The 57,671-nt window shown below is 68.9% G+C and carries 47 protein-coding genes and 1 pseudogene (1 of these 48 running past the window's edge); 22 read left to right on the forward strand and 26 right to left on the reverse strand.

Going from position 1 to position 57,671, the window contains the following annotated elements; translation table 11 throughout:
* Window positions 1-72: 72 nt before the first annotated feature.
* The 3 genes from NF20_RS23835 to NF20_RS23845 all read left to right on the forward strand — a co-directional run bounded on the left by NF20_RS23835 (window position 73) and on the right by NF20_RS23845 (window position 3,634).
* On the forward strand, window positions 73-1,782 hold the full coding sequence (locus tag NF20_RS23835; protein WP_023895718.1) for an acyl-CoA dehydrogenase family protein: 1,710 nt from the start codon (window positions 73-75) through the stop codon (window positions 1,780-1,782).
* A gap of 236 nt (window positions 1,783-2,018) precedes the next feature.
* Window positions 2,019-2,702: a TetR/AcrR family transcriptional regulator gene (locus NF20_RS23840; protein ID WP_009979647.1), complete on the forward strand. Its 684-nt coding sequence runs from the start codon at window positions 2,019-2,021 to the stop codon at window positions 2,700-2,702.
* The gene (locus tag NF20_RS23845) at window positions 2,699-3,634 is read left to right on the forward strand and encodes a R2-like ligand-binding oxidase (RefSeq protein WP_009979645.1); all 936 of its coding nucleotides are present in this window, start codon (window positions 2,699-2,701) and stop codon (window positions 3,632-3,634) included. The genes NF20_RS23840 and NF20_RS23845 overlap by 4 nt, the downstream gene beginning before the upstream one ends.
* A gap of 66 nt (window positions 3,635-3,700) precedes the next feature.
* On the opposite strand, the gene NF20_RS23850 is transcribed toward NF20_RS23845, so the two are convergent.
* Window positions 3,701-5,119 (reverse strand): NADP-dependent succinic semialdehyde dehydrogenase, encoded by a 1,419-nt coding sequence (locus tag NF20_RS23850; protein ID WP_009979644.1) that lies wholly within the window; start codon window positions 5,117-5,119, stop codon window positions 3,701-3,703.
* An 80-nt stretch (window positions 5,120-5,199) separates the two neighbouring features.
* Here NF20_RS23850 and NF20_RS23855 point away from each other — a divergent pair, with 80 nt between their 5' ends.
* From NF20_RS23855 to NF20_RS23875, 5 genes are all read left to right on the forward strand, one after another.
* Window positions 5,200-6,846, forward strand: coding sequence for an acetolactate synthase large subunit (locus tag NF20_RS23855; protein ID WP_023895717.1), 1,647 nt, complete (start codon window positions 5,200-5,202; stop codon window positions 6,844-6,846).
* Between the two features lie 39 nt (window positions 6,847-6,885).
* On the forward strand, window positions 6,886-7,815 hold the full coding sequence (locus NF20_RS23860) for a LysR family transcriptional regulator (RefSeq protein WP_023895716.1): 930 nt from the start codon (window positions 6,886-6,888) through the stop codon (window positions 7,813-7,815).
* 247 nt (window positions 7,816-8,062) lie between these two features.
* Window positions 8,063-9,277: a PucR family transcriptional regulator gene (locus NF20_RS23865; RefSeq protein ID WP_033710775.1), complete on the forward strand. Its 1,215-nt coding sequence runs from the start codon at window positions 8,063-8,065 to the stop codon at window positions 9,275-9,277.
* A gap of 40 nt (window positions 9,278-9,317) precedes the next feature.
* On the forward strand, window positions 9,318-9,686 hold the full coding sequence (locus tag NF20_RS23870) for a VOC family protein (RefSeq protein WP_031353758.1): 369 nt from the start codon (window positions 9,318-9,320) through the stop codon (window positions 9,684-9,686).
* A 175-nt stretch (window positions 9,687-9,861) separates the two neighbouring features.
* Complete coding sequence (locus tag NF20_RS23875; protein ID WP_075362352.1) at window positions 9,862-10,872, forward strand: FUSC family protein; 1,011 nt, start codon at window positions 9,862-9,864, stop codon at window positions 10,870-10,872.
* Between the two features lie 15 nt (window positions 10,873-10,887).
* On the opposite strand, the gene NF20_RS23880 is transcribed toward NF20_RS23875, so the two are convergent.
* Window positions 10,888-12,042, reverse strand: coding sequence for an NAD-dependent formate dehydrogenase (locus NF20_RS23880; RefSeq protein WP_033710780.1), 1,155 nt, complete (start codon window positions 12,040-12,042; stop codon window positions 10,888-10,890).
* 551 nt (window positions 12,043-12,593) lie between these two features.
* Here NF20_RS23880 and NF20_RS23885 point away from each other — a divergent pair.
* From NF20_RS23885 to NF20_RS23900, 4 genes are all read left to right on the forward strand, one after another.
* Window positions 12,594-12,893: a hypothetical protein gene (locus NF20_RS23885; RefSeq protein ID WP_033710773.1), complete on the forward strand. Its 300-nt coding sequence runs from the start codon at window positions 12,594-12,596 to the stop codon at window positions 12,891-12,893.
* Window positions 12,894-12,972: 79 nt separating this feature from the next.
* Window positions 12,973-14,430 (forward strand): catalase, encoded by a 1,458-nt coding sequence (locus NF20_RS23890; protein WP_023895711.1) that lies wholly within the window; start codon window positions 12,973-12,975, stop codon window positions 14,428-14,430.
* Window positions 14,431-14,455: 25 nt separating this feature from the next.
* The gene (locus tag NF20_RS23895; RefSeq protein WP_023895710.1) at window positions 14,456-15,910 is read left to right on the forward strand and encodes a catalase; all 1,455 of its coding nucleotides are present in this window, start codon (window positions 14,456-14,458) and stop codon (window positions 15,908-15,910) included.
* A 220-nt stretch (window positions 15,911-16,130) separates the two neighbouring features.
* On the forward strand, window positions 16,131-17,927 hold the full coding sequence (locus NF20_RS23900; protein ID WP_033710772.1) for a GMC family oxidoreductase: 1,797 nt from the start codon (window positions 16,131-16,133) through the stop codon (window positions 17,925-17,927).
* 183 nt (window positions 17,928-18,110) lie between these two features.
* Here NF20_RS23900 and NF20_RS23905 read toward each other — a convergent pair whose 3' ends face one another.
* The 4 genes from NF20_RS23905 to NF20_RS23915 form a co-directional block, all read right to left on the reverse strand.
* Complete coding sequence (locus NF20_RS23905; protein WP_023895708.1) at window positions 18,111-19,568, reverse strand: lipase maturation factor family protein; 1,458 nt, start codon at window positions 19,566-19,568, stop codon at window positions 18,111-18,113.
* Window positions 19,569-19,655: 87 nt separating this feature from the next.
* Entirely contained in the window at window positions 19,656-23,852 is a 4,197-nt protein-coding gene (locus NF20_RS23910; protein WP_033710771.1) for an alpha-(1->3)-arabinofuranosyltransferase, read from the reverse strand.
* A 58-nt stretch (window positions 23,853-23,910) separates the two neighbouring features.
* A complete protein-coding gene (locus NF20_RS26940; protein ID WP_003874046.1) occupies window positions 23,911-24,084 on the reverse strand; it encodes a DUF2613 domain-containing protein in 174 nt (57 codons plus the stop codon).
* A gap of 92 nt (window positions 24,085-24,176) precedes the next feature.
* Entirely contained in the window at window positions 24,177-24,377 is a 201-nt protein-coding gene (locus tag NF20_RS23915; RefSeq protein WP_023895706.1) for a DUF2613 family protein, read from the reverse strand.
* Between the two features lie 178 nt (window positions 24,378-24,555).
* Here NF20_RS23915 and NF20_RS23920 point away from each other — a divergent pair.
* From NF20_RS23920 to NF20_RS23930, 3 genes and pseudogenes are all read left to right on the forward strand, one after another.
* A pseudogene (locus tag NF20_RS23920) lies at window positions 24,556-25,661 on the forward strand (glycoside hydrolase family 3 N-terminal domain-containing protein).
* Between the two features lie 65 nt (window positions 25,662-25,726).
* Window positions 25,727-26,374 (forward strand): TetR/AcrR family transcriptional regulator, encoded by a 648-nt coding sequence (locus NF20_RS23925; protein ID WP_003874043.1) that lies wholly within the window; start codon window positions 25,727-25,729, stop codon window positions 26,372-26,374.
* Window positions 26,375-26,399: 25 nt separating this feature from the next.
* Window positions 26,400-27,653 carry a chloride channel protein gene (locus tag NF20_RS23930; protein WP_031353754.1) on the forward strand — a complete coding sequence of 418 codons (1,254 nt, stop codon included), beginning with the start codon at window positions 26,400-26,402 and terminating at the stop codon, window positions 27,651-27,653.
* A gap of 1 nt (window position 27,654) precedes the next feature.
* Here NF20_RS23930 and NF20_RS23935 read toward each other — a convergent pair whose 3' ends face one another.
* Both NF20_RS23935 and NF20_RS23940 read right to left on the reverse strand, forming a co-directional pair.
* Window positions 27,655-28,497 carry a MaoC/PaaZ C-terminal domain-containing protein gene (locus NF20_RS23935; RefSeq protein WP_003879142.1) on the reverse strand — a complete coding sequence of 281 codons (843 nt, stop codon included), beginning with the start codon at window positions 28,495-28,497 and terminating at the stop codon, window positions 27,655-27,657.
* Complete coding sequence (locus NF20_RS23940; RefSeq protein WP_023895704.1) at window positions 28,497-29,861, reverse strand: 3-oxoacyl-ACP reductase; 1,365 nt, start codon at window positions 29,859-29,861, stop codon at window positions 28,497-28,499. The genes NF20_RS23935 and NF20_RS23940 overlap by 1 nt, the downstream gene beginning before the upstream one ends.
* Before the next feature lie 152 nt (window positions 29,862-30,013).
* Between NF20_RS23940 and NF20_RS23945 the strand changes: the two genes are divergently transcribed.
* A complete protein-coding gene (locus tag NF20_RS23945) occupies window positions 30,014-31,360 on the forward strand; it encodes an acetyl-CoA C-acetyltransferase (RefSeq protein WP_023860761.1) in 1,347 nt (448 codons plus the stop codon).
* A gap of 319 nt (window positions 31,361-31,679) precedes the next feature.
* On the opposite strand, the gene NF20_RS23955 is transcribed toward NF20_RS23945, so the two are convergent.
* Window positions 31,680-33,515, reverse strand: coding sequence for an acyl-CoA dehydrogenase (locus NF20_RS23955; RefSeq protein WP_033710769.1), 1,836 nt, complete (start codon window positions 33,513-33,515; stop codon window positions 31,680-31,682).
* A gap of 201 nt (window positions 33,516-33,716) precedes the next feature.
* Here NF20_RS23955 and NF20_RS23960 point away from each other — a divergent pair, with 201 nt between their 5' ends.
* Both NF20_RS23960 and NF20_RS23965 read left to right on the forward strand, forming a co-directional pair.
* Window positions 33,717-34,754, forward strand: coding sequence for an isopenicillin N synthase family dioxygenase (locus NF20_RS23960; protein WP_175417488.1), 1,038 nt, complete (start codon window positions 33,717-33,719; stop codon window positions 34,752-34,754).
* Between the two features lie 97 nt (window positions 34,755-34,851).
* Window positions 34,852-35,340, forward strand: coding sequence for a flavin reductase family protein (locus NF20_RS23965; protein WP_003874036.1), 489 nt, complete (start codon window positions 34,852-34,854; stop codon window positions 35,338-35,340).
* 39 nt (window positions 35,341-35,379) lie between these two features.
* Here NF20_RS23965 and NF20_RS27815 read toward each other — a convergent pair whose 3' ends face one another.
* The 6 genes from NF20_RS27815 to NF20_RS23990 form a co-directional block, all read right to left on the reverse strand.
* Window positions 35,380-35,535 carry a hypothetical protein gene (locus tag NF20_RS27815; protein WP_162291283.1) on the reverse strand — a complete coding sequence of 52 codons (156 nt, stop codon included), beginning with the start codon at window positions 35,533-35,535 and terminating at the stop codon, window positions 35,380-35,382.
* A gap of 119 nt (window positions 35,536-35,654) precedes the next feature.
* Window positions 35,655-36,401 (reverse strand): succinate dehydrogenase/fumarate reductase iron-sulfur subunit, encoded by a 747-nt coding sequence (locus NF20_RS23970; RefSeq protein WP_009979616.1) that lies wholly within the window; start codon window positions 36,399-36,401, stop codon window positions 35,655-35,657.
* Entirely contained in the window at window positions 36,398-38,338 is a 1,941-nt protein-coding gene (locus NF20_RS23975; RefSeq protein WP_033710768.1) for a fumarate reductase/succinate dehydrogenase flavoprotein subunit, read from the reverse strand. The genes NF20_RS23970 and NF20_RS23975 overlap by 4 nt, the downstream gene beginning before the upstream one ends.
* A gap of 42 nt (window positions 38,339-38,380) precedes the next feature.
* Window positions 38,381-39,208: a hypothetical protein gene (locus NF20_RS23980; RefSeq protein ID WP_033710767.1), complete on the reverse strand. Its 828-nt coding sequence runs from the start codon at window positions 39,206-39,208 to the stop codon at window positions 38,381-38,383.
* A 93-nt stretch (window positions 39,209-39,301) separates the two neighbouring features.
* Complete coding sequence (locus NF20_RS23985; RefSeq protein WP_003874031.1) at window positions 39,302-39,616, reverse strand: hypothetical protein; 315 nt, start codon at window positions 39,614-39,616, stop codon at window positions 39,302-39,304.
* A gap of 226 nt (window positions 39,617-39,842) precedes the next feature.
* The gene (locus NF20_RS23990) at window positions 39,843-40,283 is read right to left on the reverse strand and encodes an Hsp20/alpha crystallin family protein (protein ID WP_003874030.1); all 441 of its coding nucleotides are present in this window, start codon (window positions 40,281-40,283) and stop codon (window positions 39,843-39,845) included.
* A 227-nt stretch (window positions 40,284-40,510) separates the two neighbouring features.
* Here NF20_RS23990 and nirB point away from each other — a divergent pair, with 227 nt between their 5' ends.
* Together nirB and nirD are read left to right on the forward strand one after the other, a co-directional pair.
* Window positions 40,511-43,078: a nitrite reductase large subunit NirB gene (gene nirB, locus NF20_RS23995; RefSeq protein ID WP_015632557.1), complete on the forward strand. Its 2,568-nt coding sequence runs from the start codon at window positions 40,511-40,513 to the stop codon at window positions 43,076-43,078.
* 23 nt (window positions 43,079-43,101) lie between these two features.
* Entirely contained in the window at window positions 43,102-43,470 is a 369-nt protein-coding gene (gene nirD, locus NF20_RS24000) for a nitrite reductase small subunit NirD (protein ID WP_009979610.1), read from the forward strand.
* A gap of 4 nt (window positions 43,471-43,474) precedes the next feature.
* Here nirD and NF20_RS24005 read toward each other — a convergent pair whose 3' ends face one another.
* The 8 genes from NF20_RS24005 to NF20_RS24040 form a co-directional block, all read right to left on the reverse strand.
* Entirely contained in the window at window positions 43,475-43,927 is a 453-nt protein-coding gene (locus tag NF20_RS24005; RefSeq protein WP_003874027.1) for a hypothetical protein, read from the reverse strand.
* A 31-nt stretch (window positions 43,928-43,958) separates the two neighbouring features.
* Window positions 43,959-44,726: a sirohydrochlorin chelatase gene (locus NF20_RS24010; RefSeq protein WP_033717538.1), complete on the reverse strand. Its 768-nt coding sequence runs from the start codon at window positions 44,724-44,726 to the stop codon at window positions 43,959-43,961.
* On the reverse strand, window positions 44,717-45,868 hold the full coding sequence (locus NF20_RS24015; RefSeq protein WP_010950070.1) for a uroporphyrinogen-III synthase: 1,152 nt from the start codon (window positions 45,866-45,868) through the stop codon (window positions 44,717-44,719). Before NF20_RS24015 ends, NF20_RS24010 begins: the two co-directional genes overlap by 10 nt.
* 89 nt (window positions 45,869-45,957) lie before the next feature.
* Window positions 45,958-47,349, reverse strand: a complete 1,392-nt coding sequence (locus NF20_RS24020; RefSeq protein ID WP_033710765.1) for an MFS transporter — start codon at window positions 47,347-47,349, stop codon at window positions 45,958-45,960.
* Between the two features lie 408 nt (window positions 47,350-47,757).
* On the reverse strand, window positions 47,758-48,669 hold the full coding sequence (locus tag NF20_RS24025) for a 5-oxoprolinase/urea amidolyase family protein (RefSeq protein ID WP_003874022.1): 912 nt from the start codon (window positions 48,667-48,669) through the stop codon (window positions 47,758-47,760).
* A 19-nt stretch (window positions 48,670-48,688) separates the two neighbouring features.
* Entirely contained in the window at window positions 48,689-49,363 is a 675-nt protein-coding gene (locus NF20_RS24030; RefSeq protein WP_003874021.1) for a 5-oxoprolinase subunit B family protein, read from the reverse strand.
* Between the two features lie 100 nt (window positions 49,364-49,463).
* Window positions 49,464-50,471 carry an ABC transporter substrate-binding protein gene (locus NF20_RS24035; RefSeq protein WP_010950072.1) on the reverse strand — a complete coding sequence of 336 codons (1,008 nt, stop codon included), beginning with the start codon at window positions 50,469-50,471 and terminating at the stop codon, window positions 49,464-49,466.
* Window positions 50,472-50,528: 57 nt separating this feature from the next.
* Window positions 50,529-51,113, reverse strand: coding sequence for a TetR family transcriptional regulator (locus NF20_RS24040; protein ID WP_003874019.1), 585 nt, complete (start codon window positions 51,111-51,113; stop codon window positions 50,529-50,531).
* A 278-nt stretch (window positions 51,114-51,391) separates the two neighbouring features.
* Between NF20_RS24040 and NF20_RS24045 the strand changes: the two genes are divergently transcribed.
* Entirely contained in the window at window positions 51,392-52,783 is a 1,392-nt protein-coding gene (locus tag NF20_RS24045; RefSeq protein WP_033710764.1) for an MFS transporter, read from the forward strand.
* Here NF20_RS24045 and NF20_RS24050 read toward each other — a convergent pair.
* Window positions 52,780-54,060, reverse strand: a complete 1,281-nt coding sequence (locus NF20_RS24050) for a DNA polymerase domain-containing protein (RefSeq protein WP_033710763.1) — start codon at window positions 54,058-54,060, stop codon at window positions 52,780-52,782. The two genes, NF20_RS24045 and NF20_RS24050, sit on opposite strands and share 4 nt — an antisense overlap.
* A 57-nt stretch (window positions 54,061-54,117) precedes the next feature.
* Between NF20_RS24050 and fadD2 the strand changes: the two genes are divergently transcribed.
* Window positions 54,118-55,803 carry a long-chain-fatty-acid--CoA ligase FadD2 gene (gene fadD2, locus NF20_RS24055; protein WP_009979599.1) on the forward strand — a complete coding sequence of 562 codons (1,686 nt, stop codon included), beginning with the start codon at window positions 54,118-54,120 and terminating at the stop codon, window positions 55,801-55,803.
* Here the strand turns inward: fadD2 and NF20_RS24060 are convergent.
* Both NF20_RS24060 and NF20_RS24065 read right to left on the reverse strand, forming a co-directional pair.
* Window positions 55,800-56,165, reverse strand: coding sequence for a hypothetical protein (locus tag NF20_RS24060; RefSeq protein WP_033710762.1), 366 nt, complete (start codon window positions 56,163-56,165; stop codon window positions 55,800-55,802). The genes fadD2 and NF20_RS24060 overlap by 4 nt on opposite strands.
* A gap of 1,030 nt (window positions 56,166-57,195) precedes the next feature.
* Window positions 57,196-57,671, reverse strand: partial view of an acyl-CoA dehydrogenase gene (locus tag NF20_RS24065; RefSeq protein WP_033710761.1) — the final stretch only. 1,726 nt of this gene lie beyond the right edge of the window; 476 of the gene's 2,202 nt are visible here — the last part of the coding sequence; the start codon falls outside the window, past its right edge; the stop codon is at window positions 57,196-57,198.

Raw genomic sequence — 57,671 nt, forward strand, 5'->3', positions numbered from 1 at the left:
CGCAAACATCCACAGCCTACGTGCGCACTAGCCTGATAAAAGTCGGGTCCAGTACCCGCCGGGAGCCCGCCCATGTTGCTCAATCCCAACCATCTGCAACGCCGCTACCCGGATCGCCGCTCGGCGGAGATCATGGCCGCGACGGTCGACTTCTTCGAGTCCCGGGGCAAGGCCCGGTTGAAGTCCGACGACCACGAAAGAGTCTGGTACTCCGACTTTTTGGAGCACATCGGCCGCGAGCGCATCTTCGCCTCGCTGCTGACGCCGACGCGCTACGGGGCGCCCGATTGCCGCTGGGACACCTACCGGATCAGCGGGTTCGCCGAGATCCTCGGCTTCTACGGGCTGAACTACTGGTACCCGTTCCAGGTCACCGCCCTGGGGCTGGGGCCGATCTGGATGAGCGACAACGACCAGGCCAAGCGCAAGGCGGCCGGGTTGCTCGAGGCCGGCGAGGTGTTCGCGTTCGGGTTGTCCGAGCAGACGCACGGCGCGGACGTCTACCAGACCGACATGAACCTCACCCCGGCACCGGGCGGGGGCTGGACCGCCGCCGGTCAGAAGTACTACATCGGCAACGCCAACGTGGCCCGGATGGTGTCCACCTTCGGCAAATTCGCCGGCGGCACAACGGATTCCGAGTACGTGTTCTTCGCCGCCGACTCCCGCCACGAGCGGTACCGGCTGATCAAGAACGTGGTGAATTCGCAGAACTACGTCGGCAACTTCGCGCTGAGCGACTACCCGGTGACCGAGGCCGACATCCTGCACCGCGGCCCCGAGGCCTTCCACGCCGCGCTGAACACCGTCAACGTCTGCAAATACAACCTGGGCTGGGGCGCGGTCGGGATGTGCACGCACGCCATGTACGAGGCCGTCACGCACGCGTCCAACCGCATCCTCTACGGCACCGTCGTCACCGACTTCAGCCATGTGCGCCGCCTGCTCATCGACGCCTACGCCCGGCTGGTGGCGATGCGGCTGGTCGCCACCCGGGCCTGCGACTACATGCGCAGCGCCTCGGCCACCGACCGCCGCTACCTGCTGTACAGCCCGCTCACCAAGGCGAAGATCACCGGCGAGGGCGAGCGGGTCATCACCGCGCTGTGGGACGTCATCGCCGCCAAGGGCGTGGAGAAGGACACCATCTTCGAGGCGATGACCCGCGAGATCGGCCTGCTGCCCCGGCTGGAGGGCACCGTCCACATCAACATCGGGCTGCTGGGCAAGTTCATGCCCAACTACCTGTTCGCCCCCAGTGGCGAGCTGCCGGTGATCGGCCGCCGCGACGACGCGGCCGACGACGAGTTCCTGTTCGCGCAGGGGCCGACGGGTGGGCTGGGCAAGGTGCGGTTCGGCGATTGGCGGGCACCGTTCAACGGCTTCGCGCACCTGCCCAACGTCGCACTGCTGCGCGCCCAGATCGACGTGCTGGCCGAGATGCTGGCCAGCGCCACCCCGGATGCGTTGCAGCAGAAGGACATCGACTTCGCCTTCGCCGTCGGGCAGTTGTTCGCCACCGTGCCCTACGCCCAGCTGATTCTGGAGGAGGCGACGCTGTCCGGCGTCGACGACGCGCTGATCGACGAGATCTTCGGCGTGCTGGTCCGCGACTTCAACACCTACGCCGTCGAGTTGAGCGACAAGCCCGCGACGACGGAGCAGCAGGCCCGTTTCGCGATGCGGATGATCCGCCGCCCCGTGCACGACCCGGCGCGCTACGACCAGATCTGGAAGGAGCAGGTGCTGCCGCTCAGCGGGGCCTACCAGATGCGGCCCTAGCCTGTTGGCGAGCGCCTACCCCTCGGCGAGCGCCTCTCTCGGCGAGCGCCTCTCTCAGCGAGCGCCTGCCCCTCGGCGAGCGTCACGCCAGCGTGACCGTCGGGCTCTGGCGTCACGCCAGCGTGACGCTCGGCGCGCGCAGGGCCGGGCGGCAAGACGCTCGGCGCCACACCCCCCCTTGACTGTGAGCTTGCTCACAGTAGGATGACCAGTGGTCATTCGGATAGGAGGCGGCATTGCCCACGGTCACTTGGGCGCGCGTCGACCCGGCTCGACGCGCGGCGATCATCGAGGCCGCGGAGTCGGAATTCGGCGCGCACGGATTCTCCCGCGGCAGCCTGAACGTCATCGCCCGCAAGGCCGGCGTGGCCAAGGGCAGCCTGTTCCAGTACTTCGCCGACAAGCGCGACCTGTATGCGTTCATCGCCGACATCGGCAGCCAGCGGGTCCGCGGCTACATCGAGCAGCTGATCCGCGAGCTCGACCCGACCCGGCCGTTCTTCGAATTCCTCACCGACCTGCTCGACGGGTGGGTGGCCTACTTCGCCGACCACCCGCACGAGCGGGCGCTGCACGCCGCGGCCACGCTGGAAGTCGACACCGAGGCCCGGATCAGCGTGCAGAACGTCATCCACCGCCACTACCTGGAGGTGCTGCGGCCGCTGGTGCGCGACGCCCGGCTGCGCGGCGACCTGCGCGCCGACTCGGACACCGACGCGCTGTTGTCGTTGCTGTTGCTGATCTTCCCGCACCTGGCGCTGGCCCCCTACATGCGCGGACTGGATCCGGTGCTCGGGCTCGACGAGCCCACCCCCGAGCAGCCCGCGCTCGCGGTGCGCCGGCTGGTCGCGGTGCTGGCCGCCGCGTTCTCGCCCGCGCCGGCCCACTTTGCCACCCCACGATCCGAGGAGGTCACATGAACCGAACCCGAAGCGCCTCGATGGTGCAGGGCGGTCTCAACTGGGACAGCTTGCCGCTCAAGCTTTTTGCGGGCGGCAACGCGAAATTCTGGAATCCTGCCGACATCGACTTCTCCCGCGACCGGGCCGACTGGGAACGGCTCACCGACGACGAACGCAGCTACGCCACCCGGCTGTGCGCCGAGTTCATCGCCGGTGAGGAATCGGTGACCCAGGACATCCAGCCGTTCATGGCCGCGATGCGGGCCGAAGGCCGGCTCGGCGACGAGATGTATTTGACCCAGTTCGCCTTCGAGGAGGCCAAGCACGTCCAGGTGTTCCGGATGTGGCTGGACGCCGTCGGTGTCACCGACGATCTGCACCACTTCCTCGACGACGTCCCCAGCTACCGGACGATCTTCTACGAGGAGCTGCCGGACTGCCTGAACGCGCTGACGATCGATCCGTCGCCGGCCGCCCAGGTCCGGGCGTCGGTGACCTACAACCACATGGTCGAAGGCATGCTGGCGCTGACCGGATACTTCGGCTGGCACAAGATCTGCGTGGAACGCGGCATCCTGCCCGGCATGCAGGAACTGGTGCGGCGCATCGGCGACGACGAGCGCCGGCACATGGCGTGGGGCACCTTCACCTGCCGCCGGCACGTCGCCGCCGACGACGCCAACTGGGGTGTCTTCGAAACCCGGATGAACGAACTGATGCCGCTCGGGCTGCGCCTGATCGAAGAGGGCTTCGCGCTCTACGACCCGATGCCCTTCGACCTGTCGGTGGACGAGTTCATGGCGTACGCCAGCGACAAGGGCATGCGGCGCTTCGGCACCATCGCCAGCGCCCGGGGCCGCCCGCTGGCCGAGATCGACCTGGACTACACGCCCGTGCAGCTCGAGGACACCTTCGCCGACGAGGACGCCCGAGCGCTGGCCGCGGTGTGACGGCGAGCAGACGCAAAAGCCCCCAATGTCACGGCGTGTCGGGGGATTTCACGTCTGCTCGGCGGGTCACTCGACCTTCGAGCCGCCGCCGGCGTCGCCGCTCTTCGACGACCCGATCCAGACGGTCTTGGCGTTGCAGAACGCGCGGATGCCCAGGCCGGCGAGCTCGCGGCCGTAGCCGGACCGCTTGACGCCGCCGAACCCCAGCTCGGGGTAGGACACCGTCATGCCGTTGATGAAGACCTGGCCGGCCTCGATGTCGTCGATGAAGCGCTGCTGCTCGGCCGCATCGTTGGTCCAGGCGTTGGACCCCAATCCGAAGGTGGTGGCGTTGGCGATCTCGATGGCCTCGTCGATGTCGGCGGCCCGGTACATCGACGCGACGGGCCCGAACACCTCCTCGGTGTACAGCGCCATGTCCTTGGTGATGTCGGTGACCACGGTCGGCGGGTAGAACCAGCCCGGCCCGTCGAGCGGCTTGCCGCCGCAGCGCAGCGTGGCGCCCGCGGCCACGGCGTCGTCGACCTGCTTGGCGATCTCGTCGCGGCCCGACTCGGTGGCCAGCGGGCCCACGTCGGTGGCCGGGTCGGTGGGGTCGCCGACCTTCAGCGCTTTCATCTGTTCGACGAACTTGTCGACGAACGTGTCGTAGATGTCGGTGTGCACGATGAACCGCTTGGCCGCGATGCAGGATTGGCCGTTGTTCTGCACCCGGGCGGTGACCGCGGTCTTGACGGCCTCATCCAGATCGGCCGAGGGCATCACGATGAACGGGTCGCTGCCGCCGAGCTCGAGCACGGTGGGCTTGATCTCGTCGCCGGCGATGGCCGCCACCGACTGGCCGGCCGGTTCGCTGCCGGTCAGGGTGGCCGCGGCCACCCGCGGGTCACGCAGGATGCGCTCGACCGCGCTGGACGGCACCAGCAGGGTCTGGAAGCAGCCCTCGGGGAAGCCGCCGCGGGTGATGACGTCGGCCAGATACAGCGCGCTCTGCGGCACGTTCGACGCGTGCTTGAGGATGCCGACGTTGCCGGCCATCAGCGCCGGCGCGGCGAACCGCACCGCCTGCCACAGCGGAAAGTTCCACGGCATCACGGCCAGTACCACACCGAGCGGCTGGTAGCGGATGTACGCCCGGGCCGCGCCGACCTTGCCGGCGTCGGCCGGCTCGTCGGCCAGCAGCTGCTCGGCGTTCTGCGCGTAGTAGCGAAAACCCTTGGCGCACTTGAGCGCTTCCGCCTTGGCCGACTTGAGGGTCTTGCCCATTTCCAGCGTCATCATGGCGGCCACCTCGTCGGCCTCGGCCTCGAGCAGGTCGGCGGTGGCGTTGGCCCACTGGGCGCGCTGGGCGAACGTGGTGGAGTGGCGGTAGTCGAGGAAGCGTTCGTAAGCGCGGGCGATGGCGGCATCGACTTCCGCATCGCTGGCCGGGGTGAAGGTTTTGACCGTCTCGCCGGTTGCGGGGTTGATGGTGGCGATGGGCACGCTGGCCCTCCTTCGTCTGCGTGCTTGGTGAAACGTCCGACTTCCAGCCTGCCACTATCGTGGCCAACGGGAGGTGTCGGATGAGCAAAGCCGCTGAGCTGATCGTCAAGTGCCTGGAAAACGAGGGGGTTTCCGTCGTGTTCGGGCTGCCCGGCGAGGAGAACATCCGCTTCGTGCAGGCGCTGGCCGCCTCACCGATCCGCTACGTGCTGACCCGGCACGAGCAGGCCGCCTCCTTCATGGCCGAGATGTACGGACGGGTCACCGGCCGGGCGGCGGTGGTGTCGGCCACGCTGGGGCCCGGCGCGATCAACATGCAACTCGGGGTCGCCGACGCCACCACCAACAGCACCCCGCTGGTCGCCATCTCCGCGCAGGTGGGTCACGACCGGGAGTTCAAGGAGTCGCATCAATACGTCGACCTGGTGTCGATGTTCGCCCCGATCACCCGGTGGGCGGCCGGCATCCCGACCGCGCGCGCCATCCCCGAGATGGTGCGCAAGGCCTTCAAACTCGCCGAATCCGAGCGTCCGGCCGCGGTGTATCTGGCGGTGCCCGAACACATCGATGCCGACGAAACCGACTACGAGCTGGGGCCGTTGCCGCGCAACGTGGTCAGGCCCGACGCCCCGTCGCCGCGCCAGGTGGAACGCGCCGCGCAGATCCTGCGCAACGCCAAGCGCCCGGTGGTGCTGGCCGGGCACGGCGCGGCGCGCGCCGATGCCACCAAGGCGCTGGTGCGCTTCTCCGAGGAGTTCGGCATCCAGGTGGCCAACACCTTCCACGGCAAGGGCGTCATGCCCGACGACCACCCCAACAGCATCGGCACGCTGGGCTTCATGCGGCACGACTACGTCAACTTCGGGTTCGACCACGCCGACGCCGTCATCGCCGTCGGCTACGAATTGCAGGAGTTCGACCCGGTCCGGATCAACCCGCAGGCCGACAAGAAGATCATCCACATGCACCGGTTCCCGGCCGAGGTGGACGCGCACTACTCGGTCGACGTGGGCATCATCGGCGACATCAGCGATTCGCTGAACGCGCTGACCGACGCGCTGTCCGGTCACCGTTTCGAGCACGCCGCCGACGTGCCCGGCTCCGGGCTGCTGACCGACGAATTCGCGCGCGGGCAACAGGATTCGCGTTATCCGCTGGCGCCGGCGCGGGTGGTCGCCGACACCCGGGCGGCGCTGGGCCGCAGCGACGTGGTGCTGGTCGACACCGGCGCCACCAAGATGTGGATGGCCCGGCTGTACCCGACCTACGAGCGCAACACCTGCCTGATCTCAAATGGCTTGTCCACCATGAGCTTTGCCCTGCCCGGGGCGCTCGGGGTGAAGCTTGCCCAGCCGGAGTCCAAGGTGCTGGCCGTGGTCGGCGACGGCGCGTTCCTGATGAACTCCCAGGAGATCGAGACCGCCGTGCGCGAACGCATCCCGCTGGTGGTGCTGATCTGGGAGGACGGCGGCTACGGCCTGATCGAATGGAAGATGGACCTCGAACTCGGCGCACACTACTACGTCAAGTTCGCCAACCCCGACGTGGTCACCTACGCAGAAAGCTTCGGCGCCAAGGGATATCGCATCTCTCATGCCGACGAACTGTTGCCGACGCTGCGGGCCGCGCTCGACGACGACGGCGTCTCGCTGATCAGCTGCCCGGTCGACTACTCAGAGAACCTGCGGCTGACCAACCGTCTTGGTGAGCTCGACGAAACGCTGTGAAAAGCCGCCGCGGCAGCGACGGTCATTGACAATGGGCTGATGCTGTTTCGTCAGCTGGAGTACTTCGTCGCGCTCGCCTCCGAGCGTCACTTCGCGCGGGCCGCCCGCGCCTGCTACGTGTCCCAGCCCGCGCTCTCGGAGGCCATCCGCAAGCTCGAGCAGGAACTCAACGTGCCCCTGGTGCGTCGCGGGCAGAAGTTCGAAGGGTTGACGCCCGAGGGCGAGCGGCTGGTGCTGTGGGCGCGGCGCATCCTGGCCGACCACGACGCCCTCAAGCAGGAGGTCGCCGCGCTGCAGACCGGCCTCACCGGCGAGCTGCGCCTCGGCGTCATCCCGGCGGCCTCGAGCATCGTCGCCCTGCTCACCGATCCCTTCTGCGCCGCCCATCCGCTGGTGCGGGTGCAGCTCGAGACCAGCCTGCGGTCGGCCGAGATCGTGCAGCGACTGCGCCGGTTCGAGCTGGACGCCGGGGTCCTCTACCCCGACCGGCAGGATGTCGCCGACCTGCTGGTCACCCCGCTCTACACCGAGCAGCAGGTGCTCATCGCCGGCGCCGAGTTGCTCCTCGACCCGTCGGAGACCATCAGCTGGTCCGACGCGCTGACGCTGCCGATGTGCCTGCTGAACCAGGGCATGCGCGGCCGCCGGCTCATCGACGACGCCCTGGCCACGCTGGAGCTCACGGTCACGCCGCAGCTCGAGACCGACTCCGTCGCCACGCTGCTGGCGCACGTCGGCACCGGCCGGTGGGCAAGCATCATCCCGCAGACCTGGATCCACTCGCTGCGCCCGCCCGCCGGCGCGCGCATCCTGCGGCTGGAGAACCCGACCGTCACCGCCACGGTCGCGCTGGTCACCAGCGCCACCGAGCCGGGCTCGGTGCTGACCCGCGCGTTGGTGCAGACCGCGCGGGGCGCCGGCATCAATGACGTGTTGCGCAAGGCCGCGCCCGGATACTCCGCGGGCTAGCCGCCACCGGCCGTGATCGGCCGGGCCTATCACCCGGTCGGAACTACGTCTTGGACACCCCCGGCGACCGCGCGCGAGACTGAAAGTGCTTCGGAAGCGACGAATCCACCGGCCGCAGGGCCGATTTCACCTCAGGAGAGACCATGAACCACTGCCGGCGCGTGCCGTGCCGCGATTCGGTGGTCGCCGCGAACACCGAAGACGGCACCACCTCGCCCCACCGCTCGACCCATCGCGGGGCCGCGCGATGAAAGACTTGCGGGCGCCGGTCAACGGCGTCGACGGCGATTCCGCTTCCGCGCTGGTTGCGGTTCCCAAATCCCAAGGCGCCCAAACGATCCGGCCGGACTCCGTTTCCCGACTCGTCGGCGCGTTGCTCGACGACCACGCCGCGGTGGTCGGTCGCGTCCGCAGCGTCATTCGGTCCCGGCTTCCGGTCTACCGTTCGGTTGCCGACGAGGCACTCGAGGCCGAGCTCGAGTGGGTCTTGCGGTCCGCCGTCGGCGGGCGCGAGGCGTTGCACGAACCGCAGATCGCGGGCCTCGCCGCGATCGGCGAGGCGCGGGCGCGCGACGGCGTCCCCGTCGACGACATGCTGCGCGCCTGGCGGATCGGCGTCGAGGTGGTGGTGGAGTGCGCGCGTGAGGCGGCGCGACGGTTGGGCGTCGACGATGCGCGGGTGCTGGAACTCGTTCAGTCGGCACTGGCATGGTCCGACATCGCCATGGCGACCTCGGCCAAGGCGCACCGGCGCACCGAACGCGCGCTGGCCCTCGAGGCCGAGGAGAGTGACGCGGAGTTCGTTCGGGGTGCGCTGATGGGTTCGCTCCCGGCCGCCGAGCTGCGCATGCACGCCGAGCTGCGTGGGCTGGACCCCGGCGCCGAGTATGTGGCCGTCCGCGCCCGCCTGGGCGGCGACGGCCCCCATCTCCGGCTGGAGCAGTCGCTGGGTTTTCAGGACCCGGCGCACAGTCGACGCGGTCTGTGCGCCCTGCTGGACGGCGACCTCGCCGGCTTCCTGATCGAGCCGCCCCGCGACGTCGAGGGTGTCGTGGGTTTCGGCCCCCCGAGGCCGCTGACGCGGTTGAGCGAGTCCTACCGGATGGCGGCGCGCGCGCTGGTAACCGCGGAGGCCTGCGGGTTGCGCGGCGCCTACGACATCGCCGCGCTGGGTCTGCGCACGGCCGTCGCGATCGATGCCGACGTCGGCGAGCTGTTGCGGAAGCGCTACCTGGAGCCGCTGTCCGTCGGCGGTTCGAGCCGTGAACTGATTGCTACGGTCCGGACGTACCTGGCGTGCGGGATGCACGTGGAGCGCACGGCGACAAGGTTATTCGTCCATCAGAACACCGTGCGGTATCGGCTGGCGCGGTTCGAGGAGCTGACCGGCGCCAGCCTGCGCGACACCGAGGTGGTCACCGAAGTGTGGTGGGTTCTCGAGCTGGCGGCGATGCGCCTGTAGCGGTCCCGAGGACGGGCCGCGAGCCGATACGGTGGATGCCATGCGCCGCGTGGACTACGTCATCCAATATGTCGAGTCACTGGAGCGGTCGGTGACGTTCTACCGGGACGTGATCGGGCTCGAGGTGCGCATCGAGGGCGACGGCTATGTCGAGTTCGAGATGCCCAACACCAAGTTCTCGCTTTTCGAACGCTCCAAGCTTTTCGAGCTGATCGGTCGCGAGGGCGGCACCGCGCCGTGCGGCGAGATCGGTTTTCTGGTCGATGACGTGGACGAGGAAGCGACGCGGTTGCGGGGGCTCGGCGTCGAGATCCTCAGCGGACCGGTGGACCGGCCCTGGCGGGAAAGGACGCTGCACATCGCCGATCCGGACGGCAACGTCATCGAATTCGCACAGAAGCTTCGATGACGTACCGGCCCGGGAACCGACGCGGCGGCGCTGTTGCCGAGTTTGCGGCGGCGTGTCCCTGGCGGTTGTAGCGGTTCCCAAACGGGTGCCCCGATGTCCGTGACAATCCCGGCGGCCGCTCCGTAGCCGGCGCCCTCGCTTCGAGGGGACACTGTCGTGACGGGAGGAGCCGACGATGCCGGACCTTGCGCGGCGCCTGCGACGGACTTTGTGGCCGATCGCGCAGACCACGGTCGCCGCCGGCCTCGCCTGGTACCTCGCCCACGACGTGCTCGACCACCGGGAGCCCTTCTTCGCGCCGATCGCCGCCGCGGTGTGTTTGTGGATGACCAATCGGGTGCGCGCCGAACTGGCCGTCGAAATGATCATCGGCGTGGCGTTGGGGATCGGGGCGGGCACCGTCGTGCTGGCCGTGTTCGGCGCGGGACCCATCGGCATGGGTGCGGCCGTGATGCTTTCGCTGACCCTGGCGGTGCTGATTGCGCGCAGCTTCAGCACCCAGCGATCGATGTTCGTCAACCAGAGCGTGATCTCGGCCATCCTGATCATGGCGTTCCCGCACACCGGGCTCGGGGTGGAGCGGCTGTACGACGCGCTGATCGGCGGCGGACTGGCGGTGGTGTTCAGCATCCTGCTATTTCCCAAGAATCCGCTCGCGGTCCTGCACGACGCATCCGGCGAACTATTGACCGCGCTGCACGACATTCTGGCCCAGATCTGTTGTCGCAGCACCGATTCGGCGTCACCGGATCAGGGTTGGGCGCTGTCCGCCGCCGACCGGCTGCAGCGGTGCTCGGCGAGTCTCATCGAAGCCCGCGGCACCGCAGGGCAATTGGCGCGCGTCTGCCCGCGCCGGTGGCCGTTGCGCGGCGCGGTCGGGGCCGCCGACCGCCAGGCGGTGCACGTCGCGCTGTTCGGCAGCTCGGTGTTGCAGCTGGCGCGGACCCTGACGTCGGTGCGCATCCCCGGCGGCCCGCACGCCGAAGCGTTCCGCGCCGCGGTCGACGACCTGCGCGACGCCGTCTCCGCGCTGGCCGCCGGCCACCCGGAAACCGCTGCTGCACATGCCGAGTCCGCGCGCCGTCACAGCGCGGCGCTACCCGCGGGCAGCCCGGCCAGCGTGGCCGTCGTCATCGATGCGTGCATCGACGAACTGCAACAGGCCATCGGCCCACGTCGTTCTTGACTTCGCTCGTGATGCCTACTGCGCGTAGGACTTGGCCCCGGTCCCGGCGAACTTGCCGCCCTCGACGATCAGGTATTCCGAGCGGATGGGGCGGCCGGCGAACCAGTCCTCGAGGATCTCGCGGGTCCCGGCGCAGTAGCGGGCCTGCGCCGACAGGCTGGAGCCCGAGATATGCGGCGTCATCGCGTGATTGGGCATGGTGCGCCACGGGTGATCCGGTGGCGGCGGCTGCGGGAACCACACGTCGCCGGCGTAGCCGGCGAGCTGGCCGCTCTCCAGCGCGGCCACGATCGCCTTGTGGTCGGTCTCCTCGGCGCGGGCGGTGTTGACGATGTAGGAGCCGCGCCGCATCGACTTCAGCAGCTTCTCGTTGAACATGTGATGGGTCTGGGCGATCAGCGGCGAGTGGATCGACACCACGTCCACCGAGCGGGCCAGCGACTCGACGTCGGGGTGATACGTCACGCCGAGTTGCTTCTCGTACTCTGGCGAGAGCCGGTGCACATCGAAGTAGTGCAGGTTCACCCCAAAGGGTTTCATCCGCTCGAGCACCGCGCGCCCGATCCGGCCGGCGGCGATCACCCCGACGTCCATGCCCTCCACGTCGTAGGACCGCTGCACACAGTCGGCGATATTCCAGCCGCCGTCGCGGATCCACTGGTGCGACGGGACGAAGTTGCGCACCAACGCCAGGATCTGCATCACCGTGTGCTCGGCGACGCTGATGCTGTTGCTCCAGGTTTCTTCGGCGACGGTGACCCCGCGCGCCTGCGCCTCGGCGAGATCCACGTGGTCCGACCCGATGCCGGCGGTCAGCGCCAGCTTGAGGTTGCGCGCCTTGGCGAACCGCTCCTTGGTGATGTAGGCGGGCCAAAAAGGTTGGGAGATCACGATATCGGCGTCGGGCAGTTCCCGCTCGAACTCCGAGTCCGGGCCGTCCTTGTCCGACGTCACGACCAGCTCGTGCCCGCCGTCTTCGAAGAACTTGCGCAACCCCAGGGCACCGGAGACGCAGCCGAGCAGCTCACCGGGCGTGAAGTCGATCTTCGACGGCGTCGGCAGCGACGAGCCGTCGGGGTAGCTGTGGATCACCGGGATGCTGTCGCGGGCGTACTTCGGCGGATACCCGTCAACGGGATCGGGGTACAGCACCATCACACACTTAGCCACTGGCTCCTCCTCCATGGGTTGCGTCTGGCAGGGACCGGACGACTCAACGGCCGGCAGCCACGCGCGGCGCCGTACCGCATATCAGCGTTCGCGCGATGCGGCCGGGTGGCAACGGAGTCGGTTCCAAAGTTTCCCGCCGATTTCCCACACCGCTTTAGCAGACACCACAAGCGTTCCGATCCGTATTTATGGGCGCTTGCCAACCTATCGTGCCGCAGCTGCGGGGTTGCGCTGCGGGTCTCGGCGGCGAGCATCAACCGTTGCGGCGCCGCCCCGGGGTCCGCTTGTAGCGGCCACCAAAGCCGGACGAGAAATCGACGCGACGGCTTGGAATCGCCTCCGATGACATCCGAGCGTGCCGAGCGCAGAGTCGACTACAGCACGCCGGGCCACGGCAAGGAGCTGATGCGCAGATGCAAGCTGAGGATCAAGTCTCGCCGCGCGAGATGGTGCGCCGTGGGCTGCTGCTCGACGGCCTGGGTCAGCCCGTGGATCTCAATGCCGTGGATTGGCATGTCCGGCAACGCCATCCGGGCGCGGCGCCGTCGGAAGTGCAAGACGAAACCCTGGCGGTCATCCGCTCGCTGGTCAGCGATGGGCTGGTCCGGCTGGGTGCCCAGGTGATGGTGGGCGAACATCTGGGCGGCGTGGCCACCGAGGGTGAACGATTCGTCGCCTGGGACCAGCCGCTGGAGCGATCGATGCACAAGATCTCCCACGTCTACCTCAAGCACTACGACGATCCCGAGCAATGGATGTATGCCGCGTGGATGCAACTCACCGACAAGGGGGAGCAGCTCGCGCGGTCATTCGAACAGGCAGACCTCGATTCGTATCGAAAGTTCCAGTAGCGGACCGCTCGTCGACGACGGCGGCGGGGCCGCCGAATTTCTTCGATTGCCAGCAGATTTCGAGCTAGGGAGGACACTGATGACGGAGAATTTCACGACGACGAATGCGGGCGCCCCGGCGCCCAGCGACGAACTGTCGTTGACGCTGGGCCCCGATGGCCCGGTACTGCTGCAGGATTTCTATCTCATCGAGCAGTTGGCCGCGTTCAACCGCGAGCGGGTCCCCGAGCGCCAGCCGCACGCCAAGGGGACCGGCGCGTTCGGCCGGTTCGAGGTCACCAATGACCTGAGCGCCTACACCAAAGCCGCGGTGTTTCAGCCGGGCACCAAGACCGACGTGTTCGTGCGGCTGTCGGGGAACGCCGGCGAGCGCGGCAGCGCCGACACCGTGCGGGACACGCGCGGGTTTTCGGTGAAGTTCTACACCACCGAGGGCAACTTCGACCTCGTCGGCCTCGACTTCCCGGTCTTCGTCATCCGGGACCCGATCAAGTTCCCGCAGATGGTCCGCTCGGCCAAACGCCGCGCGAACAACGACTGCCGTGACCACAACATGCAGTGGGATTTTTGGACGCTCTCCCCGGAGTCGGCGCACCAGGTGACCATGATCATGAGCGATCGCGGTATTCCCAAGACGTTTCGCCACATGCACGGCTTCGGCCTGCACACCTTCAGCTTCCTCAACGCCGCCGGCGAGATCTCGTGGGTGAAGTTTCATTTCAAGTCCAATCAGGGCATCGAATGGTTGACCCAGGAAGAGGGCGATCGGCTGGCCGGCACCGACCCGGACGACTGCATCCGGGATCTGTACGAGGCGATCGAGCGCGGGGACCATCCGAGCTGGTCGGTGAAGGTGCAGATCATGCCGTTCGAGGAGGCCAAGACGTATCGGTTCAACCCGTTCGATGTGACCAAGGTGTGGCCGCATGCCGACTATCCGCTCATCGATCTGGGCACCATGACGCTGGACCGCAACGTCACCGACCACCACACCGAGGTCGAGCAGGTGACCTTCGCGCCGCATGCGCTGGTGCCCGGGATCGGGCTGAGCCCGGACAAGCTTTTGCTGGGGCGCAGTTTCGCCTACGCCGACGCGCACCGCTACCGGGTCGGGGCCAACCACAACCAAATCCCGGTCAACGCCCCGCGGTGTCCGGTGCGCAGCTATTCCAAGGACGGACAGATGCGCTTCGTCAACTCCACCGACCCGGTGTATGCGCCCAACTCCTACGGCGGCCCGAAGGCCGATCCCGACCGGGCGTCCGTGGTGAAATGGGCCGTCGACGGCGGAATGATGGTGCGCGCGCCCTACACGCTGCGACCAGACGACGACGACTGGGGCCAGGCCGGCGCCCTGGTGCGCGACGTGATGGACGACGCCGAGCGGGAACGACTGGTGCACAACATCGTTCACCATGTCACCGACGGCGTGAAAGAACCCGTGCTGTCACGCGTCGTCGAATACTGGTACAACATCGACGCCGACATCGGCAAGAGGGTGGAAGACGGCATCCGCGCCGCCAACCTCGGCCGGTGAGCCGGAAGCCGCCGGACCGCACGATATGGCGGAGAACCATACGACCACGAATGCGGGTGCGCCGGCGCCCAGTGACGAACTGTCCTTGACGGTGGGCCCCGACGGGCCGCTCCTGCTGCAGGATTCCTACCTCGTCGAGCAGATGGCGGCGTTCAATCGGGAACGGGTGCCCGAGCGTCAGCCGCACGCCAAGGGCGCCGGGGCGTACGGGCGCTTCGAGGTGACGGCCGATGTGAGTGAGTACACCAAGGCGGCCTTCCTGCAGCCGGGTGCGGTCACCGAGGTGTTCGCCCGGTTCTCGTCGGGCAACAGCGGCGAGCGTGGCAGTGCCGACACGGCCCGCGATAACCGCGGGTTTTCGGTGAAGTTTTACACCACCGAAGGCAATTTCGACCTCGTCGGCAGCGACGTTCCGGTCTTCGCGATCCGGGATCCGATGAAGTTTCCCAACCTGATTCGCGCCGGGGGCCGCCGCGCGGACAACGACCTGCACGACCACAACATGGTGTGGGATTTCTGGACGAGCTGTCCCGAGACAGCGCATCTGGTGACGCTGGTGATGGGGGACCGGGGCATACCCAGGACGTTTCGGCACATGAACGGCTTCGGCCTGCACGCGTTCAGTTGGGTCAATTCGGCCGGCGAGATCCATTGGGTGAAGTACCATTTCAAGACCGACCAGGGCATCCAATGGTTGCCCCAGGAAGAGGGTCGGCGGCTGGCCGGCACCCATCCCGACTGCTGCGTGCGCGACCTGTACGAGGCCATCGCGTGCGGGGAGTATCCGAGCTGGTCGCTGCAGGTGCAGTTGATGCCGTTCGGCGACGCGAAAACCTACCGCTTCAACCCCTTTGACGTGACGAAGGTGTGGCCGCACGCCGACTACCCACCCATCGAGGTCGGCACGATGACGTTGGACCGCAACGTCACCGATCACCACGCCGAGGTCGAGCAGGCCGCCTTCGCGCCGAGCAACCTGGTGCCCGGCACCGGGCTGAGCCCCGACAGGCTCTTGTTGGGCCGCAGTTTCGCCTACCCCGATGCGCACCGCGCCCGCATCGGGGTCAACCACGACCAGCTCCCGGTCAACGCCGCCCGGTGTGCGGTGCGCTCGTACGCCAAGGACGGCCGGATGCGGATTGTCAACACCGCCGACCCGGTGTATGCGCCCAACTCCGCGGGCGGGCCGCACGCCGATCCCGCACGGGCCGGCGAGGTGCACTGGGCCGCCGACGGGCAGATGCTGCGCGCGGCGTACATGCTGCGTCGCGACGATGACGACTGGGGCCAGGCCGGCACCCTGGTGCGCCGGGTGATGGACGGTGCGCAACGGGAACGCCTGGTAGACAACATCGTTGGTCACGTCTCGGCGGGGGTGAATGAACCCGTACTGTCGCGTGTCTTCGCGTACTGGCGCCACGTCGACCCCGACATCGGCAGGAAGGTCGAAGAAGGCGTTCGCGCCTATCTCAACAGCTGACAACATCGCGAGGCCCTGATTCGTTTGCAGCGCAACGAATCACGTGCCGGCGCGCCCGGGGGAGCCGCGTCGGCGGCACGCTTGTAGCGACCACCAAAGCGCGGCGGGAATTTCGGCCGAATTACGGAGTGAACTACATGGAGTTCAACGCGGCGCCCGAACATGCTGCTAACTGCGGGTCCGGAATCCGTATTCCGGTAGGCAACGAGGTTTTCCACGTGTGCGGTGCGGCCCGCTGAACACCCGAGTTTTCGAGGAGGAAATCATGTCACACGCGCAACCAAATGTGGCCGACGGGGCTCACTTTGACTTCGTCGTCGTCGGGGGCGGCACCGCGGGTAACGTCGTCGCCGGACGCCTCGCCGAGAACCCGAACGTCAGCGTCCTGGTCGTCGAGGCCGGTGTCGGCAACCCCTGGGAGCTTGACGGGGTGAACACCCCGGGAACGGCCATGGAGCTGCGCCACAGCCCGTACGACTGGGATTACCTGGCCAAGTTCGTCGACCGTGGCGTCTGGCAGCGCATCGACAAGCAGGAGACCCGGGGCAAGATCCTCGGCGGCAGCTCCGCGGCCAACTACTTCAGCTGGATTCCCGGCTGCAAGCCGACCTACGACCGGTGGGCGGAATACGGTGGCCCGGAATGGACCTGGCAGCCGCTGCTTCCCTACCTGCGCAAGAGCGCCACCTATCACGACGACCACGGGACGTTCTCGCCCGACATGAAGCGGATCGGCGCCGGCGGTCCGCTGCCAATCTCGCACAACAACATCCCCGAGTTGCAGCCCTTCCGCGACGTCGTCGCGCAGGCGTGGAAGTCGCGGGGCCTGCCGGTGACGGAGAACATCTACGACGGTGAGATGAATGGCCTCACCCACGCGGTCAGCACCATCTATCGGGGTGTGCGTTCCGGCAGCTACCTGTTCGTGAAGGACCGGCCCAACATCACGATCCTGCCCGAGGTTCGGTCCAAGCGGCTGATCATCGACTATGCCGACCGCACCTGCAAGGGTGTGACCGTCATCGACGCCTCCGGCACCGAGCGCAGCTTCTACGCCAACCGGGAGGTCATCCTCTCCCAGGGTGTTTTCGAGAGCCCGAAGCTGTTGATGCTCAGCGGTATCGGCCCCGGACGCGAGCTGGCCAAGCACGGCATCCCCGTGGTCGTCGATTCTCGCCATGTCGGCCAGCACCTGTTCGATCACCCGGGCGTCCCGTTCGTGCTGCGGATCAAGGAGGGCTACGCCATCGACGACTACCTGCGCCCCGGTGCGAAGCACGACTCCGCCGTTGCCGATTACCAGAAGGACCACCAGGGTCCGCTGGGCTCCGGTCTGCTGGAGATGATCGGCTTTCCCCGCGTGGACGAATACCTGGATCGGGATCCGATTTACCGTGAGGCCAAGGCCGCCAACGGCGGGCTCGATCCCTTCTCGCCGGAGGGACAGCCGCACTTCGAGCTCGACTTCGTTCCCGCGTTCGGCAGTGCGTTCCAGTGGCAGTACCCCACCCCGCCGGAGGGCGACCACATCACCGTGATGGTCGACCTGGTCCGCCCGGCCTACGAGGGCGGCGAGGTGACACTCAACAGCACCGACCCGTTCATGCAGCCCAACATCAACCTGAATTACCTGTCCAACGAGCTCGACATCATCGCCCTGCGCGAGGGCATCAGGCTGGCCTACGACATTCTCACCAAGGGCGACGGCTTCAAGGACCTCGTCATCAGCCAGTACCCGTGGGATATGCCGCTGCACTCCGACGAGCTGATGAGGACGTCCATCCAGGACCGGGTGCAGACGTCCTACCACCCGTGCGGCACCAACCGGCTGTCGAAGAACATCGACCAAGGCGTGGTGGATCCCAAGCTGAAGGTCCACGGCGTGAACAAACTCCGCGTTGTCGACGCCTCCGTCTTCCCGATCATCCCGGACTGCCGCATCCAGAACACCGTCTACATGGTCGGCGAGAAGGGCGCGGACGCGATCAAGGCCGACCACACGGACCTGTACAAGTAGGGGCCGGGAGCTTCGGCCTCGAGTGTGTACTCATGGCGAGATTCCGGCCGAAATCCCGCCGTGAGTACACACTGAAATCCCTAGCTACACACTCGAATTCCTGGACGCATTGGTGGTGACGCCGCGGCTGTATCACGGCAAGCGCGCCGCCACGGGTCGGCCTGTTGGATGCTCATGCCTGCCCTAGCCGTGGTCCTGCGGTGTCAGTTTCGACAGCGTCAGCGGCGGCACGTAGCCGCCGATCAGCGTGCGATGCCACCAGGCCCGGTCGCGGCGCAGCTCGGCCGGCGTGGTGAAGCGATACTCGTAGAGCCGTGCCCGCACGTACCGGGGCGGCGCATCGGGGAAGGGGTTGTGCCGCAACAACCGTAGCGTCGGGCGATCGTTCTCCAGCAGCCGCTGCAGGAACGGCGTCAGCCACGGCTGGGCGTAGCCGGGCGAGATCGCGGCGAACCACATCAGCCAGTCCAGCCGCAGATGGTAGGGCGCCCACTGGCGCGGCAGCCGGCGCACGCCACCCGGCTTGCCCTTGAATTCGTATTCCCGCCATACGGTCTGGTCGGTGATGTCGTCGTCGGCGGTGCCTTCAATCACCACCTCGCGGCGGACCCGGCCGATGCTGCCGAACGCGCCGTAGGTGTTCACCAGGTGAAAAGAGTTGAACGACATGTTCATTCGCTGGCGCGACGACAGCATGTTGCGTATCGGCCAGTAGCTCATCACCAGCACGGCGGCGGTGACCGCGACCACCACAACGACGAACCACAGCGGCGACGCCGACGGTTCACCGTGCCCCGGCAGCACACTCTTGGGCAGCAGCAGCGCGACCGACGAATCGTCGATGGCGCTGCACGCCAACAGGATCGTCACCCAATTCAGCCAGGCGAAGTTGCCCGAGGCGACCAGCCACAGCTGGGTGACCACGATGATGGCCGCGGCCACGCCGGCCACCGGCTGCGGCGCGAACAGCCCGAACGGCACGATCAGCTGCGCGAAGTGGTTGCCCGCCACCTCGATCCGGTGCAGGGGCTTGGGCAGGTGGTGGAAGAACCAGCTCAACGGGCCCGGCATCGGCTGGGTCTCGTGGTGGTAGTACAGACAGGTCAGATCGCGCCAGCACGGATCGCCGCGCATCTTGATCAGCCCGGCGCCGAACTCCACCCGGAACAGCAGCAACCGCGCCATCCACAAGGTGAGCAGCGGCGGGGCCACCTCGGCATTGCCCAGGAAGATCATCAGGAAGCCGGTCTCGAGCAGCAGCGACTCCCAGCCGAACGAATACCAGGTCTGCCCGACGTTGACGATCGAGAGGTAGAGCACCCACAGCGTCAGCCACATCAGCATGGCCGCCCACAGCGGCACCGCGTCGGCCGCTCCGGCCACGATGGCCGCCGACAGCGCCGCGCCGAACCAGGAGAGCGCCGCGAACAGTCGATCCGAATAGTGCAGGTGAAAGATGCTCGGCGTGCGCCGCCACGACTGCCCGGCCAAAAACCGCGGGATCGGCAGCATCCCGTGTTCGCCGATGAGCGCGCGGAACTGCGCGGCGGCCGCGACGAACGCCAGCAGGTAAATCACCGCGACGCCGCGCTCGAGCACCAGCCTGCCCACCCAGTAATCGGGTGCGGAAAACCAGCTCATCTCGCTAACTCCTCGGTCGGTGGCGGCTACACCAACCCGCGTATCCAGTCAATCAGCCGATAAACGGGTAGCCAATACTCCGGCCGACTATTCGTGACGGGCTCCGCCGCGCCGGCGGGGCACCGCGACGACCGAGGCGGTAAGCGCCGCAAGCGAAATCAACGCCAGCAGTTGGACATACCCCGCGTGGCCGGCGTACCCGTCGACCGAGCGCCAGGGCTGGCGCGACAACGCCGCCCCGGCCAGGATCAGCCCGCCGGCGCTGCCCGCCATCCCGAGCCGCGCCCAGCGCAGGCCGCCCAGCGCATACCGCAGACCCAGCGCGGCGCCCAGCACCGCCACCCCGGCCGCGCCGGCGATCACCGCCCCGGCGGCCAGCGCCGGGACCGCCGCCCACACCCCGGGCCGCCACGGCCGCGCGGGCGGGTCCTGGGTCCCCCGTTTCCGGGTGCGCCAGCACGCCAGCAGCGCCAGCACCGGCAGCAGCGCCAGCCCGACGGCCAGTCCCGCGCGATACAGCGAATTGGAGGCGAAGCTCAGCGTGATGACGCCGGGATCGCCCGCGGGCACCAGCCAGCCCTGCTGCCAGCCGTTGACCGCGATCGGCGTCAGCCGGGCCCCGGTGCCGGTGCGCGCCACCCACCCGGGATTGATGCTCTCCGGGATGACCAGGATCCGGGAGGTGTTCGACGGGCCGGCCGCCACCTCGCGGTGGTCCGGGCCCCAGCCGCGCCACGACGCAACCCGGACCGGCTGGGCGGCCTCGGCGGCGGCCGGGGTGGACAGCTCGGCGCCGTCGACGACGAACTGGGCGCCCGGGCTGATCAACAGCTCCTGCTGGCCCGCGGGCAGCGCGATCGGGTCGCGCTCGCAGGGCACCGCGGCGACCGGCTGGTCATCGAGCAGGGCGCCGACGGTGGTGTGGATCGCGGTGTGCACGAACCGGCCCGCGACGGCGATGACCGGCCCGCGTTCACAGCCGACGCTGACCTCGCGGGCGCGGTTGCGGCCGGCGTCGGCGGGGGCGATCGGGTTGCCGTCGGCGCCCAGCGCCGCGACCTCGGCCAGCCCGGGCGGCTTGAGCTGGTCGAAGCCCAACGCGTTGCGGTCGATGACGTCTTCCCAATCCAGCAGGCTGATGGTCACCGTGTCGGTCACCCGGGGTTTGAGCGGAATCGTCTGCGCCTGACCGGGTTTCACCGCGGTCACCTGCGGGCCGTCGCCCAGGTTGACGGCCACCATGGTGGGGTGGGCGGGCAGCGCCGCCCGACTGGGAACCAGGCGCACCCCGGCGACCTGAGTGGGCCGGGGCAGGGTGAGCGTCAGGGTGGGCGGCGTCTTGTGCTGCACCACTCGTTGCGGCGCGGTCCAGGCGGTGGCCGGGTCGTCGTCGGTGGCCGCATACGCCGAGCCGAGAACGTCGACGGTATCCGAATCGCCTTGAGCCACAGTCGTATTCGGTTCGGTGATCAGGTCGGCCAGCTTGGGTCCCTGGCGGGGGCGCACCCACACCGTCGGGGTGACCGACGTCGGCGCCGGCACCGTCAGCGTCCGGCTGAAGGTGACCGGCTCTTCCGGGGCCAGCTCCATCGACGGCGCGCAGCGCACACTGTCGGGCGCCCGGGCGCAGCCGGGCCGGCCGGGCAGCTCGGGTCCCAACTCCCACCGCGTGATCGGCGACCCCGGCGGCGGCCCGGGCACCCGCACGGTATGCCGCAGGTCGACCGGGTGCGCGAAGCCGGACGCGTCGTACTGGGTGACGGTCAAGTCGGTGATGCCGAACTGCACCCCGGGCGATCCGTCGTCGGTGCCGGCGGCGGTGATCCGCAGCCACGGGGTCTCGCCGTAGGGCAGCGCCGCGGCGAGCGGCTTGCCCGGCTGGTCAAACCGCAAAGTGGTGCTGCCCGTTGCGGTTTCGATGAGAATGCGGCGGACCTGGGCGCCGACGGCGGTGGCGCTGGGGGTCAAGGTGAGCGCCGCATTGGTCACCGGGTGGTCGAAATCGATCTGCATCCATTGCCCGACGGCCGATTGCAGCGAGTTGGACACCCACGCCGTCGCCGGGTCCCCGTCGATCGCGGCGGCCGGGGAGGTGGCCGGCGCGACGTCGGGCATCGCGGTGGAATCCGAGGCCGAGCTCGACACCGTGATCCGCCCTCCCGTCCACGCGCCGAGCACCGGATCGGCGCCGGGGACCGGGTAGTCGGGCACCCGGTTGTAGGTGTGCCGCGCGTCGCCGGGGGCCCGGATCGCCGACGAATGTTGGTCCACCCGGCCGTAATCCGTCTCGCGGGCCACCGGGGTGTCGGTGACGGTGACGCCGGCCCCGGCGGGCAGCGGCAGCCCGGCGGCTCGCGCGTCGGCGGTCAGCAGCGCCGGGCCCAGCGGCGGCTGGCCCAGCAGCCGCCGCCTTTCGTCAAGGCGCAGCAGCACTTCCGGCCCGCCGTCGATGCGGGCCATCCGGTCGGTGTCGACGAAGTAGGGGGTGCCCGCGTCGCCGCCGGCGTCGACCCGGTAGACCTCGACGGCCGGATATCGAGGCCGCAATCCGCTGTCGGCGACGAAACCGGCCACGGTGCCCGGCCCCACCGGCGCGCCGAACTGCGCCACCTTGTGCAGGCCCGGCGACCCGTCGACGGCTCGGTGCACCAGGATGGGGCGCGCCGAGCGCGACGTGTCGGGGTCCAGGTCGTTGCGCACCACGACATACGAAATGCCTTGGCGGGCAAGCGTATCGGCCAGGCCCAGCGAGGGGCGGCCGGCGGCGAACAAACGCTGCACCGAATCCAGCGCCCGGATGGTCTGCGGCGGGGTCAACGGGATCGAGTCGCGCACCCCCCACGGGCTGGCTCCCAGCACCTGCAGCGGCTCGTCGTGGCTGGTGCCCCACACCTGGGTGGCGAACGGGGCTCCCGGGGCGACGAGCACCCGCCCGGGGGTGGGGGAGCCGGTGTTGTGCTGGGTCAGCCAGTCGGCCGTCTGCTGCCAATACGGCGGGATCGCGGTGAACGTCCCCGGCGGGGTCAGCCGGCCCGTCCAGGCGAGCGACGTGCTGACCATCAGCGCGGTCAGCACCACCACCGCGGTCGCGACCCGCTTATCGCGCTCCGGGTGCGCAAAGGCGCTGAGCCACAACGACTTCGGCGCGCTGCCCGGCAGCGGTATCCGGCCCAGCAGCTGCGCGACGCCCAGCACGATCGGGATCCTGATCACCGAGCCCAGCTTGTGCACGTTGCGCAGCGGCGCCCCGCCGGCGTCCAGGAACGCCTGCACCGCGTGCGCCGCCGGCGAGCCCAGCCCGCCGCTGTAACCGGCGGCCATCAACACCACCCCGACGAGCAGCATGGTGACCAGCCGCCCGCGCGCCGGCATGGTGGGGCCGGCCAGGCCGGCCAGCCCCGCCGCCGCGACCAGGCAGGTGCCCAGCACCGCCGCCGACCCGGTCACCAGCGGAGCCCCCGCGGTGGCGGTCGGCGCCACGTACGGGGTCCAGCTGTCGGTGCCGCGCAACATCTCCACCAGCGACGACCATTGCGTCGTCACACCCGAGGATTCGATGAAGTCCAGGAACGGCGGGCTGATGGCGCGCAGCATCACCAGGCCCACCACCCACCACAGCGTGGCCAGCACCAGCGCCACCAGCCACCACCCGGTGTAGCGCCACCACAACCGATTCGGGCGGTGGCACGCCCACCAGATCACCGCGGGCAGGCAGCCGGCCACGGTGGCGATCGCGTTGACCGCACCCATGAGGGCGACGGCCACCCCCGCCTGCGCGGCCAGCGCGCGCACCGACCTCGGGCCGGTGGCCCGCAGCGCCAGGATGGTGGGCAGCAGCACCCACGGCGCCAGCATCATCGGCAGGGTTTCCGACGAGATCGACCCCAGCGTGGTCAGCACCCGTGGCGACAACGCGAACGCGGCGGCGGCGATCACGCGGGAGCCCGGGCTGCCGATCCCCAGCGCCTCGGCGACCCGCAACAGGCCCCAGAAGCCGACCGTCAACAGCAGCGCCCACCACAGCCGCTGGGTGATCCAGCCGGGCACGCCGAGCGCATGGCCGATCAGGAAGAAGGTGCCGTGCGGAAACAGGTATCCGTAAGCCTGGTTCTGCGCCTGCCCGAACGGCAGCTCGCTGTTCCACAGGTTGGTCGCGCGGGCCAGGAAGCGCAGCGGGTTCGCGGTCAGGTCGAGCTTGGTGTCCGGGGAGATCCGCCCGGGCGACTGGGCGAACGTCAACGCCAGCGCGATCGCGCCGACCAGCCACAACCACCGGCGCGACACCGTCGACGAGGTGGGGTTCGTTTCCGTGGGCGCCGCCCGCGCCGCCCCGACCTCGCCGCTAGCTACGGTTTCCGTACTCCACCCGGTTGAGCACTGATGACTGCGGATCGCCCCCGGGAAGTGGCGGCTTCGTGTCTTGCTGGACCATCAACGTGACGCCGAAGATCGCGGCCGCGCCGAGCAAGAGGCCAACCACAACGCTCGCTGCGGCAGGCGCAACGATCCGGTTCATCGAGGACTCCTGAGGTTTTGCGGGAGGGCGGTCGTGACTTCAACCTAGCGCCAACCTAGCAGAACGGCGGTCGGCCGAATCGCCGGCGCCGGTCACAAGTGCAGGCAGTGCCCGTGGAAGCAGCGGTCGCCGTATTCCACCTGATAGGGCCCGAGCGGGTGCACCGGGGCGTTGGCCGGCGGCGCGGGGTGGCCGGCGTGGCTGGTGGCGGCCAAGGTGATGCCGACGGTGCTCGCCACCCCGATGGACAGCCCCACCGCGGCGCTGGCCACGGCCAACGTGAAACCGGTCATCGCTGGCTCCTCCCCGCACCCGCGTGCTGACCAGGCGCTGGTCAGCCCCCGCTCAGCAACCTACCGCCGATGCCCCCTGCGGACGGATGCGAAACGCCCGTCGTGAAAGCATGGCCCGATGGCATTGTCGCGCCCCCTCGCCGCGCACGCGGCCGTGCTGGCCGCCGTGTCGGCGCTGATGATCGGCTGCGCCCACCGCGCCGCACCCCCGCCCGCGCACTCGTCGACGGCGAACACGCCGGCCGCTGCCCGGCGCCGCGGGTGTGCGTCGACCCGCCGGCAGCGCCGGCCACCCTGAACCTTCGCGACAAGCTGGCCCAACTGCTGATGGTGGGTGTCAAGAACGCCGACGACGCGCGCAACGTCGTCAACGGCTATCACGTCGGCGGCATCTTCATCGGCAGCTGGACGGACCTGACGATCTTCCGGGGCCCGCTGGCCGACATCGCGGCCAAGGCGGGGCCGTTGCCGCTGGCGGTCAGCGTCGACGAGGAGGGCGGCCGGGTCTCGCGGCTGAAATCCCTGATCGGGACGTCGCCGTCGCCGCGTGAGCTGGCGCAGACGCAGACCGTGCAGCAGGTGCACGACCTGGCCGCCGACCGCGGCAAGAAGATGCGCGACCTGGGCATCACCGTCGATTTCGCGCCCGTCGTCGACGTCAGCGACGAGCCCGACGACGCCGTGATCGGCAACCGTTCGTTCGGCGCGGACCCGGCCAAGGTCACCGAGTACGCCGGTGCGTATGCGCAGGGGCTGCGGGACGCCGGGCTGCTGCCGGTGCTCAAGCACTTCCCCGGCCACGGGCACGGCTCGGGCGACTCCCACACCGGTGGCGTGGTCACGCCGCCGCTGGACGACCTGCAGAACGACGACCTGGTGCCCTACCGGACCCTGGTGACCACGCCGCCGGTCGGGGTGATGGTGGGCCACCTGCAGGTTCCCGGGCTCACCGGCGACGTGCCGGCCAGCCTGAGCCCCGAGGCGGTGCAGTTGCTGCGCAACGGCGTCGGCTACAAGGGGCCGCCGTTCACCGGCCCGGTCTTCAGCGACGATCTGTCCAGCATGGCGGCCATCTCCGACCGGTACGGGGTCTCCGAGGCGGTGCTGCGCAGCCTGCTGGCCGGCGTCGACGTCGCCTTGTGGGTCACCACCGACGAGGTGCCGGCGGTGCTGGACCGGCTGCAGAAGGCGGTTGCCTCGGGCGAATTGCCGGCACAGCGGGTGGACGAGTCGCTGGTGCGGGTGGCGACCATGAAGGGCCGCGGCCCGGCCTGCGGGCACTAGCGGCTGTGCGGCCGAACCACATTGCCTACCCTTGACTCAGAACGGACCGGCTGGAGAGGTAAGCGATGGCGGGTGGCACCAAGCGGTTACCGCGTGCCGTCCGCGAGCAGCAGATGCTCGACGCCGCGGTCCAGATGTTCTCGGTCAACGGCTATCACGAGACCTCGATGGACGCCATCGCCGCCCAGGCGCAGATCTCCAAACCGATGCTGTACCTGTACTACGGCTCCAAGGAGGACCTGTTCGGCGCCTGCCTGAACCGGGAGCTGGGCCGGTTCATCGACGCGGTGCGCGCCGACATCGATTTCCAGCAGAGCCCCAACGACATGCTGCGCAACACCATCGCGTCGTTCATGCGCTACATCGACGCCAACCGGGCGTCCTGGATCGTGATGTACACCCAGGCCACCAGCTCGCAGGCGTTCGCCCACATGGTCCGGGAGGGTCGCGAGCAGATCATCGAACTGGTCGCCGGGCTGATGCGGGCGGGCAGCCGCACCCCGCGGACCGACCGCGAGCACGAGATGATGGCGGTGGCCCTGGTGGGCGCCGGTGAGGCGGTGGCCAATCGGTTGTCCACCGGCGACATCGACGTCGACGAGGCGGCCGCGCTGATGATCGACCTGTTCTGGTACGGGCTCAAGGGTTCACCCGAGGAGCGGGAAGCCGCCGCGGCCCAGCCCGAGGCGGACCGCTCCGGCGCCGGCGGCTAGGGCTACCGTCGTCGAGGTGGCCCGAATGCCCGCACCCCGCTCGGACCGCAACGCCCTCGACTTCTTCTGCGCGGTCATCATCGTCGGTGTGCTCGCCGGAATCGCCGGCGTGGCAACCACATTGGTGCTGCGCGTGGTCCAGCACGCCACCTACCACTACAGTTTCGGCGCGCTGCTGGCCGGGGTGGCCGCCAGCAGCCCGATCCGGCGCGTGCTGGGCCCGATGGTCGGCGCGGCGCTGGCCGGGCTGGGGTGGTGGCTGCTGCGGCGGCGCACCGACGTGCCGCCGCTGGCCGAAACGATCGCGCGCTCCGAGCGCGTCCCGCGGCTCGCCTGGAGCATCGACGCCGTGCTGCAGGTGCTGCTGGTCGGATCCGGGGCATCGCTGGGGCGGGAGGGCGCTCCGCGCCAATTCGCTTCAGCGCTCGGCGATTTCGGTATCGGATGGCTCAGACGCCTGTCGTCGCGCGACCGGGAGATCCTGCTGGCCTGCGCGGCGGGGGCCGGTCTGGGCGCGGTGTATGCGGTGCCGCTGGCCGGTGCGCTGTTCGCGGTCCGGATCCTGCTGCGCACCTGGCGGCTGCGGGCGGTGGGCGCGGCGTTCCTGTCCTCCGGGGTGGCGGTGGCCGTCGGCTCGGCCGTCACCGGCGACCAGCCCAACCTGCGATGGCCGGTCGAAGAGTCCACCTACCTGTTGACCGCGCACGGGCTGTTGCTGGCGCCGGTGGCGCTCGCGGTGGGATTGGCCTTCAACCGGTTGATGGCCGTCGCCCGGCCGGCCCGCCCGATGCGGACCTGGACGCTGATCCCGGCGCTGGCCGGCGCCGGCCTGGTGACGGGCGTCTGCTCGCATTGGTGGCCCGAATTGCCCGGCAACGGCCGCAGCATCCTGACGGTCAGTCTGGCCAGCGGCATGACCTTGGCGTCGGCCCTGGCGATCCTGCTGCTCAAACCCGTTCTGACGGCGTTGTTTTTGCGTGCCGGCGGGGCCGGTGGCCTGTTGACGCCGTCGCTGGCCACCGGGGCGGCCGCCGGGGCGGCGCTGGTGCTGACGATCAATTGGGCGACCGGCAGCCAGCTGCACGTGCCCGCGGTGTCGCTGGCCGGCGCCGCCGGGGTGCTGGCCGTCACCCAGGGCTCACCGATCTGGGCGGCGATCTTCGTCTGGGAGCTGGCCCGGCCACCGCTGTGGCTGTTCCTGCTTTTCCTGCTGACCGCGACCGCCGCGCACGGGCTGAAAGTGCTTGCCCAGGGCCGTACTACGACGCACGCCGGCTGACCTACAGCGCCCGGACGGTTCCGGTCAGGTGCGGGTAGCCCTTGGCGATGTTGCGTAGCGCGATGTCCCAGCCGCCGTCGTGTTCGTCGATGTAGAGACCGGTGGTCGCGGGCAGCACCACCGGCTTGCCGAACCGCACCGAGTAGCGCACCGCATCGGGAATCGCGGCTTCGATGTTGGCCAATACCGCTGCGGCGCTGAACATTCCATGCGCGATCACGGTGGGGAAGCCGAATAGCTTGGCCGCGATCGGGTTGGTGTGGATGGGATTGTGGTCACCCCCGACGACGGCGTAGCGGCGGATCAGCCCCGGGGTGATGCGCAGCACGGTCGGCGGCGGCGGCAGCTTGGGCTGCTTCTGCGGCGGCGGTTTGGGTTGGTCGGACAGGCTGGTGCGCTGCTGGTGCAGGAAGGTGGTCACCTGATGCCACGCGGTGTCGTTCCCCACGCTGACGTCGGTCACCAGATCGACCAGCAGACCCTTGCGGTGCTCGCGCAGGTTCTCCGCGTGCACCCGCACCCCGACGGTGTCGGTGACCGCGATCGGACGGTACTGCGTGATGTGGTTCTCGGTGTGCACCGAACCCATTGCCGCGAAAGGGAAGTCGAACCCGGTCACCAGCGACATCAGCGCCGGAAAGGTCAGCGCGAACGGGTAGGTCAACGGCACGTGGTTGCGGTAGCGCAGCCCGGTGACCGCCGCGTACTCGGCCACGTTGGTGCGGTCGATGGGAAGGTCCTCGACGGTGACCGTGCGGGTGGGCAGCGCGCTGCCGCGGGACACCACCGGCAGCGCCCCGGCGGCCGCGCGCAGCATGTTCTTCAAGCCGCTCGGCTGGTTCATCATGCCCCCAGCATCGCCTGGCCGCAGACCCGAATGACGTTGCCGGTCACCGCGTTCGACGCCGGGCTGGCGAAGTAGGCGATGGTTTCGGCGACGTCCACCGGCTGCCCGCCCTGCAGCAGCGAGTTCATCCGGCGCCCCACCTCGCGGGTGGCCAGCGGGATGGCGGCCGTCATCTGGGTCTCGATGAATCCCGGCGCGACGGCGTTGATGGTGATGCCCTTGTCGTAGAGCTCCGGCGCCAGCGCCTGGGTGAGGCCGATCATGCCGGCCTTGGTGGTGGCGTAGTTGGTCTGGCCGCGGTTGCCCGCGATGCCGGCCATCGACGACAGGCCGACGATGCGGCCGCCTTCGCCGATGCTGCCGTTGCCCACCAGCCCTTCGGTAAGGCGAAGTGGGGCAAGCAGATTCACGGCCAACACGGCGTCCCAGCGCGCGTCGTCCATGTTGGCCAGCAGCTTGTCGCGGGTGATCCCGGCGTTGTTGACCAGGATGTCGGCGTGACCGCCGTGGTGCTCGCGCAGGTGCTCGGTGATCTTGTCGACGGCGTCGGGGGCGGTGACGTCGAGCCACAGCGCGGTGCCCCCGACCCGGCTGGCTGTCTCGGCCAGCGTCTCGGCGGCCGATTCCACGTCGATCGCGACCACGCGGGCGCCGTCGCGGGCGAACACCTCGGCGATCGTGGCGCCGATTCCGCGGGCCGCACCGGTCACGATGGCGACCTTGCCGTCCAGCGGCCGTTCCCAGTCCGCCGGGGGCGTGGAGTCGGCCTCGCCGACGTAGAAGACCTGGCCGTCGACGTAGGCGGACTTGGCCGACAGGATGAACCGCATGGTCGACTCCAGGCCCGTCGCGGCGGGTTTGGCGGCCGGCGACAGGTACACCAGCGCCACCGTCGAGCCGTTGCGCAGCTCCTTGCCCAACGACCGGGTGAAGCCCTCCAGGGCGCGCTGGGCGATCCGCTCGTGCGTGCCGGCGGCGGCGTCGGGCGTGGTGCCGACCACCACCACGCGGGCGCAGTGATCCAGGTTGCGCAGCAGTGGGGTGAAGAACTCGTACAGCCCCTTCAGGCCCTCCGGGGTGGTGATCCCGGTGGCGTCGAAGACCAGCCCGCCGAACCGGTCGGCCCAGCGCCCGCCCAGGTTGTTGCCGACCAGGTCGTAGTCCTTGGCCAGCGCCGCCCGCAACGGCTCGACCACGCGGCCCTCGCCGCCGATCAGCAGCGACCCGGCCAGCGGCGGGTCACCGGGCCGGTAGCGGCGCAGCGTCTCGGGTTGCGGGACGCCGAGCTGCTTGGCGAGAAACGATCCAGGACCGGAATTGACAATCTGCGAGAACAGATCGGACGAGACCTTCGGAGCCACCGGAGCTACCTTCCGTGTTGTTTCTGCGTCGGGGTATGCCTATAGGACAACCGTATCGAGGACGAACTTACTTCAGAGTAAGAACAGTGGGTAGTATGGCCCGAGACGGGCGACCCGCAAACCGACCAACCGCAGACACACGGAGAACACAAGTGGCCCCTGCAAGTTCCGAGGCAAGCAAACCGGCTGCTCAGCGCAGTGCGCAGCGGCGGCCAGTGGCCGTCCTGGGTGGCAACCGGATTCCGTTCGCCCGCTCCGACGGCGCCTATGCCGAGGCGTCCAACCAGGACATGCTCACCGCCGCGCTGGAGGGGTTGGTGGACCGCTTCGGGCTGGCCGGTGAGCGGCTGGGCGTGGTGGTCGGCGGCGCGGTGCTCAAGCACAGCCGGGACTTCAATCTGACCCGCGAATGCGTGCTGGGTTCACAGCTGTCGTCCTACACGCCGGCGTTCGACCTGCAGCAGGCCTGCGGCACCGGGTTGCAGGCCGCGATCGCGGCCGCCGAGGGCATCGCCGCCGGCCGCTACGACGTGGCCGCCGCCGGCGGGGTGGACACCACCTCGGACGCGCCGATCGGCCTGGGCGACAACCTGCGCCGCACGCTGCTGAAGTTGCGCCGGGCCAAGTCGAACGTGCAGCGACTCAAGCTGGTGGGCACGTTGCCGGCGACCCTGGGCGTCGAGATCCCGGTCAACAGCGAGCCGCGCACCGGCCTGTCCATGGGCGAGCACCAGGCGATCACCGCCAAGCAGATGGGCATCACCCGGGTCGCCCAGGACGAGCTGGCCGCCGCCAGCCACCGCAACATGGCCGCCGCCTACGACCGCGGCTTCTTCGACGACCTGGTCACCCCGTTCCTGGGCCTGTACCGCGACGACAACCTGCGGCCCGACTCGTCGCCGGAGAAGCTGGCCAAGCTGCGGCCGGTGTTCGGGGTGAAGGCCGGCGACGCGACGATGACGGCGGGTAATTCGACCCCGCTGACCGACGGCGCCTCGGTGGCGCTGCTGGGCACCGAGGAGTGGGCGGCCGCGCACTCGCTGACCCCGCTGGCCTACCTGGTGGATGCCGAGACGGCCGCGGTCGACTACGTCAACGGGCGCGACGGCCTGCTGATGGCCCCCACCTACGCGGTGCCGCGGCTGCTCGCCCGCAACGGCCTGAGCCTGCAGGACTTCGACTTCTACGAGATCCACGAGGCGTTCGCCTCGGTGGTGCTGGCCCATCTGCAGGCCTGGGAATCCGAGGACTACTGCAAGGAACGGCTGGGCCTGGACGCCGCGCTGGGCTCCATCGACCGCTCCAAGCTCAACGTCAACGGGTCCTCGCTGGCCGCCGGTCACCCGTTCGCTGCCACCGGCGGGCGGATCCTGGCGCAGGCCGCCAAGCAGGTCGCGCAGCGTAAGGCCGAGCTCAAGGGCGCCGACAAACCGGTGCGCGCCCTGATCTCGATCTGCGCGGCCGGCGGCCAGGGCGTGGCCGCGATCCTCGAGGCCTGACGGGCCGGGCCCATGAGTTGGGTCACATCGCGTTAGCAAGGGTTAGTAACCGGAGGCCGCGGGTATCCGTGACCCCGGATAGCCCCGTGTTGTGGTCTGACCCCCCGACCCCGACGGCAATACGGGGCATCCCTGACACGACCGCCTGTCAGTTTGCGCGACGGGCGTCCGAGAAGGGCCGCCGCTGGAGTGAGGGGATCCAGCGGCGGCCTTTTTCTGCGCCCGATCGTGCGCCCATCCGGCGCCGCGCAATCAAAAACCCCGCTCCCATCCGGAAGCGGGGTTTTTGATTGCGCTTGTCAGCGGCCTCGGAAGGGCTTTAGAAGGCCGCCTCGTCGAGCTCCATGATGTCGTTGTCCAGCGTCTCGATGACCTCGCGGGTGCTGGTCAGCATCGGCAGGAAGTTCTTCGCGAAGAACGACGCCACCGCGATCTTGCCCTCGTAGAAGGACCGCTCCTCACCGCTGGCACCGGCGTCCAGCGCCGCCACGGCCACCGCCGCCTGACGCTGCAACAACCAGCCGATGATCAGGTCGCCCACGCTCATCAGGAAGCGCACCGAACCCAGGCCCACCTTGTACAGGCTGGTCACGTCCTCCTGGGCGGCCATCAGGTAGCCGGTCAGCGCGGTCGCCATGCCCTGCACGTCGGCCAGCGCCTTGGCCAGCAGTTCGCGCTCGGACTTGAGCCGGCCGTTGCCGGACTCGCTGTCGACGAACTTCTGGATCTGCTCGGACACGTGGGCCAGCGCCACACCCTTGTCGCGGACGATCTTGCGGAAGAAGAAGTCCTGCGCCTGGATGGCCGTGGTGCCCTCGTAGAGCGAGTCGATCTTGGAGTCGCGGATGTACTGCTCGATCGGGTAGTCCTGCAGGAAGCCGGAGCCACCGAAGGTCTGCAGGCTCTCGGTGAGCTTGGCGTAGGCCTGCTCGGAGCCGACGCCCTTGACCACCGGCAGCATCAGGTCGTTGACCTTGACCGCCAGTTCGGCGTCTACCCCGTAGAGCGCCTCGGCGACCGCCGCGTCCTGGTAGGTCGAGGTGAACAGGTACAGCGCGCGCAGACCCTCGGCGTAGGCCTTCTGGGTCATCAGCGACCGCCGCACGTCCGGGTGGTGCGTGATGGTCACCCGCGGTGCGGTCTTGTCGGTCATCTGGGTCATGTCGGCGCCCTGGACGCGAGACTTGGCGTACTCCAACGCGTTCAGGTAACCGGTCGACAGGGTCGCGATGGCCTTGGTGCCCACCATCATGCGGGCCTGCTCGATGACCTCGAACATCTGCGCGATACCGTTGTGCACCTCGCCGACCAGCCAGCCCTTGGCCGGGACGTCGTGCTGGCCGAAGCTCAGCTCGCAGGTCGCCGACACCTTCAGGCCCATCTTGTGCTCGACATTGGTGACGAAGACGCCGTTGCGCTCGCCGAGCTCACCGGTCTCGAAGTCGAACAGGAACTTCGGCACGAAGAACAGCGACAGGCCCTTGGTGCCGGGGCCGGCGCCCTCGGGGCGGGCCAGCACCAGGTGGAAGATGTTCTCGAACAGGTCGTCGGAGTCGGCCGAGGTGATGAATCGCTTCACACCGTCGATGTGCCAGGAGCCGTCGTCCTGCTTGACCGCCTTGGTGCGCCCGGCGCCGACATCGGAACCCGCGTCCGGCTCGGTGAGCACCATGGTCGAACCCCAGCCGCGCTCGGCGGCCATCACGGCCCACTTCTTCTGCTCGTCGGTGCCCAGGTGGTAGAGGATGTTGGCGAAGCCCGCGCCGCCGGCGTACATCCAGACCGCCGGGTTGGCGCCCAGGATGTGCTCGTGCAGCGCCCACAGCAGCGCCTTGGGCATGGCGACGCCGCCGAGGGCCTCGTCGATGCCTACCTTGTCCCACCCGGCCTCGATGACGGCGTGGACGGACTTCTTGAACGATTCCGGCAGCGTCACCGAGTGCGTCTTCGGGTCGAACACCGGCGGGTTGCGGTCGCCCTCGACGAAGGAGTCGGCGATGGGCCCCTCGGCCAGCCGGCTGATTTCGTTCAACATCTCGCGGGCCGTGTCGGCGTCCAGATCGCTGAACTCGCCTTGCCCTAAAGCCTTGTCAACGCCCAGCACTTCGAACAGGTTGAATTCCTGGTCGCGGACGTTGCTCTTGTAGTGGCTCACTACGGTCCTCCTCGTTGAGAATGCCACTTGTGGTTGGGTACTAGGTCTAAGTTACCCACCAGTAACAACTTCAAAATATCGTTCGCGTCAGCGGGATGCAAGCCAATGTGAGCTAGATTTCATTGCCTAATTAACCAACCGGTTGGGCAGACGGGTGCCCACGCCGCGTGCAACCCATCTACCTGCGGTGACGGTGGGGAGGTGAGCAACGAGATGTGCCCTTTGCCGGGCGTCACCGCGGTGCCCGAGGTGGACCTGCGGGCCGATCCCGATGTGTTGCGGGACGGCCTGCGCGAGGCCGCGCACCGGGTCGGCTTCTTCTATCTGACCGGCCACGGGGTACCGGCGGACCTGGTGGACCGGGTGCTCGACGCCGCGCGCCGGTTCTTCCGGCTGCCCCAGGCAGACAAGGACGCCGTCGCGATGGTGCGCAGCCCCCATTTCCGCGGCTACACCCGGCTAGGCGGGGAGCGGACCCGCGGTGCGGTCGACTGGCGCGAACAGATCGACATCGGCCCGGAACGCCCGCCGATCGGCGGGCTGGACAAGTCGGACTACCGGTGGCTGCAGGGCCCCAACCAGTGGCCCGCGGCGCTGCCGGAGCTGCCCGGGCTCATCGAGGAGTGGGACGCCGCGCTGTCCGGGGTGGCCCGCACCCTGCTGCGGCATTGGGCGGCCGCGCTGGGCAGCCCGGACGATGTGTTCGACGCGGCGTTCGCCGATGCGCCGGCCACCCTGATCAAGATCATCCGCTACCCGGGACGCGCGGCCGGCCCGCAGGGAGTGGGCGCGCATCGCGACGCCGGTGTGCTCACCCTGCTGCTGGCCGAGCCGGGCAGCCGGGGCCTGCAGGTGCGCCGCGGCGGGCCGGGCGGCGACGGCTGGATCGACGTGCCGCCGCGGCAGGGTGCGTTCATCGTCAACATCGGCGAGCTGCTGGAGGCGGCGACGCGGGGCTACCTGCGCGCCACCGAGCACCGGGTGAATCTGGCGGGGTCGACGGCAGAGCGGATCTCGGTGCCCTACTTCTTCAATCCGCGCCTCGACGCCCGGATACCCGTGCTGCCGCTGCCGCCTGAACTCCGGGCGCACGCCGGCGAGCGCTGGACTCCGTCGGAGGATCCGGCCGACCCCATCTTCTCCGTCTACGGCCGCAACGCCTGGAAGAGCCGGCTGCGCTCGCACCCCGATGTCGCCTCGGCGCACGGCTTTTCGGCGCACCACGGCGCAGCGGACTGATCCCGCGTAGCGCCAGGGTGGCCGCGACGGCGCCATCCGCGCCGGGTAGGGTCACATCCGAAAATCCCGTGTCCGGCCTAGGGGCGAATGAAGTCCGGTGAATTCGAACAACAAGCTGACAGCGTCGTCACTTCGTGAGGCCTTCGGTCATTTCCCGTCCGGTGTGGTGGCGATCGCCGCCGAGGTGAACGGAACCCTGGAGGGCCTGGCGGCCAGCACCTTCGTCCCGGTCTCGCTGGACCCGCCGCTGGTGTCATTCTGCGTGCAGAACACCTCGACCACCTGGCCCAAGCTCAAGGACCGGCCCATGCTGGGGATCAGCGTGCTCGGCGAGGAGCACGACGAGGCCGCCCGCACGCTGGCCGCCAAGACCGGCGACCGGTTCGCCGGGCTGGAGACCGTCTCGCGGCCCACCGGCGCGGTGTTCATCAAGGGCACCGCCCTGTGGCTGGAAAGCGCGGTTGAACAGCTGATCCCGGCCGGGGATCACACCATCGTGGTGTTGCGGGTCAACGAGGTGACCGTGGACGCCAACGTGGCGCCCATCGTGTTTCATCGCAGCGGGTTCCGCCGCCTCGGCGCCTGATCTTTTCTGATTTTCCGGCCCGCCCCTTGGTCAGGTTGGTCAGGGGCGGTGGCTGAGTTCTTCGCGAAAACCCTGGATGCGGTTCTCGAGTTCGGCGGCGTCGCCGTGCCGCCCCTCCTTGCGCGCCAGCTGGGCGCGCACCGACAACTGCCGAATCGCGGTGCGAATGTTGTTGATGCTGGCGGTCTGTCGCATCGGCTCCATGAGATGCCTTTCCGGTCGTGGGTACACGGCCGCGCGCGGGCGGCCCGACAGGATGCCAGGGGGTTACCCGGGGACCGCGACGGCCTAACCCGGCCGCGGGGCCGGCACGCTCAGCGACGGAACAGCTTGTTACCGAGCCACACCACCGGGTCGTATTTGCGGTCGGCGACCCGCTCTTTCATCGGGATCAGCGCGTTGTCGGTGATCTTGATGTTCTCCGGGCAGACCTCGGTGCAGCACTTGGTGATGTTGCAGTAGCCCAGGCCGTGCTCGTCCTGGGCGTCGTTGCGCCGGTCTCGGGTGTCCAGCGGGTGCATCTCCAGCTCGGCGATGCGCATCAGGAAGCGCGGGCCGGCGAACGCCTTCTTGTTCTCGTCGTGGTCGCGAATCACGTGGCAGACGTTCTGACACAGGAAGCACTCGATGCACTTGCGGAACTCCTGCGAGCGCTGCACGTCCTCCTGGGCCATCCGGTACTCGCCGGGCTGCAGGTCCTTGGGCGGCGCGAAAGACGGGATCTCGCGGGCCTTTTCGTAGTTGAACGAGACGTCGGTGACCAGGTCGCGGATCACCGGGAAGGTGCGCAGCGGCGTGACGGTGACCACCTCGTCCTCGGCGAAGGTGGACATCCGGGTCATGCACAGCAACCGCGGATAGCCGTTGATCTCCGCCGAGCAGGAGCCGCACTTGCCGGCCTTGCAGTTCCACCGGACCGCCAGGTCGGGCGTCTGGGTCTGCTGCAGGCGATGGATGATGTCGAGGACGACCTCGCCCTCGTTGACCTCGACCGTGAAGTCCTGCAACGCACCGTTGGCGTCGTCACCGCGCCACACCCGCATCTTCGCGTTGTAGGTCATTTGCTCTCCGTCCCGGGGTCCGTCCTGGGGCCCCGTCCTGGGTGCCCGGCGAGTTCCTCGTCGGTGTAGTACTTCTCCAGCTCGGCGATGTCGAACAGTTCCAGCAAGTCGGGCCGCATCGGCGTCTGGTCTTTCTTGCGGATGCTGATGTCGGGAATCACCTCGTCGCCCCCGGCCGCCTCGCACACCAGCAGCACCTTGCGCCAGGCCGAGTCCATCGACGGGTGGTCGTCGCGGGTGTGCCCGCCGCGGCTCTCGGTGCGCTCCAGCGCGGCCTTGGCGACACATTCGCTGACCAGCAGCATGTTGCGCAGGTCGAGGGCCAGGTTCCAGCCCGGGTTGTACCGGCGTTGCCCGTCCACGTGCAGGTTCTTGAACCGCTCCCGCAGTTTGCCCAGCCGCGCCAGGGCCTCGGAGATCTCGTCGGCGTTGCGGATGATGCCGACCAGGTCGTTCATCGACTGCTGCAGTTCCAGCTGCAGGGTGTAGGGGTTCTCGGCGGTGCCGCCGGCCGGCGCCTCGAACGGGGCCAGCGCCCGCTTGGCGGCCGCCTCGACGGCGTCGGGGCTGATGGCCGGGCGGCTGCTCAGCGCGCGCACATAGTCGGCGGCGCCCAGCCCGGCCCGGCGGCCGAACACCAGCAGGTCCGACAGCGAGTTGCCGCCCAGCCGGTTGGAGCCGTGCATGCCGCCGGAGCACTCACCGGCCGCGAACAGGCCGGGGACGGTGGCCGCCCCGGTGTCGGCGTCCACCTCGACGCCGCCCATCACGTAGTGGCAGGTCGGTCCGACCTCCATCGGCTCCTTGGTGATGTCGACCCCGGCCAGCTCCTTGAACTGGTGGTACATCGACGGCAGCCGGCGGTTGATCTCCGCCGGTGTCAGCCGCGACGCGATGTCGAGGAAGACGCCGCCGTGCGGGCTGCCGCGGCCGGCCTTGACCTCGGAGTTGATGGCGCGCGCGACCTCGTCGCGGGGCAGCAGGTCGGGAGTGCGGCGGGCCGAGTCGTTGTCCTTGAGCCACTGGTCGGCTTCTTGCTCGGTCTCGGCGTACTGGCCCTTGAACACCGGGGGGATGTAGTCGAACATGAACCGCTTGCCCTCGGAGTTCTTCAGCACCCCGCCGTCACCGCGGACACCCTCGGTGACCAGGATCCCTTTCACACTCGGCGGCCACACCATGCCCGTCGGATGGAACTGGACGAACTCCATGTTGATCAGCGAGGCGCCCGCCCGCAGCGCCAGGGCGTGCCCGTCGCCGGTGTACTCCCAGGAGTTCGAGGTGACCTTGAACGACTTGCCGATGCCGCCGGTGGCCAGCACCACCGCGGGCGCCTCGAACAGCACGAACTGGCCGCTCTCGCGCCAATAGCCGAACGCGCCGGCGATCGCGTCGCCGTCCTTGAGCAGCTCGGTGATCGTGCACTCGGCGAACACCTTGATGCGCGCCTCGTAGTCGCCGAGTTCGGCGTAATCCTCCTGCTGCAGCGAGACGATCTTCTGCTGCATGGTGCGGATCAGCTCCAGGCCGGTGCGGTCACCGACGTGCGCCAGCCGCGGGTAGGTGTGCCCACCGAAGTTGCGCTGGCTGATCTTGCCGTCCTTGAGCCGATCGAACAGCGCGCCATAGGTTTCCAGCTCCCAGACGCGGTCCGGGGCCTCCTTGGCGTGCAGCTCGGCCATGCGCCAGTTGTTGAGGAACTTGCCCCCGCGCATGGTGTCGCCGAAGTGGGTCTTCCAGTTGTCCTTCGGGTTGGTGTTGCCCATCGAGGCCGCGCAGCCGCCCTCGGCCATCACGGTGTGCGCCTTGCCGAACAACGACTTGCACACCACCGCGACCCGCAGGCCGCGTTCCCGCGCCTCGATGACCGCGCGCAATCCCGCGCCGCCGGCGCCGATGACGACTACGTCGTAGGCATGCCGTTCGACCTCAACCATGAAACCTCGCTAGCTAATTCTGATTCTTCGTCAAATGGCTTGTCAGCCAACAAATCTCAGGTCGGGGATGGTGCCGCTGGCCACCAGGGCGATGTAGAAATCGGTGAGCATCAGGGTGCCCAGCGTGATCCAGGCGTACAGCTTGTGCCGGGTGTTGATGTGGCTGACCTGGGTCCAGATCCAGTACCGCACAGGGTGCTTGGAGAAATGCTTGAGCCGGCCACCGGTCACGTGCCGGCAGGAGTGGCAGGACAGCGTGTAGGCCCACAGCATGATGACGTTGCCGAGCAGGATCAGATTGCCCAGCCCGAAGCCGAATCCGCCCGGACCGGTGTCGGAGTGGAACGCCACGATCGCGTCGTAGCTGTTGATCACCGAGATGAGGAAGGCGATGTAGAAGAAGTACCGGTGAGTGTTCTGGATGATCAGCGGGAACCTGGTCTCGCCGGTGTAGTGGACGCGGGGCTCGGCCACCGCGCAGGCCGTCGGCGACTGCCACACCGTGCGGTAGTAGGCGCCGCGGTAGTAGTAACAGGTCAGCCGGAACAGCAGCAGGAACGGCAGCGACACCGCCGCGTACGGCAACCACCACACGTCCGGCAGGAACTGCGGCCAGATGTCGCCGGCCTCACCGCAGCCCTTGCTGACGCACGGCGAGTAGAACGGCGTCAGGTAGTGGTACTTGCCGACGAAGAAGTAGTTCTGCTGGAAGGCCCGCGCGGTCGCATAGATGAGGAACGCGGCGAAGCCCAGGTCGATCCGCAGCGGCGACATCCACCACCGGTCGGTGCGCAGGGTGCGTTGCTCGATGCGGGCGCGTGTGGGTGAAAAGACACCGGACGCAGGACGGTTCGCCGTGGGTGCGCTCATCTGGTTGTTCCTCTTCGAACGGGCTGTCTGTCGAAGGGTACACAGATGCGAGCCCCCCTTCTGCGGGGGGCTGGCTGGGGGCGCTCGGGTTGTTCAGGACCTGTGGTGGCCGCCGACGCCCTCGTCGTCGACGTCGCGCCAGAATTCGCTGTCGTACTGGGTGTCGGGGATGACGACCTTCTCCCCGGACTGCTGCACGGTGGCGCGGGCCAGGTCCAATTCGGATACGTCGGTGTCGAGCAGGTCGACGTCGGACAGGATGCGGTCGGCGTCGATGACGATGCGGCGCATCGCCGGGCTGTCGCCGTAGCGCGCCCGCAGGGAGCTCACACACCGCCGCAGGCCGCCGATGAGGTCGTGCAGCTCGGCGAATTCGGTCGTGCCCGTGGTGCCCGGCGTGCTAGTCAACGGATCTCCTCGAGGAGTGTTTCGGATCACAGTACGTCCCCGATAGTAGCCACGACACGCGCCAGACGTCAGGCGTTCATCGGCCCCGCGACCGGCACGCCGCGTCGGCGGGCCGCGGGATGCTGCCTGCCGGGGGCACCAACAGACGCGCGAGCAGACGCAAAAGCCCCCGAAAGGCCTTGCTTTCGGGGGCTTTTGCGTCTGCTCGCGCGGAGTACGGCGCGGATTACTTGGTGATCGCGATGCGCTTGGCCTGGTTTCCGGCGTACGCACCGGTGACCCGGACCGTCAGCACCCCGGCGTCGTAGGACGCCGTGATGTCGTCGTCGGTGACGTGGCCGGGCAGCTGGAACGACCGGTGGAACGAGCCGTAGCGGATCTCCCGCAGCGTGCGGCCGTCCTTCTCCTCCGCGTGCTCGTCGCGGTGCTCGCCGCGGATCACCAGGCGGCCACGGTCTAGCTCGACCTGGACGTCCTGGTCGACGTCAACGCCGGGCAGCTCGACACGTACGATCGCGTCGTCGCCGTCCTTGACGATCTCGGCGGCGGGCTTGAAAGCGCTGGTCGCGGGCTTGTTCCAGTCCGCCGCGGCGGCGGGGCCGAAGAAGTCGCGCAGCCACCGGTCGGTGTCCCAGGCCGGTCGTGTCCACAATGCGAGGTTGCTCATGGTGCTTCCCTTCCACTTCCTTGAGCTTCGTTGTGAGATTCCTGTGACCGGCGCCTCGTCGGCCGGCTACTCCTACAAACATGAGTCGACCACACTTAAGTTCCAGCTGGCCGTTCGCCGGCAGCGAACGATCAATCACAGCCGTTCCTGTGAGTTGTGAGATCCTCGTCATAGGACCGTCACATTGGGCGAAAAAGACGTAATTTCTCGCCGTTACCCTCAAAGCCATGTCTGCAGACGGGATTTCGCGCGACGGCTGTGCGCCGCGTCACATCATCGTAGTCGGACATGGCATGGTCGGACACCGGTTCGTGGAGGCGCTGCGCGCCCGCGACACCGAGGGCCGTTGGCGCATCACGGTTTTCGCCGAGGAGGCTGACGCCGCCTACGACCGGGTGGGGCTGACTTCGTACACCGAGAGCTGGGACCGCGCGCTGCTGGCGTTGCCCGGCAACGACTACCAGGGTGACCCGCAGGTCCGGCTGGTGCTCAACCAGCGGGTCACCGAAATAGACCGCGCGACAAAGTCAGTGGTGACCGCCGACGGTCAGCGGCACCACTACGACACCCTGGTCCTGGCCACCGGTTCCTACGCCTTCGTGCCGCCCGTGCCCGGCCACGAGCTGCCTGCCTGCCACGTCTACCGCACCCTCGACGACCTCGACGCCATCCGCGCCGACGCCCAGCGTGCGGCGCAGACCGCCCATGCTCGCGCCGGCGTGGTCATCGGCGGCGGCCTGCTCGGGCTGGAGGCCGCTAATGCGCTGCGCCAGTTCGGCTTAGCGACCCATGTGGTCGAGATGATGCCGCGGTTGATGGCCCAGCAGATCGACGAGGCCGGCGGCGCGCTGCTGGCCCGGATGATCGGCGACCTGGGCATCTCGGTGCACGTCGGCACCGGCACCGAGGCGATCGAACCGGTCGAGGGCCCCGACGGGTCCACGACGGTGCGGGTGCGCCTGAGCGACGGCCAGGTGATCGACGCCGGCCTGGTCATCTTCGCGGCCGGCATCCGGCCGCGCGACGAGCTGGCGGTCGCCGCCGGCCTCGCCCGCGCCGAGCGGGGCGGGGTGCTCACCGACTTGTCCTGCCGGACAAGCGATCCCGACATCTACGCGATCGGCGAGGTGGCCGCGATCGACGGCCGGTGCTACGGCCTGGTGGGGCCGGGCTACACCTCCGCCGAAGTGGTGGCCGACCGGCTGCTGGACGGCAGCGCGGAGTTCGGCGAGGCGGACCTGTCCACCAAGCTCAAACTGCTGGGCGTCGACGTGGCCAGCTTCGGCGACGCGATGGGGACGACCGAGAACTGCCTCGAGGTCGCGATCAACGACGCGGTCAACCGCACCTACGCCAAACTGGTGCTCTCCGATGACGCCAAGACCCTGCTCGGCGGTGTGCTGGTCGGCGACGCCTCGTCCTACGGGGTGCTGCGGCCCATGGTCGGCAGCGAGCTGCCGGGCGACCCGCTGGCGCTGATCGCGCCGGCCTCCTCCGGCGGCGGAACGGCGTTGGGCGTTGGGGCGCTTCCCGATTCGGCGCAGATCTGCTCCTGCAACAACGTCACCAAGGGCGACCTGAAATGCGCGATCGCCGACGGCTGCGCCGACGTCGCCGCGCTCAAGTCGTGCACCTCGGCCGGCACCTCGTGCGGGTCGTGCGTGCCGCTGCTCAAGCAGCTGCTGGAAGCCGAGGGGGTGGAGCAGTCCAAGGCGCTGTGCGAGCACTTCAGCCAGTCGCGGGCCGAGCTGTTCGAGATCATCTCGGCCACCGAGATCCGCACCTTCTCCGGCCTGCTGGAGCGCTTCGGCCGCGGAAAGGGTTGCGACATCTGCAAACCCGTGGTCGCCTCGATCCTGGCGTCCACCGGGTCGGAGCACATCCTGGAGGGTGAGCAGGCCTCGCTGCAGGATTCCAACGACCACTTCCTGGCCAACATCCAAAAGAACGGCAGCTACTCGGTGGTGCCCCGGGTGCCCGGCGGCGACATCAAGCCCGAACACCTGATCCTGATCGGCCAGATCGCCCAGGACTTCGGCCTTTACACCAAGATCACCGGCGGCCAGCGGATCGACATGTTCGGCGCCCGGGTGGACCAGCTGCCGGCGATCTGGAAGCGGCTGGTCGACGGTGGCATGGAGTCCGGCCACGCCTACGGCAAGGCGCTGCGCACCGTGAAGAGCTGCGTGGGCACCGACTGGTGCCGGTACGGGCAGCAGGACTCGGTGCAGCTGGCCATCGACCTGGAGCTGCGCTACCGCGGGTTGCGGGCGCCGCACAAGATCAAGATGGGGGTCTCGGGCTGCGCGCGCGAGTGCGCGGAGGCGCGGTCCAAGGACGTCGGCGTCATCGCCACCGAGAAGGGCTGGAACCTCTACGTCGGCGGCAACGGCGGTATGACGCCCAAGCACGCGCAGCTGCTCGCCAGCGACCTGGACACCGAGACGCTGGTCCGCTACATCGACCGGTTCGTCATGTACTACATCCGCACGGCCGACCGGCTGCAGCGCACCGCGCCGTGGGTCGAGTCGCTGGACGGCGGTCTGGACCACGTCCGCGAGGTGGTGTGCGAGGACTCGCTGGGGCTGGCCGAGGAATTCGAGGCCGCAATGGAGCGGCATGTGCGCAACTACAAGTGCGAATGGAAGGGCGTGCTGGACGATCCGGACAAGCTGTCGCGGTTCGTGTCGTTCGTCAACGCCCCCGACGCCGTCGATTCGACGGTGGCGTTCACCGAGCATGCCGGCCGCAAAATCCCTGTGTCCATTGGCATGCCGAAGATCCGTCAGGGGTAGTTCCGGAGGAACTGGGAGATAACATGACACTTCTCAACGACATTCAGGTGTGGACGAGCGCATGCTCCTACGACCACCTCATCCCGGGCCGCGGTGTCGGGGTGCTGCTCGACGACGGTTCCCAGGCGGCGCTGTTCCGGCTCGACGACGGCACGGTGCGCGCGGTGGGCAACGTCGACCCGTTCTCCGGGGCGGCCGTGCTGTCCCGCGGCATCGTGGGCGACCGCAACGGCTGCCCGACGGTGCAGTCGCCCATCCTCAAGCAGGCGTTCTCCCTCGAAGACGGTACCTGCCTGGACGATCCGAGCGTTTCGGTGCCGGTGTACCCGGTGCGCATCACCGCCGACGGCTACGTTCAGGTGGGCCGCGACTACCAGCCGCGGGCGGCCTGAGCGGTCACCGGGTGATGTCGCCGACCAGGTAGCGCTGCATAGTCGGCCCGATCGCGTCGACGATGGCGTCCACCGACATCGAATGCAGCGGCTCCGAGCGGATGCCGTAGCGCATGATGCCCAGGCCCACCAGCTGGGAGGCGCACAACGAGGCCCGGACGGCCACCTTGTCGGCGCCCAGGATTCTCAGCAGCGGGCCGAAGACCGGGCCGATGAACATGCCCTGCACGATTTCGGCGGTCTTTGCCATCCCGGTGGACGCGATGGCGCTGGCCGCGAACGGCCCGCCGCCGGCGGCGTCCCACGTGGTGATCAGCATCCGCAACGTGCGCCGGCCTACCTGGTTGACGCCCCCGGTGACGATCCGGTCGATGAATTCCGGTGTGCCGAAGGGCAACCGCAGCATCTTGGCCACGGGGTCGAGAAGCCCGTGCGACGGCTCTTCGCGGCGGGGCATGGTGTCAGGATCGCCGGTCGTGGGGCAAAGATCAAGGAACCGGCCGCGTGGCGGGCGCGTGGGCGCGCTGGTGCGGACCCGTTCGGCGGGACGCGTGCCGGGCGGTGGCGGCGAGCACCGGCGGCAGGGCGCGGCGGAATCTGTTCGCGATCAGCCGCGCCAGCCCTGGATGTGTGCTCAGCGGCGCACTGACCAGATCGGCGCCGCAGCCGTGCAGCCGCTGTTGGAACAGCCCGTCGGCCAGCAGGTAGGAGGCGACGACCACGCGCCGCCGTTGCGGCGGCATGCGGCCGGGCCGGCGACCGCCTCGCCAGCGGCGGGTCCCGGTGGCCGCGAACCCGAGGGTGACGCGTGATCCGGTCAGCGCCGACAACCACGTCGCCGCGGTGTGCAGGTCGGCCCGCGCCTTGTCGTCGGAGGTGCCCGCCGCCGCCAGCACCACCGAATCGTTTGGGCGCCAACCACATTCGAGCAGTTGATCGCCGACGATCCGGGCGATCTGGCCGCTGGGCCCCAGCGCCGGGGTGACTGTGACGTTCGGGTGTCCGCTGGGCGCGACGTGGGCTGGCAGATCGGCGCGGACGTGATAACCGCGCGACAGGAAGGCCGGCACCACGATGGCGGGCCGGCCGGCCGCCCGGGCCGCGGCCAGGACCTCGCTGGGGGTCGGCCCCACCACGTCCACGAACGCCACCTCGACGCGGCCGCCGACGAGCGTACTCACTTGCGCCGCAAGGCCTTCGATCATCGCCACACCGCCCGGCCGGCGGGTGCCGTGCGCCACCAGGATCAGTGCCATGCCGATCCGTCCGGGGTGTCGATCGCCAGCCGGTAGCCGCGCTTGACCACCGTCGCGATGATGTTCTTGTCGCCCAGCGCCGTTCGCAGCCGCAGCACGGCCGTGTCGACGGCGTGCGGGTCGTTGCTGTTGCCGGGAAGCACCCGCAGCAAGTCGTTGCGCGCGACCACGTCACCGGGGCGCGCCGCCAGCGCGCGCAGCGTCGCCATGGCCGACCCGGACAGCGACTTGACCGCGCCGTCGACCAGCACACAGGTGCCGCGGATCTCGATCTGGTGCCCGGCCGCCCGCAACGTGCACGAGCGCAGCGGCGGCAACTCCTGGGCGATGTGACGGGCCAACGCCCCCAACCGCATCCGCTCCGGCGACGACGTCGGCACACCCGCGCGGATCAACGGCTGCGCGGTCACCGGCCCCACGCACATGGCGTGTACGTCGCTGCGAAGTGCTTGCAGCAGTTGGTCTTCGATGCCCAGCTCGCGGCTGCGCTCCAGCAGCGCCGCGCCGGCGGGCGCCGAGGTGAAGGTGACCGCGTCGAACTGCCGCCGCGCCACGGAGGCGACGAGTTGGTCGAATTCTCCGCCGGCCGGTGTCGGCTTCCAGCGGTAGACGTGGATGGGCATCACCTGCGCGCCGGCCGAGCGAAGCCCATTGATGAACTCCGGGAAGGGATCCCAGCCGTCGGCCGCGCCGTGCAGCTGCACCGCGATCCGCTTGCCGGCCACACCGGAGTCGAGCAGGTAGCGCAACACCTCGCGCGACGATTCGGATTTCGGCGACCACTCCTCGTGCAGCCCGGCGGCGCGCAACGCGCCCGTCGCCTTGGGCCCGCGGGCCACGATCCGGGCCTGCGACAGCGCCGACAGCAGTTGGGGGGCCAGGCCCCAGCCGTCGGCCGCGGCGACCCAGCCGCGGAAGCCGATCCCGGTGTGCGCCACCAAGATATCGGGCGGTTGGGCGATCACCGCCTCGGTGTGGCGGTGCAGCTCCTGGTCCTCGGGCAGCGCGATGATGTTGATGGCGGCGGCGCTGGTGACTTCCGCGCCGTTGCGGCGCAGCAACGCGCACAGCTCCTCGGCCCGGTTCGCCGAGGTGACGGCGATCCGGTAGCCGGTGAGCGGCGCGGAGTCCGGCGGGGCCAGTTGCGGGGCCATATGAAGTGTGTATGCCTAGGACGTTTCCGTTGCGTTACCGAGCAATTGCTGTGGCATTGCCCCTGTTGCGAGTCCGCTCACAGCCGCGCGGCCTGGGTTTCGGGCAGCGAGATCCCGGGCGCAGTGACCGGCCGCCGCACGTACACCATCCAGGTCATGATGGCGGCGACGACGTAGGACGCCATGAACGTCCAGTACGCCGACGTCTCGGTTCCGGTGCTCAGGTAGGACTGGCGCAGCGCCAGGTTGATCGCCACCCCGCCGAACGCCCCGACCGCCGAGCAGATGCCGATCAGCGACCCCGCCATGGCGCGCGCCCATTGGCGGCGCTCGTCCTCGCTGGTGTCCCGGCCGCGGCTGCGGGCCTCGTAGACCGACGGGATCAGCTTGAACACCGAGCCGTTGCCCATGCCGGACAGGATGAACAGCACCATGAAGCCGACGACGTAGCCGATCATGCTGACCGAATGCGCGCCCGCGTGCTGGTCGTCGACGGTGCTGACGATCACCAGCAGGCCGGCCGCCAGGGTCATCGCGGCCAGCACGCCCAGCGTGACGCGGCTGCCGCCGACACGGTCGGCCAGCCGGCCGCCGTAGATCCGCGCCACCGAGCCCAGCAGCGGGCCGATGAAGGCCAGCTGGGCGGCGTGCAGCGCGGCATGCTTGGCGCTTTCCCCGTTCTCCAGGAAGTTGACCTGCATCACCTGCCCGAAGGCGAACGAGAAGCCGATCCAGGAGCCGAAGGTGGCGATGTAGAGCAGCGAGATCACATGGGTGTCGCGTTCGAACAGGATCGAGCGCATGGTGCTCAGCTGGGTGCCGTGGTTGATGTCGTCCATGAACATCGCGGCGGCGATGGCCACCGCGGCCAGGAACACCAGATACACCGCGCACACCCAGTACGGGGCCTGGTGTCCGGCGGTGGCCAGCACCAGCAGGCCGACCAGCTGGATCACCGCCACCCCCAGGTTGGCGACGCCGGCGTTGACGGCCATGGCCGCGCCCTTGAGCCGCTGCGGATAGAACGCGTTGACGTTGGCCAGAGACGCCGCATAGTTGCCGCCGCCCAGCCCGGTCAGGGCGGCGCACAGCACGAAAAGCCACAGCGGCAGACCGGGATTGGCCAGCAAGACGATGGTGCCGACGGTGGGGATCAGCAATACGACCGCCGAGAAAGTCGTCCATTTGCGGCCGCCGAAGGCCGCGATGCCCAGGGTGTAGGGGATCCGGGCGCAGCCACCGACCAGGGTGGCCACCGCGCCCAGCAGCAGCTTGTCGCCGGCGGAGAAGCCGTACACGGCCGCGGGCATGAACAGCGCCATCACCGGCCACAGGGTCCAGATCGAAAACGCCACGTGGTCACCGGCGATGGTGCACAGCAGGTTGCGACGGGCGATCCTTTTGTTGCCGGCCTCCCAGGCCGCTGCGTCTTCCGGATTCCAGTCCGTGATGCGGTGGTCGCGGCCCATCCGATCGTCACCTTTCCTCGAAGAAGACGCGCCGTTGTCGTCCGCTCGCCGTCGAAACCCGTTGGGCGCGTTCGGGTATGGCGCCCATCGGACGGCGTCGTCGAGCCAGGTGGCACCGCGCTCACCCGGGGTATCGGGAAAGCTGTTGCCGAGCCTGGCTTTCGACGCCTGTGTGGGCACCCCGAATGAAGAGGCGTGCCCCGCCGTGTTTTCCGATGCTCACACTTTGGACGCGAGCGGGTCAACCGGAACGGGCCGATATCCGCTGTCAGTTGATTACCAGTTGTCTGGTAAATCCCTGAAGGGTCGGTCGGCGCGGGTCAGCGGCGAATGCACAGCGGCGCCAAGTGATTTCGTCCAGAGACGGCGGCCGGTGTGAGCTGGGCAATAGTTTGTGCGCGAGCGGCGTCAGGCGAACGGCCAACTTGCGGCGCCGGCGTGGGCGCCGGCCAGCGCCCGCGGCCGCGCCCAGTGCAGCCGCACGTATTGGCCGGGCCGCACCTGGGCGATCTTGTCGACGTCCTCGTCGGTGACCACGCCGACCACCGGGTAGCCGCCGGTGACCGGATGGTCGGGCCCCAGGATCACCGGTAAACCGTTGGGCGGCACCTGGATTGCGCCGCGGGTGGTGCCCTCGCTGGGCAGCTGCCGGTCCGGGTAGCGGTGTTGCAGGGGGCGACCCTCCAGCCGCATGCCGACGCGGTCGCTGCGGTCGGAGGCCATCCAGATCGTGTGCACCAGTGCGTCGGGATTGACCAACCAGTCGTCGCGCGGCCCCGGCACCACCTGCAGTTCCATCAGATGCCCGGTGATGGCCGCCACCGGCGCCTGGTCCAGTTCGGGATAGTCCTGCGTGTGTTCCCCGATCGGCAGCCGGTCTCCGGCCCGCAGCGGCGCCGGGCCGATGGCCGACATCACGTCGTAGCTGCGCGAACCCAGCACCGGGTCCACGCAGATGCCGCCACGGACCGCGAGGTAGCTGCGCAGCCCGGCGCGGGGCGTGCCCAACGCGATCACCTGGCCGTCGCGCACATGCTGAATGCTGTTGCTGCCGAACTCGATTCCGTCGACCGTGGGATCCGCGTCGGCCCCGGTCACCGCGATGTCGACGTCGCCGCCGCGGACCCGGGCCGCGAAACCGCCGAAGGTCACCTCCACGGTGGCGCGGTCGTCGGGGTTGGCCACCAGCCGGTTGGCCAGCTTGTGCGCGCGCCGGTCGGCGGCTCCGGACCGGCTGACGCCGAGGTGGGCCAGGCCCGGCCGGCCCAGGTCTTCGACGACGGCCAGCGGCCCGGTGCGCAGTATCTCCAGGAATGGCACAGCTGTCTCCTTAGCGAGGCTAGACGGCCCGGAACTGAACCCACATGCCCTGCGTCAGCAGGGCCGGGTTGGGTCGCTGCAGATCCCACAGCACCGCGTCGGTGTGCCCGATCAGCTGCCAGCCACCGGGCGACCGGCGGGGATAGATCGCGCTGAATTCACCGGCCAGCGCCACCGAGCCGGCAGGCACGGCGGTGCGCGGCTCGGCGCGCCGCGGCACCCGCAGCCGCGGGTCGCCGTCCACCAGGTACGCGAAACCCGGTGCGAATCCACTGAATCCGACCTGCCACGGGGTGCCGGTGTGGGCGTCGATCAGCTGCGGGATGGTCAGTCCGGTGTGTTCGGCGACCTCGGCCAAATCCGGGCCGTCGTAGACGACGTCGATGACCACGTCGGCGTGGCGCTCGGCGGGCGGGGTGGACGCGGCGGTGACGTTCATCTTGCGCAGCCGCTGCCGGAGGAGGCCTTGCCGGCCGGGGTCGTCGAGCTTGACCAGCACCGTGCGGGCCGCAGGCACGATGTCGACCACGCCGGGCAGCGCCGCGGCGCGCAGCGCCTGCGCCCACGCCAATACCTCTGCGGTACTGCCGCATTGCACCATCAGCGCTCGATCGCCGTAGTCCAGCACGGCGTTGCCGACCAGGGCTGTCGGCAGGTGGTGGGCCAGGTCGCCGCTAAGATCCGTCACGCTCATTACTCGACGGTAACCCCGGGATCGCGGCCCGTGCGAGGGGTGGCCGACGGATTTTCGAGCACTGCCAGAGCTGCCTTAGCAAACGCTCAAACAGCCGCGACTAGCCCAGGATCTTGGTCAGCTGCGGGGGCAGCTGGTCGGCGATCACCGGGTAGCTCAGCGGGGACGCGAAGGCGATCGCACCCGCCTGGTCCTTGGTGGTGAAGATGTGCCGGTTCTGTGCGGTGGTCAGCGACCCGGCCACCTCGGGGTCGGCCAGCAGCGCCTTTTGGTCGTCGGGGTTCTGGGTCGTCCAGATCACCACGTCGGCGGATTCCAGCACCGATTTGATGTGGTCACGCGGGATGACGGCGCGCTGATCGGTGCCGAACGGTTTGATGCTGTCGGCGATGACCAGCCCCATCTGGTTGAGGAAGTCGGTGCGCCAGCCGGCCATGGTGGCCACCACGGTGCCCTGCCACAGCGCCCCGTGCATCAGCAGCGCCTTCTTGCCGGTCCATTGCGGGTTCTTCTTGCCGATATCGGTGAACTTCTGGTCGACGCCGGCGACCAACGACTTCATCTTCTCGGCCGCGAACACCGCCTGGCCGACGGCGGCGGCCTGCTCCTTCCACGGTTCGAAGAAGGCGTCCCCGTCCGATTGCGCCACGGTCGGGGCGATCGCGGACAGCTTCTGGTAGGTGTCGGCGTCCAGCCCCGCGTTGATGGCCACGATCAGATCCGGTTTGAGACCGGCGATCTGGTCGACCGGGATGCCGTTGTCCAGGTTCAGCACGGTGGGCTGGGCCCCGCCGAGTTTGTCTGCGGCCCAAGGCCACACCGCGAACGGCTGGTCACCGAACCAGTTGGTCACCGCGATCGGCACCACGCCCACGGCGAGCAGGTCGTCCTGCTCGGTGTAGCCGGCGCTGACGACGCGCTTGGGCGGTTCCTTGACGACGGTCTGGCCGAACAGGTGGGTGACGGTCACCGATCCCGGCCCGGCGCCCCCCGGGGGCGGCTGGTGTGCCGAGCACCCCGCCGACAGCCCGGCCGCACCGGCCGTCGCGGCCACGCCGGCTGCCCCTGCGAGCTGCAAGAATCCCCGTCGATTCCATCCCTGTCGCATCGCGTGAGAGTATCGCGTTCCGCCCCCACACACCCATCGCCGCGCTGGTGAGGCCGCTCAGTCCAGCGGCATCCCGGCGTCCATGAAATCCAGTGCCCGGTAGATGGTCTCGGGCGTGGTGGGGGCGCTGTCAAAGGCCGCCATCATGGCGCCGGTCAACGCCCCGGCGAACACCCGGACCTCGAAATCGTCTGCGGCCCGGCCGATCCGATGCGCGATCGCCTCGGCGGCGACGGTCACGGTGCGGTAGTACTCGTCGTACATGGCTGCCTTGAGCTCGGGGATGGAGAACATCAGCCGCTGCCGGGTGCTCTCGAACTCCAGCTGGTCGTCGGGCAGCTGGGACAGCACCGTCGCATAGGCCCGGCGGAACGCCTGCGGCAGCGACAGCTCGCGCGGCTGCGCCTTGAGGGCGTCCAGGATCAGCGGGTCCAGGTCGTCGGCCAGCAGCAGCGACTCCTTGGACCCGAAGTAGCGGAAGAAGGTGCTCGGCGACACGTCGGCGGCCTCGGCGATCTGTTCGACGGTGGTCGCGGCGTAGCCGTTCTGCTCGATGAGGCGAAACGCCTCGCGCCTGATGGCCTGGCGGGTCTTGATCTTCTTGCGCTCCCGCAGGCCCGGGGGAGCCTCACTGGCCGGCATGGGCCGATTCTCCCGCATCGGCGCCGGCCCGCGCCCGCAGCACGGCCACGCGTTGCGAAGTTCTGACAAAGCCTTGCGGGCCGTTGCGATTTCTGCGTAGCGCCGGCGTAACTGTGCACACCACGACCGGTAACACCGCCTCTTTAGCGTCGAGTGGTCACTGCCCGCGCCCGGCGAGACGGGCGCCCTGATGAGACCCGCGCCCGGTGAAACGGGCGCCCTGATGAGACCCGCGCCCGGTGAAACGGGCGCCCTATGAGACAGGGGAGACCCACCGGATGACCACGACCATCACCCCGGTACCGCAGCCCGCGGCGGCGCCCGAGCGGCACAAGGGGCGGCACTGGATCGACGACTGGCGGCCCGAAGACCCCGAATTCTGGGAGACGACGGGCAAGGCGATCGCCCGCCGCAACCTGATCTTCTCGATCTTCGCCGAGCACGTCGGGTTCAGCGTGTGGATGCTGTGGAGCATCGTGGTGGTGCACATGACGGCCGGACCGCACGGGCACCCGTCGGCGTCCGGGTGGGCGCTGACCGCCAGCCAGGCGCTGTGCCTGGTGGCCGTGCCCAGCGGGGTCGGCGCCTTTCTGCGGCTGCCCTACACGTTCGCCGTCCCGGTGTTCGGCGGCCGCAACTGGACGACCATCTCGGCGGCCTTGCTGCTGATCCCGTGCCTGCTGCTGGCGTGGGCGGTCAGCCATCCCGGCATCCCGTTCGGGGTGCTGGTGGCGATCGCCGCGACCGCCGGGTTCGGCGGCGGCAACTTCGCCTCGTCGATGGCCAACATCTCCTTCTTCTACCCGGAGAAGGACAAGGGCTGGGCGCTGGGGCTCAACGCGGCCGGCGGCAACATCGGCGTGGCGGTGGTGCAGAAGGTCATCCCGCCCGTCGTGATCGCGGGCGGCGGCGTGGCGCTGTCCCGGGCCGGGCTGTTCTACGTGCCGCTGGCGGTCGTGGCTGCGGTGTGCGCGTTCCTGTTCATGAACAACCTGACCGAGATCAAGGCCGACGTGAAGCCGGTGTGGCAGTCGCTGCGCCACGCCGACACCTGGATCATGTCGCTGCTCTACATCGGCACCTTCGGATCCTTCATCGGCTACTCGGCCGCCTTCCCGACCCTGCTCAAAACGGTGTTCGGGCGCGGCGACATCGCGCTGGCGTGGGCGTTTCTGGGCGCCGCCATCGGGTCGGTGATCCGGCCGCTGGGCGGCAAGCTGGCCGACCGGGTCGGCGGGGCGCGGATCACCGCGGCCAGCTTCGTGATGCTGGCCGTCGGCGCGGCGGCTGCGCTGTGGTCGGTGAAGGCGGTGAACCTGCCGGCCTTCTTCGCCAGCTTCATGTTCCTGTTCGTCGCGACCGGCATCGGCAACGGTTCGACCTACCGGATGATCTCGCGGATCTTCAAGATCAAGGGCGAGCTGGCCGGGGGCGATCCCGACACCATGGTGACGATGCGCCGCCAGGCCGCCGGCGCGCTGGGCGTCATCTCGGCGGTGGGCGCCTTCGGCGGGTTCATCGTGCCGCTGGCCTACGCCTGGTCGAAGTCGCAGTTCGGCAGCATCGAACCCGCGCTGCGCTTCTATGTGGTGTTCTTCCTGGGCTTGCTGGCCGTCACCTGGTACAGCTACCTGCGCAAGCACAACGCGATCACCCGGGTCGGCATCTAGCCCCAGGACGGTTTCTGCCGGCCGCCGTATCCCTGCCAGGGGGAGTAGTCGGCGATCAGCTCCTCCTGCGGTGGGCGCTGGTCCTCGGGGATGTGCTGCAGGTTGATCCGGATCCGGTACCAGATCGAGCTGGGCCCGCGCATCCCGTCGACCAGGACGTCGGCCGGCTGCAGCCGGGCGGCGGCCTCCGGATGGCGGTCGCGCCAGACATCCAGCGCCGCCATCGCCTCGTCCCTCGTCTTGGTGCGGGCGACCTCGATCAGCGGCATCGAGGACCGGCGCCGGCCGCCGGATCGTGTCCCGGCGCCCTTCGGCGCCCGCTCCGGCGGACCCAGCTCCTCGGCCAACACCAGCAGCCGGTCGAGGTCGCCGACGGCGTCGTCCATGCCCGCCCACGGGTCGCCGATCTCGGCCAACCGGGCAGGCACGGTGTCGATGGTGAACGCCTCGGGCCGGCAGCCGGCCACCTCGTCCCAGCGCAACGGCGTCGACACCCGGGCGTCCGGGGTCGCCCGCACCGAGTAGGCCGACGCGACGGTGCGGTCCTTGGCGTTCTGGTTGAAGTCGACGAACACCCCCTCGCGCTCCTCCTTCCACCAGCGGCTGGTCGCCGCCTCGGGCGCGCGCCGCTCCACCTCGCGGGCCACGGTCTGCGCGGCCAGCCGCACCTGGCGGAACTCCCAGCGCCGGGCGATGCGGGCATAGATGTGGAAGCCGCGCGACCCGGACGTCTTCGGCCACGGGGTCAGGCCGTAGTCCTCGAGCACCTCGCGGGCGACCAGCGCGACGTCCACGATCCGCCGCCAGGACACCCCGGGCATCGGATCCAGGTCGACGCGCAGCTCGTCGGGGTGGTCGAGGTCGTCGGCCAGCACCGGGTGCGGGTTCAGGTCGACACAGCCAAGGTTGATCACCCAGGCCAGCCCGGCGGCGTCGTGGATGACCGCTTCGGCGGCGGAAGTGCCTCGCGCATAACGTAATTCGGCGACGTCGACCCAGTCCGGCCGGTTCGCCGGGGCGCGTTTCTGGAACACCGCCTCTTGCGTGATGCCCTTGACGAAGCGCTTCAGGATCATCGGGCGCCCGGCCACACCGCGCAGTGCGCCGTCGGCCACGGACAGGTAATAGCGGACCAGGTCGAGTTTGGTGTACGGGCCGGCAGCAGAACCGGTGGTTTCGCCGCCGCCGGCGCGGGGGAACACCACCTTGTCCGGATGGGTGATGGTGACCCGCCGCCCGGCCACCTCCAGCGAAACCGGACGGGTCATGTGGTTCATGCTAATTCGCCAGAATTTCTGGCCGTACTGAGACGGACGTCACATATGGTGGATTCCATGCCTAACCTCCTTGGCCTGCCCGGTCAGGCCACCAAAGCGGTAGCCAAAGTTCAGCAGTATGTCGAACGTGGCTCCGCTGAACTGCACTACCTGCGCCGGATCATCGAGTCGGGCGCATTCCGGCTGGAGCCGCCGCAGAACTACGCCGCGATGGCCGCCGACATCTACAAGTGGGGCGAGTTCGGCATGCTGCCGTCGCTCAACGCCCGCCGGACCCCCGACCGGGCGGCGGTGATCGACGAGGAGGGCGAACTCAGCTACGCCGAGCTGGACCGGGCCGCGCACGCGGTCGCCAACGGTCTGATCGCCAAGGGCGTCAAGGCCGGCGACGGCGTGGCCATCCTGGCCCGCAACCACCGCTGGTTCCTGATCGCCAATTACGGTGCGGCCCGGGTGGGTGCCCGCATCATCCTGCTCAACAGCGAGTTCTCCGGCCCGCAGATCAAAGAGGTCTCGGAGCGCGAGGGCGCCAAGGTCATCATCTACGACGACGAGTACACCAAGGCGGTCAGCAAAGCCGAACCGCCGCTGGGCAAGCTGCGCGCGCTGGGCACCAATCCCGACGCGGACGAGCCGTCCGGCAGCACCGACGAGACGCTGGCCGAACTGATCGAGCGCAGCAGCTCCGAGCCCGCCCCCAAGGCGGACAGGCACGCCTCGATCATCATCTTGACCAGCGGCACCACCGGCACGCCCAAGGGCGCCAACCGCAGCACGCCGCCGACGCTGGCGCCGGTCGGCGGCATCCTGTCGCACGTGCCGTTCAAGGCCGGCGAGGTGACGTCGCTGCCGTCGCCGATGTTCCACGCCCTGGGGTACCTGCACGCGACCATCGCGATGTTTTTGGGTTCGACGCTGGTGCTGCGGCGCAAGTTCAAGCCGCCGCTGGTGCTGCAGGACATCGAAAAGTACCGGCCGACCGCCATGGTGGTGGTGCCGGTGATGCTGTCGCGGATCCTGGACACCCTGGAGAAGATGGACAAGAAGCCGGACCTGTCCAGCCTGCGGATCGTGTTCGTCTCGGGCTCGCAGCTGGGGGCCGAGCTGGCCGCCCGGGCGCTCAAGGACATCGGACCGGTCATCTACAACATGTACGGTTCGACCGAGATCGCGTTCGCCACCATCGCCGGGCCCAAGGACCTGGAACGCAACGCGGCGACGGTCGGTCCGGTCGTCAAGGGCGTGAAGGTCAAGATCTTCGACGACAACGGCAAGGAACTGCCCCAGGGCGAGGTGGGCCGGATCTTCGTCGGAAACACCTTCCCGTTCGCGGGCTACACCGGGGGCGGCAACAAGCAGATCATCGACGGCCTGTTGTCCTCCGGTGACGTCGGCTACTTCGACGAGCACGGCCTGCTCTACGTGAGCGGCCGCGACGACGAGATGATCGTCTCCGGCGGCGAGAACGTGTTCCCCGCCGAGGTCGAGGACCTGATCAGCGGGCATCCCGACGTGGTGGAGGCCACCGCGATCGGCGTCGAGGACAAGGAGTGGGGCCACCGGTTGCGCGCCTTCGTGGTGAAGAAGGAGGGCGCTGACCTGGACGAGGACACCATCAAGCACTACGTCCGCGACCACCTGGCCCGCTACAAGGTGCCCCGCGAGGTCATCTTCCTCGACGAGTTGCCGCGCAACCCGACCGGCAAGATCCTCAAACGCGAGCTGCGCGAGATGGAGGTCTAGCGGCGCTCTTTGATGGCCCGGGTGATCTGGGCGGTCAGCTTGGGGTCGACCAGCAGCTGGTCGATCAGCGCGGTGAGCACCTCCTGCCCGGTCACCCGGGCGACCCCCAGCCGGTCGGCGGCTTCGCGCTGCCAGATGTCGAGGGCCCGGTGGGTGGCCGCCGGCAGGTCCACGGTCCGGCGGGTGCGCTGGGTGCGGCCCGCCTGGTTGGCCGGCGGGGGGCTGGGCGCCCGCGGGCCGCCGGGCTGGCGGATGCTGGTGAGGCGCTCGGTGGGCGCGGCGTCTCCGGAGGGGCCGGCGGCTGGGGTGGGAGCGCGAAACGCGCCGCCGCTGGGTCCGCTGTGGCTGGGGTTGAAGTTCACTGCGGTGTCTTCCTCCGTGAGTGCCAATCAGTAAATCAGCGCTCGTTGCCTGTGTGTCAATACTGATTCTGTCACCGACGCCAGCCTAAGTCGCGTTGCCGGGCCGGGCATGTGGCGGGCCGGTGCCGCGCCGACGGCCGGCTGCGGCGGATCCGCCGAACCCGCTCGTCAAGCAAATTGCTGATGATAGCTGCGTGTGGGAGTAAACGCCGTTTTGGGTGGCGGTGGACGACCTCGGGACGACAACTTCGACAGCATTTCTTCCGCACATACGGCAATGGCATTAAACGTATATCAGTAGATACTCGGTGTCAGGGCCAGTACTTCAGTAGACGTCTATCTACCTGTGTGTATGTGTGCCACCTGAACCACGCGGGGTCAGTAATCGCGGATAAGCGGATCGGCGCAAATGCGTATAGAAACGCCGCAAAAAAGGTGGTAATTCGACACTCTTGTTATCCAATTCACAGCAAAGACAAGCCAATCCATCTTGTTTGCCGAGAAATGCGCGAGTAGCGTTCTGGGCATCAACCTCCGATAAATCCAAATCGTTGGAAGGACGCCCTCGATGATCTGCTCAGCATCGTCACACGGTGTCGTCGCGGGTGTCGCGGCGGCTGGGGCCGTGGTCGGCGCGCTGCTGTTCGGCGGCGCCCCGGCGGCTCAGGCCGCCCCCGCGCCGGCGCCTTCCACAAGTTTCGCCAGTGCCGGGCCGCACAGCGGACCGGGCCCCATTCCCGACGGTCCCGGTGGCCGCGGATGGGGAGGCCATGATGGTCGGGGACATGGCCCGTGGGGCCACGGTGGCTGGGGCCACGGTGGTTGGAACCGGGGCTTCTGGGCGCCCGGACACTGGTGGAACTGGTGGTGGTGACCACCATCTCCGCGCGGTGAACCGGTCATCGCCGACACGCCAACCCTCGGGATGACCGGACCGCGTAGTGGGGGGAACCATGCCGGCCTGGCATCAGCCAGGTCGGCATGGCCCTATTTCCAGACCTATTGTCCAGACCGTTTGCGGCGCAACGGTTTACGGGTCGCGGGGCAACCCCAGCAGCCGTTCGGCGATGATGTTCAGCTGCACCTCCGACGTACCGCCGTAGATGGTGGTCGCGCGGCTGGCCAGCAGGTACTCGCCCCACTTGCCGGGTAGCTGATCGGTGTCGCCGATCGCCGCGTCGGTGCCGAACGAGGACACCGCGAATTCGGCATAGCCCTGGCCGGTGCGCATCGACAGCAGTTTGGAGATCGCCGCCGAGGGCATCGCGTCGCCACCGGCCAGCGTCAGCAGCGTGGAGCGCAGGTTCAGCACCTTGGCCGCATGGCCCTCGGCGATCAGCTGACCCGCACGGTGCCGCGCAACCTGATCGAACTGCCCGTCGCGGACGAACTCGACGAACTGCGCCAGCGTGGCCAGAAAATTCGCCTCGCTGCTGCCGATCGAGACCCGCTCGGCGGTCAGCGTGTTGCGGCTGACCTCCCAGCCGCGGTTCACCTCACCCAGCA

Origin of the sequence: Mycobacterium sp. MAC_080597_8934 (assembly GCF_000523975.1) — a bacterium.
Classification (GTDB): domain Bacteria; phylum Actinomycetota; class Actinomycetes; order Mycobacteriales; family Mycobacteriaceae; genus Mycobacterium; species Mycobacterium avium.

Coding starts and splice junctions, on each gene's coding strand:
- NF20_RS23835 (WP_023895718.1), top strand. CDS start 73: ATGTTGCTCAATCCCAACCATCTGCAACGCCGCTACCCGGATCGCCGC.
- NF20_RS23845 (WP_009979645.1), top strand. CDS start 2,699: ATGAACCGAACCCGAAGCGCCTCGATGGTGCAGGGCGGTCTCAACTGG.
- NF20_RS23855 (WP_023895717.1), top strand. CDS start 5,200: ATGAGCAAAGCCGCTGAGCTGATCGTCAAGTGCCTGGAAAACGAGGGG.
- NF20_RS23860 (WP_023895716.1), top strand. CDS start 6,886: ATGCTGTTTCGTCAGCTGGAGTACTTCGTCGCGCTCGCCTCCGAGCGT.
- NF20_RS23865 (WP_033710775.1), top strand. CDS start 8,063: ATGAAAGACTTGCGGGCGCCGGTCAACGGCGTCGACGGCGATTCCGCT.
- NF20_RS23870 (WP_031353758.1), top strand. CDS start 9,318: ATGCGCCGCGTGGACTACGTCATCCAATATGTCGAGTCACTGGAGCGG.
- NF20_RS23875 (WP_075362352.1), top strand. CDS start 9,862: ATGCCGGACCTTGCGCGGCGCCTGCGACGGACTTTGTGGCCGATCGCG.
- NF20_RS23890 (WP_023895711.1), top strand. CDS start 12,973: ATGACGGAGAATTTCACGACGACGAATGCGGGCGCCCCGGCGCCCAGC.
- NF20_RS23895 (WP_023895710.1), top strand. CDS start 14,456: ATGGCGGAGAACCATACGACCACGAATGCGGGTGCGCCGGCGCCCAGT.
- NF20_RS23905 (WP_023895708.1), bottom strand. CDS start 19,568: ATGAGCTGGTTTTCCGCACCCGATTACTGGGTGGGCAGGCTGGTGCTC.
- NF20_RS26940 (WP_003874046.1), bottom strand. CDS start 24,084: ATGAACCGGATCGTTGCGCCTGCCGCAGCGAGCGTTGTGGTTGGCCTC.
- NF20_RS23915 (WP_023895706.1), bottom strand. CDS start 24,377: ATGACCGGTTTCACGTTGGCCGTGGCCAGCGCCGCGGTGGGGCTGTCC.
- NF20_RS23925 (WP_003874043.1), top strand. CDS start 25,727: ATGGCGGGTGGCACCAAGCGGTTACCGCGTGCCGTCCGCGAGCAGCAG.
- NF20_RS23930 (WP_031353754.1), top strand. CDS start 26,400: ATGCCCGCACCCCGCTCGGACCGCAACGCCCTCGACTTCTTCTGCGCG.
- NF20_RS23935 (WP_003879142.1), bottom strand. CDS start 28,497: ATGAACCAGCCGAGCGGCTTGAAGAACATGCTGCGCGCGGCCGCCGGG.
- NF20_RS27815 (WP_162291283.1), bottom strand. CDS start 35,535: ATGCGACAGACCGCCAGCATCAACAACATTCGCACCGCGATTCGGCAG.
- NF20_RS23970 (WP_009979616.1), bottom strand. CDS start 36,401: ATGACCTACAACGCGAAGATGCGGGTGTGGCGCGGTGACGACGCCAAC.
- NF20_RS23975 (WP_033710768.1), bottom strand. CDS start 38,338: ATGGTTGAGGTCGAACGGCATGCCTACGACGTAGTCGTCATCGGCGCC.
- NF20_RS23980 (WP_033710767.1), bottom strand. CDS start 39,208: ATGAGCGCACCCACGGCGAACCGTCCTGCGTCCGGTGTCTTTTCACCC.
- NF20_RS23990 (WP_003874030.1), bottom strand. CDS start 40,283: ATGAGCAACCTCGCATTGTGGACACGACCGGCCTGGGACACCGACCGG.
- nirB (WP_015632557.1), top strand. CDS start 40,511: ATGTCTGCAGACGGGATTTCGCGCGACGGCTGTGCGCCGCGTCACATC.
- nirD (WP_009979610.1), top strand. CDS start 43,102: ATGACACTTCTCAACGACATTCAGGTGTGGACGAGCGCATGCTCCTAC.
- NF20_RS24005 (WP_003874027.1), bottom strand. CDS start 43,927: ATGCCCCGCCGCGAAGAGCCGTCGCACGGGCTTCTCGACCCCGTGGCC.
- NF20_RS24010 (WP_033717538.1), bottom strand. CDS start 44,726: ATGGCACTGATCCTGGTGGCGCACGGCACCCGCCGGCCGGGCGGTGTG.
- NF20_RS24020 (WP_033710765.1), bottom strand. CDS start 47,349: ATGGGCCGCGACCACCGCATCACGGACTGGAATCCGGAAGACGCAGCG.
- NF20_RS24030 (WP_003874021.1), bottom strand. CDS start 49,363: ATGAGCGTGACGGATCTTAGCGGCGACCTGGCCCACCACCTGCCGACA.
- NF20_RS24035 (WP_010950072.1), bottom strand. CDS start 50,471: ATGCGACAGGGATGGAATCGACGGGGATTCTTGCAGCTCGCAGGGGCA.
- NF20_RS24040 (WP_003874019.1), bottom strand. CDS start 51,113: ATGCCGGCCAGTGAGGCTCCCCCGGGCCTGCGGGAGCGCAAGAAGATC.
- NF20_RS24045 (WP_033710764.1), top strand. CDS start 51,392: ATGACCACGACCATCACCCCGGTACCGCAGCCCGCGGCGGCGCCCGAG.
- NF20_RS24050 (WP_033710763.1), bottom strand. CDS start 54,060: ATGAACCACATGACCCGTCCGGTTTCGCTGGAGGTGGCCGGGCGGCGG.
- fadD2 (WP_009979599.1), top strand. CDS start 54,118: ATGCCTAACCTCCTTGGCCTGCCCGGTCAGGCCACCAAAGCGGTAGCC.